General features: G+C 65.1%; 55 protein-coding genes (2 of these 55 running past the window's edge). 27 read left to right on the forward strand and 28 right to left on the reverse strand.

What is annotated here, in order from left to right:
* From ISM_RS04450 to ISM_RS04460, 3 genes are all read left to right on the forward strand, one after another.
* Positions 1–25, forward strand: the 3' end of a protein-coding gene (locus ISM_RS04450) for an ABC transporter substrate-binding protein (protein ID WP_009812923.1). It extends 1,574 nt beyond the left edge of the window; the window shows 25 of its 1,599 coding nt (coding positions 1,575–1,599); its start codon lies off the left edge, out of view; it ends in the stop codon at positions 23–25.
* Between the two features lie 84 nt (positions 26–109).
* Positions 110–1,729 carry an amidohydrolase gene (locus ISM_RS04455; RefSeq protein ID WP_009812924.1) on the forward strand — a complete coding sequence of 540 codons (1,620 nt, stop codon included), beginning with the start codon at positions 110–112 and terminating at the stop codon, positions 1,727–1,729.
* A gap of 137 nt (positions 1,730–1,866) precedes the next feature.
* Positions 1,867–3,237: an oligosaccharide flippase family protein gene (locus ISM_RS04460; protein ID WP_009812925.1), complete on the forward strand. Its 1,371-nt coding sequence runs from the start codon at positions 1,867–1,869 to the stop codon at positions 3,235–3,237.
* Here ISM_RS04460 and ISM_RS04465 read toward each other — a convergent pair.
* The 3 genes from ISM_RS04465 to ISM_RS04475 all read right to left on the reverse strand — a co-directional run bounded on the left by ISM_RS04465 (position 3,192) and on the right by ISM_RS04475 (position 6,152).
* Positions 3,192–3,944, reverse strand: coding sequence for a hypothetical protein (locus ISM_RS04465; RefSeq protein ID WP_217622862.1), 753 nt, complete (start codon positions 3,942–3,944; stop codon positions 3,192–3,194). The two genes, ISM_RS04460 and ISM_RS04465, sit on opposite strands and share 46 nt — an antisense overlap.
* Before the next feature lie 26 nt (positions 3,945–3,970).
* Entirely contained in the window at positions 3,971–4,891 is a 921-nt protein-coding gene (locus ISM_RS04470; protein WP_009812927.1) for a phosphotransferase, read from the reverse strand.
* 385 nt (positions 4,892–5,276) lie between these two features.
* Positions 5,277–6,152: a hypothetical protein gene (locus ISM_RS04475; protein ID WP_009812928.1), complete on the reverse strand. Its 876-nt coding sequence runs from the start codon at positions 6,150–6,152 to the stop codon at positions 5,277–5,279.
* A gap of 289 nt (positions 6,153–6,441) precedes the next feature.
* On the opposite strand from ISM_RS04475, the gene uvrB reads away from it, so the two are divergent.
* Together uvrB and ISM_RS04485 are read left to right on the forward strand one after the other, a co-directional pair.
* Positions 6,442–8,640, forward strand: a complete 2,199-nt coding sequence (uvrB, locus tag ISM_RS04480) for an excinuclease ABC subunit UvrB (protein ID WP_009812929.1) — start codon at positions 6,442–6,444, stop codon at positions 8,638–8,640.
* 197 nt (positions 8,641–8,837) lie between these two features.
* A complete protein-coding gene (locus ISM_RS04485) occupies positions 8,838–9,083 on the forward strand; it encodes a hypothetical protein (RefSeq protein WP_040617849.1) in 246 nt (81 codons plus the stop codon).
* A 39-nt stretch (positions 9,084–9,122) separates the two neighbouring features.
* Here ISM_RS04485 and ISM_RS04490 read toward each other — a convergent pair whose 3' ends face one another.
* Positions 9,123–9,620 (reverse strand): hypothetical protein, encoded by a 498-nt coding sequence (locus ISM_RS04490; protein WP_040618316.1) that lies wholly within the window; start codon positions 9,618–9,620, stop codon positions 9,123–9,125.
* Between the two features lie 161 nt (positions 9,621–9,781).
* On the opposite strand from ISM_RS04490, the gene dtd reads away from it, so the two are divergent.
* Complete coding sequence (dtd, locus tag ISM_RS04495; RefSeq protein ID WP_009812932.1) at positions 9,782–10,231, forward strand: D-aminoacyl-tRNA deacylase; 450 nt, start codon at positions 9,782–9,784, stop codon at positions 10,229–10,231.
* Here the strand turns inward: dtd and ISM_RS04500 are convergent.
* Together ISM_RS04500 and ISM_RS04505 are read right to left on the reverse strand one after the other, a co-directional pair.
* Entirely contained in the window at positions 10,222–10,890 is a 669-nt protein-coding gene (locus ISM_RS04500; protein WP_040617850.1) for an alpha/beta hydrolase, read from the reverse strand. The genes dtd and ISM_RS04500 overlap by 10 nt on opposite strands.
* A complete protein-coding gene (locus tag ISM_RS04505) occupies positions 10,887–11,516 on the reverse strand; it encodes a DNA-3-methyladenine glycosylase family protein (RefSeq protein WP_009812934.1) in 630 nt (209 codons plus the stop codon). The genes ISM_RS04500 and ISM_RS04505 overlap by 4 nt, the downstream gene beginning before the upstream one ends.
* Before the next feature lie 163 nt (positions 11,517–11,679).
* Here ISM_RS04505 and ISM_RS04510 point away from each other — a divergent pair, with 163 nt between their 5' ends.
* From ISM_RS04510 to ISM_RS04525, 4 genes are all read left to right on the forward strand, one after another.
* A complete protein-coding gene (locus ISM_RS04510) occupies positions 11,680–12,897 on the forward strand; it encodes an MFS transporter (RefSeq protein ID WP_040617851.1) in 1,218 nt (405 codons plus the stop codon).
* Positions 12,898–13,006: 109 nt separating this feature from the next.
* Entirely contained in the window at positions 13,007–13,462 is a 456-nt protein-coding gene (locus ISM_RS04515; protein WP_009812936.1) for a MarR family winged helix-turn-helix transcriptional regulator, read from the forward strand.
* A complete protein-coding gene (locus ISM_RS04520; protein ID WP_254655646.1) occupies positions 13,459–14,502 on the forward strand; it encodes an efflux RND transporter periplasmic adaptor subunit in 1,044 nt (347 codons plus the stop codon). The genes ISM_RS04515 and ISM_RS04520 overlap by 4 nt, the downstream gene beginning before the upstream one ends.
* Positions 14,503–14,514: 12 nt before the next feature.
* Positions 14,515–17,565: an efflux RND transporter permease subunit gene (locus ISM_RS04525; protein ID WP_009812938.1), complete on the forward strand. Its 3,051-nt coding sequence runs from the start codon at positions 14,515–14,517 to the stop codon at positions 17,563–17,565.
* A gap of 18 nt (positions 17,566–17,583) precedes the next feature.
* On the opposite strand, the gene ISM_RS04530 is transcribed toward ISM_RS04525, so the two are convergent.
* From ISM_RS04530 to ISM_RS04555, 6 genes are all read right to left on the reverse strand, one after another.
* Positions 17,584–18,357, reverse strand: coding sequence for a squalene/phytoene synthase family protein (locus ISM_RS04530; RefSeq protein ID WP_009812939.1), 774 nt, complete (start codon positions 18,355–18,357; stop codon positions 17,584–17,586).
* Positions 18,347–19,957, reverse strand: coding sequence for a citramalate synthase (cimA, locus tag ISM_RS04535; protein ID WP_009812940.1), 1,611 nt, complete (start codon positions 19,955–19,957; stop codon positions 18,347–18,349). The genes ISM_RS04530 and cimA overlap by 11 nt, the downstream gene beginning before the upstream one ends.
* Before the next feature lie 121 nt (positions 19,958–20,078).
* Positions 20,079–21,461, reverse strand: a complete 1,383-nt coding sequence (cysS, locus tag ISM_RS04540; RefSeq protein ID WP_040618318.1) for a cysteine--tRNA ligase — start codon at positions 21,459–21,461, stop codon at positions 20,079–20,081.
* A 172-nt stretch (positions 21,462–21,633) separates the two neighbouring features.
* Positions 21,634–21,951, reverse strand: a complete 318-nt coding sequence (locus ISM_RS04545) for a hypothetical protein (protein ID WP_009812943.1) — start codon at positions 21,949–21,951, stop codon at positions 21,634–21,636.
* Between the two features lie 10 nt (positions 21,952–21,961).
* Entirely contained in the window at positions 21,962–24,418 is a 2,457-nt protein-coding gene (gene ctaD, locus ISM_RS04550) for a cytochrome c oxidase subunit I (RefSeq protein ID WP_009812944.1), read from the reverse strand.
* The gene (locus tag ISM_RS04555; protein ID WP_009812945.1) at positions 24,415–25,047 is read right to left on the reverse strand and encodes a cytochrome c oxidase subunit II; all 633 of its coding nucleotides are present in this window, start codon (positions 25,045–25,047) and stop codon (positions 24,415–24,417) included. The genes ctaD and ISM_RS04555 overlap by 4 nt, the downstream gene beginning before the upstream one ends.
* Positions 25,048–25,089: 42 nt before the next feature.
* On the opposite strand from ISM_RS04555, the gene ISM_RS04560 reads away from it, so the two are divergent.
* Positions 25,090–25,632 carry a DUF2231 domain-containing protein gene (locus ISM_RS04560; RefSeq protein ID WP_009812946.1) on the forward strand — a complete coding sequence of 181 codons (543 nt, stop codon included), beginning with the start codon at positions 25,090–25,092 and terminating at the stop codon, positions 25,630–25,632.
* On the opposite strand, the gene ISM_RS04565 is transcribed toward ISM_RS04560, so the two are convergent.
* From ISM_RS04565 to ISM_RS04575, 3 genes are all read right to left on the reverse strand, one after another.
* Positions 25,602–26,108, reverse strand: coding sequence for a CopD family protein (locus ISM_RS04565; RefSeq protein ID WP_009812947.1), 507 nt, complete (start codon positions 26,106–26,108; stop codon positions 25,602–25,604). The two genes, ISM_RS04560 and ISM_RS04565, sit on opposite strands and share 31 nt — an antisense overlap.
* Positions 26,108–26,854 (reverse strand): cytochrome c oxidase assembly protein, encoded by a 747-nt coding sequence (locus ISM_RS04570; protein WP_009812948.1) that lies wholly within the window; start codon positions 26,852–26,854, stop codon positions 26,108–26,110. The genes ISM_RS04565 and ISM_RS04570 overlap by 1 nt, the downstream gene beginning before the upstream one ends.
* A 188-nt stretch (positions 26,855–27,042) precedes the next feature.
* A complete protein-coding gene (locus ISM_RS04575) occupies positions 27,043–27,417 on the reverse strand; it encodes a VOC family protein (RefSeq protein ID WP_009812949.1) in 375 nt (124 codons plus the stop codon).
* A 78-nt stretch (positions 27,418–27,495) separates the two neighbouring features.
* On the opposite strand from ISM_RS04575, the gene soxR reads away from it, so the two are divergent.
* The 3 genes from soxR (at position 27,496) to ISM_RS04590 (ending at position 31,052) form a co-directional block, all read left to right on the forward strand.
* On the forward strand, positions 27,496–27,981 hold the full coding sequence (gene soxR, locus ISM_RS04580; RefSeq protein ID WP_009812950.1) for a redox-sensitive transcriptional activator SoxR: 486 nt from the start codon (positions 27,496–27,498) through the stop codon (positions 27,979–27,981).
* Between the two features lie 85 nt (positions 27,982–28,066).
* On the forward strand, positions 28,067–29,269 hold the full coding sequence (locus tag ISM_RS04585; RefSeq protein WP_009812951.1) for a pyridoxal phosphate-dependent aminotransferase: 1,203 nt from the start codon (positions 28,067–28,069) through the stop codon (positions 29,267–29,269).
* Between the two features lie 244 nt (positions 29,270–29,513).
* Positions 29,514–31,052, forward strand: coding sequence for a trimethylamine methyltransferase family protein (locus ISM_RS04590; RefSeq protein ID WP_009812952.1), 1,539 nt, complete (start codon positions 29,514–29,516; stop codon positions 31,050–31,052).
* A 52-nt stretch (positions 31,053–31,104) separates the two neighbouring features.
* Here ISM_RS04590 and ISM_RS04595 read toward each other — a convergent pair whose 3' ends face one another.
* The 3 genes from ISM_RS04595 to ISM_RS04605 are packed head-to-tail and all read right to left on the reverse strand — an operon-like array spanning position 31,105 to position 32,931.
* Positions 31,105–31,872, reverse strand: a complete 768-nt coding sequence (locus ISM_RS04595) for a DUF4336 domain-containing protein (RefSeq protein WP_009812953.1) — start codon at positions 31,870–31,872, stop codon at positions 31,105–31,107.
* 8 nt (positions 31,873–31,880) lie between these two features.
* Positions 31,881–32,432: a peptidylprolyl isomerase gene (locus ISM_RS04600; protein WP_009812954.1), complete on the reverse strand. Its 552-nt coding sequence runs from the start codon at positions 32,430–32,432 to the stop codon at positions 31,881–31,883.
* Complete coding sequence (locus ISM_RS04605) at positions 32,425–32,931, reverse strand: peptidylprolyl isomerase (protein ID WP_040617854.1); 507 nt, start codon at positions 32,929–32,931, stop codon at positions 32,425–32,427. The genes ISM_RS04600 and ISM_RS04605 overlap by 8 nt, the downstream gene beginning before the upstream one ends.
* 129 nt (positions 32,932–33,060) lie before the next feature.
* On the opposite strand from ISM_RS04605, the gene ISM_RS04610 reads away from it, so the two are divergent.
* Both ISM_RS04610 and ISM_RS04615 read left to right on the forward strand, forming a co-directional pair.
* On the forward strand, positions 33,061–34,245 hold the full coding sequence (locus ISM_RS04610) for a phosphoglycerate kinase (protein WP_009812956.1): 1,185 nt from the start codon (positions 33,061–33,063) through the stop codon (positions 34,243–34,245).
* 101 nt (positions 34,246–34,346) lie between these two features.
* Complete coding sequence (locus ISM_RS04615; protein WP_009812957.1) at positions 34,347–35,240, forward strand: fructose bisphosphate aldolase; 894 nt, start codon at positions 34,347–34,349, stop codon at positions 35,238–35,240.
* 132 nt (positions 35,241–35,372) lie between these two features.
* On the opposite strand, the gene ISM_RS04620 is transcribed toward ISM_RS04615, so the two are convergent.
* A complete protein-coding gene (locus tag ISM_RS04620; RefSeq protein WP_009812958.1) occupies positions 35,373–36,995 on the reverse strand; it encodes an acyl-CoA dehydrogenase family protein in 1,623 nt (540 codons plus the stop codon).
* Positions 36,996–37,121: 126 nt separating this feature from the next.
* Here ISM_RS04620 and ISM_RS18155 point away from each other — a divergent pair, with 126 nt between their 5' ends.
* Positions 37,122–37,421: an FtsB family cell division protein gene (locus tag ISM_RS18155; RefSeq protein WP_040618320.1), complete on the forward strand. Its 300-nt coding sequence runs from the start codon at positions 37,122–37,124 to the stop codon at positions 37,419–37,421.
* A gap of 3 nt (positions 37,422–37,424) precedes the next feature.
* Here ISM_RS18155 and ISM_RS04630 read toward each other — a convergent pair whose 3' ends face one another.
* Positions 37,425–38,108 (reverse strand): fused DSP-PTPase phosphatase/NAD kinase-like protein, encoded by a 684-nt coding sequence (locus tag ISM_RS04630; protein WP_009812960.1) that lies wholly within the window; start codon positions 38,106–38,108, stop codon positions 37,425–37,427.
* Positions 38,109–38,299: 191 nt separating this feature from the next.
* Here ISM_RS04630 and ISM_RS04635 point away from each other — a divergent pair, with 191 nt between their 5' ends.
* On the forward strand, positions 38,300–39,496 hold the full coding sequence (locus ISM_RS04635; protein WP_009812961.1) for a pyridoxal-phosphate-dependent aminotransferase family protein: 1,197 nt from the start codon (positions 38,300–38,302) through the stop codon (positions 39,494–39,496).
* On the opposite strand, the gene ISM_RS04640 is transcribed toward ISM_RS04635, so the two are convergent.
* Positions 39,493–40,602, reverse strand: a complete 1,110-nt coding sequence (locus tag ISM_RS04640) for a pyridoxal phosphate-dependent aminotransferase (RefSeq protein ID WP_009812962.1) — start codon at positions 40,600–40,602, stop codon at positions 39,493–39,495. The two genes, ISM_RS04635 and ISM_RS04640, sit on opposite strands and share 4 nt — an antisense overlap.
* A gap of 116 nt (positions 40,603–40,718) precedes the next feature.
* Here ISM_RS04640 and ISM_RS04645 point away from each other — a divergent pair, with 116 nt between their 5' ends.
* The 5 genes from ISM_RS04645 to ISM_RS18160 all read left to right on the forward strand — a co-directional run bounded on the left by ISM_RS04645 (position 40,719) and on the right by ISM_RS18160 (position 45,038).
* Complete coding sequence (locus ISM_RS04645) at positions 40,719–40,895, forward strand: twin-arginine translocation signal domain-containing protein (RefSeq protein WP_009812963.1); 177 nt, start codon at positions 40,719–40,721, stop codon at positions 40,893–40,895.
* Positions 40,896–41,123: 228 nt separating this feature from the next.
* Complete coding sequence (locus tag ISM_RS04650; RefSeq protein WP_009812964.1) at positions 41,124–42,392, forward strand: polysaccharide biosynthesis/export family protein; 1,269 nt, start codon at positions 41,124–41,126, stop codon at positions 42,390–42,392.
* Positions 42,393–42,812: 420 nt separating this feature from the next.
* Entirely contained in the window at positions 42,813–43,127 is a 315-nt protein-coding gene (locus ISM_RS18470) for a hypothetical protein (protein WP_217622863.1), read from the forward strand.
* Entirely contained in the window at positions 43,124–44,800 is a 1,677-nt protein-coding gene (locus ISM_RS18370) for a hypothetical protein (protein WP_198011648.1), read from the forward strand. The genes ISM_RS18470 and ISM_RS18370 overlap by 4 nt, the downstream gene beginning before the upstream one ends.
* A gap of 4 nt (positions 44,801–44,804) precedes the next feature.
* Entirely contained in the window at positions 44,805–45,038 is a 234-nt protein-coding gene (locus tag ISM_RS18160; protein ID WP_009812966.1) for a hypothetical protein, read from the forward strand.
* 334 nt (positions 45,039–45,372) lie between these two features.
* Here ISM_RS18160 and folE2 read toward each other — a convergent pair whose 3' ends face one another.
* On the reverse strand, positions 45,373–46,473 hold the full coding sequence (gene folE2 / locus ISM_RS04665) for a GTP cyclohydrolase FolE2 (protein ID WP_009812967.1): 1,101 nt from the start codon (positions 46,471–46,473) through the stop codon (positions 45,373–45,375).
* A gap of 304 nt (positions 46,474–46,777) precedes the next feature.
* On the opposite strand from folE2, the gene ISM_RS04670 reads away from it, so the two are divergent.
* Positions 46,778–47,623 carry an enoyl-CoA hydratase/isomerase family protein gene (locus ISM_RS04670; RefSeq protein ID WP_009812968.1) on the forward strand — a complete coding sequence of 282 codons (846 nt, stop codon included), beginning with the start codon at positions 46,778–46,780 and terminating at the stop codon, positions 47,621–47,623.
* Positions 47,624–47,956: 333 nt separating this feature from the next.
* Here ISM_RS04670 and ISM_RS04675 read toward each other — a convergent pair whose 3' ends face one another.
* The 6 genes from ISM_RS04675 to tsaD all read right to left on the reverse strand — a co-directional run bounded on the left by ISM_RS04675 (position 47,957) and on the right by tsaD (position 52,497).
* Positions 47,957–48,355 (reverse strand): DUF1761 domain-containing protein, encoded by a 399-nt coding sequence (locus ISM_RS04675; RefSeq protein ID WP_009812969.1) that lies wholly within the window; start codon positions 48,353–48,355, stop codon positions 47,957–47,959.
* Between the two features lie 84 nt (positions 48,356–48,439).
* Positions 48,440–49,711, reverse strand: coding sequence for a tetratricopeptide repeat protein (locus ISM_RS04680; RefSeq protein ID WP_009812970.1), 1,272 nt, complete (start codon positions 49,709–49,711; stop codon positions 48,440–48,442).
* Positions 49,712–49,764: 53 nt separating this feature from the next.
* Positions 49,765–50,184, reverse strand: a complete 420-nt coding sequence (locus ISM_RS04685; RefSeq protein WP_009812971.1) for an EVE domain-containing protein — start codon at positions 50,182–50,184, stop codon at positions 49,765–49,767.
* A complete protein-coding gene (locus ISM_RS04690) occupies positions 50,184–50,453 on the reverse strand; it encodes a YciI family protein (protein ID WP_009812972.1) in 270 nt (89 codons plus the stop codon). Before ISM_RS04690 ends, ISM_RS04685 begins: the two co-directional genes overlap by 1 nt.
* Positions 50,447–51,409, reverse strand: a complete 963-nt coding sequence (locus ISM_RS04695; RefSeq protein ID WP_009812973.1) for an NAD(P)H-dependent glycerol-3-phosphate dehydrogenase — start codon at positions 51,407–51,409, stop codon at positions 50,447–50,449. Before ISM_RS04695 ends, ISM_RS04690 begins: the two co-directional genes overlap by 7 nt.
* Positions 51,406–52,497, reverse strand: coding sequence for a tRNA (adenosine(37)-N6)-threonylcarbamoyltransferase complex transferase subunit TsaD (gene tsaD / locus ISM_RS04700; RefSeq protein ID WP_009812974.1), 1,092 nt, complete (start codon positions 52,495–52,497; stop codon positions 51,406–51,408). Before tsaD ends, ISM_RS04695 begins: the two co-directional genes overlap by 4 nt.
* A 75-nt stretch (positions 52,498–52,572) precedes the next feature.
* Between tsaD and ISM_RS17670 the strand changes: the two genes are divergently transcribed.
* The 3 genes in view from ISM_RS17670 to ISM_RS04715 are tightly spaced (at most 51 nt apart) and all read left to right on the forward strand, a layout consistent with a single transcriptional unit that may run on beyond the window.
* On the forward strand, positions 52,573–53,286 hold the full coding sequence (locus ISM_RS17670; protein ID WP_009812975.1) for a uroporphyrinogen-III synthase: 714 nt from the start codon (positions 52,573–52,575) through the stop codon (positions 53,284–53,286).
* A gap of 51 nt (positions 53,287–53,337) precedes the next feature.
* Complete coding sequence (locus ISM_RS18165; RefSeq protein WP_009812976.1) at positions 53,338–54,729, forward strand: COG4223 family protein; 1,392 nt, start codon at positions 53,338–53,340, stop codon at positions 54,727–54,729.
* 18 nt (positions 54,730–54,747) lie between these two features.
* On the forward strand, positions 54,748–56,304 hold the 5' portion of the coding sequence (locus tag ISM_RS04715; RefSeq protein WP_009812977.1) for a heme biosynthesis protein HemY. Its footprint extends 21 nt past the window's final position; only the first 1,557 of its 1,578 coding nucleotides appear in the window; it begins with the start codon at positions 54,748–54,750; its stop codon lies off the right edge, out of view.

Consider the following 56,304-nt stretch of genomic DNA (forward strand, 5'->3'; position numbering starts at 1 on the left):
TCTCGACCGCTGGTGGATGGTCTGACGCCAAAGCCCCTGCCCCTGCCCCTGTCCCTTTCTCGGACCGGGGCGGGGGCACCGCATTTCCAACCTGAACTGACCGGATGCCATGTCATATAAATTCTATTTCAACGGTCCCATCCTGACGATGGAGACCGACAGCCCCGAGGTGGGCGCCGTTCTGACCAAGGACGACCGCATTGCCGCAACCGGATCAGAGGCTGCGCTGCGCGCCGAGCTGCCCGAGGGCACCGAGATGATCGACCTCGCCGGGCGCACGATGATCCCCGCCTTTCTCGACCCGCACGGGCATTTCCCCGACCCCGGTTTTGTCGCGCTCTTCCGCGTCGATATCGCCGCCCCGCCGCGCGGCGATTGCCGCGACATCGCCACCGCCCTCGACCGGCTCCGCGCCAAGGCGGCCGAGACGCCCGAGGGCCAATGGATCATGGCGGTGAATTTCGACAACACCGCTCTGGCCGAGGGTCGGATGCCGACGCGGGACGAGCTTGATGGCGTCTCGACGCGCCATCCGGTCTGGGTCTTGCACACCTCCGGCCACAATGGCGTCGCCAATTCCCGCGCGCTGGCTGAACATGGCGTCACGCGCGACACGCCCGACCCGACCGGCGGCCGCTATGGCCGCGATACCGAGACCGGGCGGCTGACCGGGCTGATCGAAGGGCTCTCGGCCATGGGGCGCATGGGCGACACCGATTTTCTCATCGACCGCGACCGGTTCTGGCAAGGCTTCGACGCCTGCCGCGATGAATATCTGAGCCATGGCGTCACCTATGCCCAAAACGCCTGCGCGACGCGCGACATGATCGACCATTTCGCCAGCCTGCCCCCCGGGCGCGATCCCGGCATCGACATCCTGCTGCTGCCCATCAGCGCCGAGGAACCGGCGCTGAGCCAAGGCCCCGACGCGCTCGACTGGCCCGACACGCCCTATTTCACCCTCGGCCCGCGCAAGCTCTTTACCGATGGCGCGTTTCAGCTCCAGACCGCTTTTCTGAGCCTGCCCTACCATCGCCCGGCCCACCCCGAGGCCCCCAGCGGTATGAGCTATATCACCCGCGAGCACCTCTTTTCAGAGGTCGATAAACTGCACCGGATGGGGTTTCAGATCCATTGCCACTGCAATGGCGATGCCGCCTCCGATATGTTCCTCGATGCGGTTGCCGCAGCCCAAGACGCCCTGCCCCGCGACGATCACCGCCACACGATCATCCACGGTCAGGTGATGCGCGACGATCAATTCGCCCGCTGTGCGACCCTCGGCGTCACCATCAGCTTCTTCTCGGCCCATATCCATTTTTGGGGCGACCGGCATCTCGACACGTTCCTCGGCCCCGACCGGGCACAGCGCATCTCGCCCGCCGCCTCCGCCGCCCGCCACGGGCTGCGCTACACGATCCACAATGACGCCGCCGTGACCCCGACGCGGCCGCTGCATCTCGCCCATTGCGCGGTCAACCGGCGCACCGCCTCCGGGCAGCTTCTGGGCGAGACGGAAAAGATCAGCGCCTATGAGGCCCTGCGCGCCCAGACCATCGACGCCGCCTGGCAGGTCTTTGAGGAGGACAATCGCGGCTCGATCCGGGTCGGCAAGCTGGCCGATTTCGCCGTGCTCGACCGCAACCCTCTCGACCATCCCGAGGCGCTCGATCAGATGCGGGTCTGCCGCACCGTGCGGCGCGGCGACACGGTGTTCATCCGCGACTGAGCCCCCGATCCACCCCCCGCCGGTGAAATCCACCGATGCAATCTGGCCGGGCATTTGCTAGGTGAGAAGGAACGCGCCGGTGTAAGGCGCGGATTGGGGGCCGTGCCACCGGCGCGGCAAGAGGGGAGCAACGGCGCGTGACATCGCGGAACGGGGGCCACGGCCAGAGAACGATCATCGACCGCGTGCTGCGCGGCTCGGGCTTTATCGCCATGGGCATCCTTGGCGCCCAGGGCCTGCGGCTCGCCGGCAACCTGATCCTGACCCGGCTGCTCTTTCCCGAGGCTTTCGGCCTCATGGCGCTGGTCAGCGTCTTCATCGTCGGGATGAAGATGTTCTCGGACATCGGCCTGCGCCCCTGGATCCAAAAGGACGACAAGGGCGACGATCCGGTCTATCTCGACACCGCCTGGACGCTTCAGGTCGGGCGCGGCGTGATGCTCTGGGTCTTTGCCTGCGTCATGGCGCTGCCGGTCGCGGGCTTTTTCAACGAACCGCTCCTGGCGCAGATCCTGCCCATCGCCGGGCTCGAACTGGTGGTCGCCGGGCTCATGCCGACCCGCGTCGCCACCGCCCACCGGCACCTGCGGGTGAAACAGCTCACCGTGCTGCAAGTGGCGAGCCAGGCCATAGGGCTCAGCCTGATGATCCTCCTCGCCTGGCAGATGCAGAGCGTCTGGGCGCTGGTCTATGGCAGCCTCGCCAACACGCTCGTCCTTCTCGCCGCGATGCATTTCGGCCTGCCCGGCCATCGCAACCGGCTCCGCCTCAACCGGGCGGCGGCGGCGAAAATCGTCTCCTTCGGCAAATGGATCTTCCTGAGCACGATCTGCGGCTTTGTCGTGGCCCAGGGCGACAAGATCGTGCTGGGCAAGTTTCTCAGCGCCGAGGCGCTCGGCCTCTACACCATCGGCTTTTTCCTCGCGAGCTTTCCGGTGATGCTCATCGAAAAGGTGACGCGCAAGGTGCTTATCCCGCTCTACCGCGAACAGCCCCCCGGCGCGTCACGCGAAAACTTTGCCCGCATCCGCAAGCTGCGCTTTGGCGTGACCGGCGGCATGTTCCTCCTGCTCACGGGGCTGGCCCTCCTTGGCCCGGTGATCACCGACATCCTCTACGATCCGCGCTATGCGGTCTCGGGCGTGATCCTCGTGCTGGTGGCCTGTGCGCAGATGCCGCTCGCCATCGGGCTCACCTATGATCAGGTGGCGCTGGCGCAGGGCAATTCCCGGCAATTCTTCGTGGTGGTGGCGATCAAGGCGGTGCTGATGCTGGCGCTGAGCCTGGCAGGCATCGCCACGTTCGGCATCGCCGGTGCGATTGCCGGACAGGGGGCGGCGCATCTGCTGACCCTGCCCGCGATCATCTGGCTCGCCCGGGCGCATGGCGCTTGGGACCGGCTGCATGATCTGGTGTTCCTGCTGGCGATGCTCGTTCTGGGCGGCACCGCGATCTGGCTGCATCAGGACGGGATTGCCGAATTGATCCGCCTCGGCGCCACCGGCTGAGCCTCTTCGCGATAGCGCGCCTCGATCTCCGAGAGCGCCGCGGCAATTGCCGCCTCGCTGCCGCCATCGGGCAGCGCCGCGAGCCAGCGGCGATGCACCCCGATCACCCGCAGCGGAAACAGCCCCGACGCCCCGGCGGCCTTGGCCGAGGCCAGCCGATGCGTGCCATGCGCCGTCTTGATCAGCGTGCCATCGCGCCCGATCATCGCCTCCGGCAGATCCGCCCCCGGCCGCTGACGATAGCCTTCGCGCGCCATGGTCTCGAGCAGATCGACGAGATAGCCCTCGAACAGCGCGTCGAGCTCGGCCACATCCCGCGCCGCTTCGGTCTTGTGGGTAAACACCCCGCCCACGCCGATCAACTCGAGCCCCTGCTGATACCAGCGCGAGCGCCGATACTCCGGCAGGCTCTGATAGAGATCCGCGACGAGCCGGTATTCCTCGCGCTGCTCAAAAGGCCGCGCCCGCAAATCCCAGGTGCCGCGATAGACCCCGCGCCGCCCCAAGAGATATTTGAGCCGCAGCACCCCATGCCGATAGACCGGCTGCGGCAGGTTCTGCGCCGACCACACGACCCAGGGCAGATGCGGCTCGAGCGTGTGCAGCTCTACCCGATGCGGGTTCACCTCGAGAACCACGGGACGAAACAGCGGACGCGTCCCGCGCGCCCCCGGGGCGGGATCGGACAGGCCGGAGCCAGATTTCAAGGCAGATCGATCAGACATACGGCTCTTTACTGCGAAAATTGCCGGGCAAACACTGTGGTTTCTTCCGCCATGGCGCGAAACATCTCTTCCGGGAAATGTTCGAGATCGCTTTGCATCTCGCCCAAGGCACAGAGCACATAAGAGGTCACATCGGCCCGCTCGCCATGCAACACGCGCAGCTGCCGCGCGACATGCTCGTCGACGAGCTTGGAGGGCGCGTTGCTGCTGATCGCAAAGCGGCAGAGATCAAAGAATGGATAGCCCGCCGACCGCGCCCCGGCCCAGTCGATCACCCCGAAAGGCATCGCTGCGGAGGGCCCCGACATCATCACATTGCCCATCCACAGATCGGAATGCTGCGCGCAATTGACCGGCGCCCAGCGCCCCGTCGCCAAACGCTCGCCCGCCGCATCCGCCGCCCGGCGCAAAAGGTCCGGATGGGCGGCATCCGCGCTCAGCCGCGCCAGATTGGCGGCAATCCGGCTCTGTTCCTGCGCGCCTGCCGGGACCTTGGTCTCGACCAGCATCCCCGACAGCCAGTCCATCACCTTGACGCGCAGCCCCCGCTTGGTGAGATAGCGCGACAACCGGCCTTGCGGCAGCTGGCCAAGCATCGGCCAGATCGCGAAAGACCGCCCTTCGAACTCGCCCGTCTCCAGCGGCTCGACAATCGGTTCGGCATAGCGATCCGAGAGCTTGCGCCGGATCTTGGTGAGCTTGCGCACCCCGCGCGCCACCAGATCGGGATTGCCATCGCCGGACACGGTGACGAAGACCGACGTCCCCTCGGGCGTGGCCACCGCCAGTTTCGACGTGGCATCCGCCGCCTCTTCGGGGGCCGCGACCACATCCGACAACACCGCCCCCACCGCGCCGACCGGGTCGGAAAACGCGGGCGCGCGTTGCAGCCGACAGGTCAGATCGGCAAGGGATACAGGGTCGATCATGAGCGCGAAGCTCCTAAGCCAAAATAATTTTCACTGGCAGACGCGGCCATACTCAAATCAAACAGGTGCTCTTGCGCTGTGGCGGCCCAGAGGCCAAGCCGCGCAGAGTGTCACGGCCCTGTCATGAAGGCTGTGTATACGCCTTGCGGAGGCGATACAGCGCTCGGATCACAGGGCCCGCCCCAAAACGCGACGGAACAACACGCACTCAAACAGGTAGATTTCGCCAGAACTGCCTGAAAAAGCGTGCAAATCCTGACGACCCTCGAAACCCGAGGTGTCTCAGGGTACTAGATCGCCGCGCTATTTTCAATTGTATCAGCTCTGTGACACTGCGTTCCGGTGCATTTTTCCCGGAAATATCAAGGTGATCCCAGCCCCGGCTTTAGGGTGTGATCATCGTCACGCCGGGGATATGGCCAATGGCCTCGCAATCCTCGTCATAGATCACTGACAGATCCTCGATCATGCTGTCGGTCCAGCCCGGCAGATCGAGCTCTTCGTCAAGCGCCTCTTCCTTCGCGAACTTGTCGAGAAAGGCCACGATGACCCGGCGCCGCTGCACCTCGCTCATATCGGGATGCTGATCGACATAGGCGAGGAACCGCTTCATCCCGGCACCGCTCATGATCTCATGCAGCAGGTAGAACTCGCCATCGAGCCGCAAGGTCGCGTCGACCCCGGCCATCTCGCGCAGCACCTCGCCCCAGATGAGCGGCGTATCCTCGTTGCACCAGACCGTCACCGGCAGATCCGGCACCTCGCGGCTGATCCGCGAGAGCATGTCGGACCACAGGATGTCCCTCGGCTCGCCACCGCCGATATATTCCGACACGCTATGCGCCCGCGCCTCATGCGCCAGCGCCGGCAACAGCCCTCCGGGATCGCGCAGCGCGAGGAAAAGCTCGACATCGTCGAGATGGAAAATCTCTTGAAACAGCCGCAACCGCGCCACCGCCGCCGGGTAGAACAGCCCCGAATTCACCGCCATGCGCGGCGTGCCGAAAAACCCGTGATTGCTGAGGATAAGCCGCTCTGTCCCCTCCGGCACCCGCATCTTTTCCAGCACCCGCGCCCGCGTGTCCGCCGGCAGCCCGGACTGCAGCCCCTCATTGAGAAGATCGCGCAGCAATTTGCGATAGCTGTTGGGATGCGGCACGGCTGTTCCCAGCTCCGACAGGATCGGCTCATTGCCCATCAGGCATTTCACCAGCTTGTCGTCGTCCGTCTTATGCGCACCGGCGTGAATGATGACCTGCATATGTCTCCTACCTTGGCCGTTCTGGCCTTGGCCCGTCTGGCCTGCCTCGCGCGATCCCTGTGGCCCGCCCGAAGGGGGCGCGTGGCACCGTCTGCTGTGATGTCGCCCATGACTAGCCCTCGATCAAGGCCAAAAAAGGACCGGCCCGCGGCGTGTTTCGGGTCGTTTCACCGCGCAAACCCCTGACAATTATGGTCAGCAGCACCGCGCAGGGCCCCCGCCCCGCCCCTCGGCGCTTGAAGCTCGGCGGAAAAACATCACATTCTGGGTCCAGACAAAGGAATCCCTTATGCCCTATGCCCATTCCGACGGCTCGCAGCCGATGATGCACGCCCCCGCGCCGGATGTGAAGGCGCGGCCCAAGCTCGAGGGCGGCAAGCGGTTCGAAATGGTGACCGAGTTTTCCGCCGCCGGCGATCAGCCCACCGCCATCGCCGAGCTGACCCAAGGCGTGACCGAGGGCGAGCGCGATCAGGTACTGCTGGGCGCGACCGGCACCGGCAAGACCTTCACCATGGCCAAGGTGATCGAGGAAACCCAGCGCCCCGCCATCATCCTCGCCCCGAACAAGACCCTCGCGGCGCAGCTCTACGGCGAATTCAAAGGCTTCTTTCCCAACAACGCCGTCGAATATTTCGTCAGCTACTACGACTACTACCAACCCGAGGCCTATGTGCCGCGCTCCGACACCTTCATCGAGAAGGAAAGCCAGATCAACGAACAGATCGACCGGATGCGCCACTCGGCCACCCGCGCGCTTCTGGAACGCGACGACGTGATCATCGTGGCCTCGGTCTCGTGCATCTACGGCATCGGCAGCGTCGAAACCTATGGCGCGATGACCCAGGACCTCAAGGTCGGCTCGGATTATGATCAGCGCAAGGTCATCGCCGATCTCGTGGCCCAGCAATACCGCCGCAATGACCACGGGTTTCAGCGCGGCTCATTCCGGGTGCGCGGCGACAGTCTCGAAATCTGGCCCGCCCACCTTGATGACCGCGCCTGGAAGCTGAGCTTTTTCGGCGAAGAGCTCGAGGCGATCACCGAGTTTGACCCGCTCACCGGCGAAAAGACCGACACGTTCGATCAGATCCGCGTCTATGCCAACAGCCACTATGTGACGCCGAAACCGACGATGCAGCAGGCCATCATCGGCATCAAGAAAGAGCTGCGCCAGCGGCTCGATCAGCTCGTCGGCGAGGGCAAGCTTCTGGAGGCGCAGCGGCTCGAACAGCGCTGCAATTTCGATCTCGAAATGCTCGAGGCGACCGGCGTCTGCAACGGGATCGAGAACTATTCGCGCTATCTCACCGGCCGCGCCCCGGGCGAGCCGCCCCCCACACTTTTCGAATTCATCCCCGACAATGCCATCGTTTTCGCGGATGAAAGCCATGTGAGCGTGCCGCAGATCGGCGGCATGTACCGGGGCGACTATCGTCGCAAATTCACCCTCGCCGAACATGGCTTTCGCCTGCCGTCCTGCATGGACAACCGTCCGCTCAAATTCGAGGAATGGGATGCGATGCGGCCGCAATCGGTCTTTGTCTCGGCCACCCCGGCGGCGTGGGAGCTCGAACAGACCGGCGGCGTCTTTACCGAACAGGTGATCCGCCCCACCGGGCTTCTCGATCCCCAGATCGAAATCCGCCCGGTCGAGACCCAGGTCGATGACCTGCTCGACGAGGTGCGCCGGGTCTCGGCGGCGGGCTATCGCACGCTCTGCACCACGCTGACCAAGCGCATGGCCGAGGATCTCACCGAATATATGCATGAACAGGGCATCCGCGTGCGCTACATGCATTCCGACATCGACACGATCGAACGGATCGAGATCCTGCGCGACCTGCGGCTCGGGGCCTTTGACGTGCTGATCGGGATCAACCTGCTGCGCGAGGGGCTCGACATTCCCGAATGCGGGCTGGTGGCCATTCTCGACGCCGACAAGGAGGGGTTCCTGCGCTCGGAAACCTCGCTCATTCAGACCATCGGCCGCGCCGCCCGCAACGCCGATGGCCGGGTGATCATGTATGCCGACCGCATCACCGGCTCGATGGAACGCGCCATGGGCGAGACCGAGCGCCGCCGCGCCAAGCAGATCGCCTATAACGAGGAACACGGCATCACCCCGGCCACGGTCAAGAAGAACGTCGAGGACATTCTCGCCGGGCTCTACAAGGGCGACACCGATCAATCCCGCGTCACCGCCACGATCGACAAATCCCTGCATGGCGGCAATCTCGAAACCGTGCTCGAAGGGCTGCGCGCCGACATGCGCAAGGCCGCCGAGAACCTCGAATTCGAAGAGGCCGCGCGCCTGCGCGACGAGGTCAAGCGGCTGGAGGCGGTCGATCTCGCCGTGGCCGACGACCCGCTCGCCCGGCAATCCGCCATCGAGGCGGCAGGCGAGGCCGCCAAAGGCGCCCGCGGCCGCTCCACCGCAGGTCGCCCCGGCCAGCGCGGCGGCAATGTGAAACGGAAAGGGCGGTAACGTCGGGCCGCGGTGCGGCGATCCCCCCGCTCAGGATCGCGCTTTATCCCGGCCACGCCCCTCCGCCCCATCCGTCTCGGGGTGTCGCCAGCCAAATCGCCGTGCCGGGGGGCGGCCCGGCGATGCGCGGCGGCCTGCGGCCTTGTCCCGCGCGTGCGTTAACCGTCGTTTAACCACGCCCGCGCCATGCTGCGGGAATGCAAAACCGTAACTCGCCTTTGACCCCAGAGAATTGGCTGCGCGATCTCTTCGCCTCCAAAGCCGTGCAAGAGGGCGGCGTGATCCGGCGCAAGGCGCGGGATGTGGAACGGTTTGCGGGCATGGGATTGTTCTGGGCCGAAATTCACCGGCGCGGCTATCAGGTGGCGGAGAACGGCGGTCAATTCGTCATTTTCTGCAACCGCGCGCCGGTCCGATTTCTCACCGACCCACCGCAGTCTTGAAAAGACTGCGACAGGAAATCTTTTCAAGATTTCCCCACCTCAGAGCCGCAACCGCACATCGCCGCCCCGTGTCGCCCCGCGCACCAGCCGCCGCGCATCGCCCAGCTCGGGAAAGCTCTCGCGCCAGTCGCGGAACCGGTCATTGCTGACCACCCGCGCCCGCAGCTTCCGCGCCGCCTCGAGCACCAGAGGATCGGCCGGCACCCCCTTGGGCGCGACAAAGACCTGCCGCGGCGGCACCCCGAGATAGGGCGCCAGATCGCGCGGCCCGGCATAACGGCCAAAGAGCTTGTACCCCGCGTTCGCGTCAAACCAGATCACCGAGTGATAGCCCTCCCGGCCCAGCGTCTCGACCACCGCCCGCACCGTCTCGGCGCGCGGCGTGCCACCGTCCCAGAACATCACATTCGACCCATCGATGATGATCGACCGGCGCGCCGCTTTGGACCGCGCCGCTAAGAGCCGCCAGCCCAGCCACAGCACCAACGCCGCGAGCAGCAGGAAAACGATCCATGCAATGGCCTCTGGGCTGATCATGCCTGTCTGTCCTTCCTCTTCCGACCCGCTCCCGGGCATGTTTTCCCGATCCGGCAAAGGGGCACAAGACGCACTGTCGCTTTACCGTCGTAATACCGACGACTTGCCGACATGGCATTTTCGCCCTACTCCTGCCCGCTCAACCACCACAGGAGCCCCCGATGCGCGCCCTTCTGCAACGTGTGACCGAGGCCTCGGTGAAGGTCGATGACCGCCTCATCGGCCGCTGCGGCCCCGGGCTTTTGATCCTCGTCTGCGCCATGCAGGGCGACGATAAAACCACCGCCGCCAAGCTCGCCGCCAAGATCTCCAAGCTGCGGATTTTCAAGGATGATCAGGGCAAGATGAACCGCTCGCTCCTCGACATCGGCGGCAGCGCCCTGGTGGTGAGCCAGTTCACCCTCGCCGCCGACACAAGCAGCGGCAACCGCCCCGGCTTCTCCACCGCCGCCCGCCCCGACGAGGGCCGCGCGCTCTATGAAGGGTTTGCCGCCGAACTCAGCCGGCTCGGCATCCCCACCGAGACCGGCGAATTCGGCGCCGACATGGCCGTAAGCCTTGTCAATGATGGCCCCGTAACCATCTGGATAGATACGGAAAATCAGGCGTAGCCGAGCCGATCCCGCATGAAGGCCAGGGCCACCTGAAGCCCGTCCTGCGCGATGCCATGGGCGGTGCCTTTCATGACATGGGCATAGACATCCTTCCAGCCCGCGCCTTGCAGCGCCTCGGCCGCCTCAGGCAGAGATTGCACCGGCACCACGTCATCGGCATCGCCATGGATGAGCAGCACCGGAGGCCGCGTCACCGCCTCATCGGCCAGCAGCTCCGGCCGCAGCAACCGGCCTGAAAAGGCGACGATCCCGGCGATCGGATCCTCCCGCCGCGGCGCCACATGCAGCGACATCATCGTGCCCTGGCTGAACCCGAACAGCAGCACCTGCTCGGGCAGCAAATCCTCATCCACCATCAGCGCATCGAGAAATGCATCGAGATCCTGCGCCGCCGCCAAGAGACCGCGCTCGGCCTCTTCCTCGGACGACCCATCAATCCACGGGATCGGAAACCACTGCAGCCCCGACGGCATCATCGGGATCGTCTCCGGCGCATCCGGGGCGACAAACAGCGTGTCAGGCATATGCTCGCCCAGAACATCGGCAATGCCGAGAAGGTCCGCGCCATTGGCACCATAGCCATGCAGGAACACCACCGCAGATCGTGTCTCGCCCGAGACCGGCGCCCGGCGCCCCGCTTCCAAAACCCGTGTCATCTGATCCCTTCCCGTTGCTTTTCAACCCTGTAGTAGGCCCAAAGAAGACGCGCGGCAACCGATCTCCAAGGGCTCCAGGCCTGCGCCATTTCACGCATCTGCCGCTCTTTCGGTCGCGTCTCGAGCTCATAGAGCACCCGCGCCGCCTCTTGCAGCGCGAGGTCATTATGGGCAAAGACATCGGCCCGCCCGAGGCTGAACATCGCATAGATTTCCGCGGTCCATCGACCGATGCCCGCAACCTCTGTGAGCCGCGCGATCACCGCCTCCGATGGCATCTCGCGCAGCCCGTCGAAATCGATGCCCGCCGCCGCCAGGGCCTTGGCATAGCGCACCTTTTGGCGACTGAGACCCAATTCGCGCAGGCTCTCCTCCGTGGCCGCTGACACTGCTTCCGGCGTGGTCAGCCCCGCCGCCGCCACCCGCCCCCAGATCGCATTGGCCGAGGCGACCGAGACCTGCTGGCTGACGATGGCGCTCAGCAATTCGGCAAAGCCTTCGGGCTTGCGCCGCAACGGCAGATCGCCACAGAGCGCCCGCGCCGCCCCCAGCCGCGGGCAGAGCGCGGCCAGCGCCTCGGCGCCCTCCTCGACATCGGCGAGGGTTTCGATGATGCGTTCCGTCATGGCGCGGCCTCCTTGCGCGGGCACACTAGGGCGGGGGCGGGCAATGGTAAATCGCCCCAGCACAGTTTTGCGACCAACGCGCACCACCAGCGCGGCAAGCGCCCAGAGGATGCGACATCCCACGCCCTTGCGGACCCCAGGAAACGGGCGTAGCACTTCGCCCATGACAGATATGCCCCTCCCTCGGACGGACGCCCGCACCCGCCGCAACGTCACCGTTTTGGTGCTGGCACAGGCCATTCTCGGCGCGCAGATGGCGATGATGTTCGTGGTGGCGGGGCTCGCCGGGCAGTCGCTCGCCTCCAATGTCTGCTTTGCCACCTTGCCGATTTCGCTGATCGTGCTCGGCTCGATGCTGGCGGCAAGCCCACTGTCGTCGATCATGCAGAAATATGGCCGTCGGGTGGGCTTTATGCTCGGCACGCTCGCCGGTGCGCTCGGCGCCGCGGTGGCGGCTTACGGGCTCTATCAGGCGTCGTTTTTCTGGTTCCTCATGGGCAGCCTGATCTCCGGCATCTATATGTCGGCACAGGGGTTTTACCGCTTTGCCGCCGCCGACACCGCCAGCGACGCCTTCCGCCCCAAGGCCATCTCCTATGTGCTGGCCGGTGGGCTGGCGAGCGCGGTGATCGGCCCGCAGCTGGTCAAGGTGACGAGCCAGGCCGTCGTCATCCCCTTCCTTGGCACCTATGCGGCGATCATCGCGATCAACCTCTTTGGCGCGCTGCTGTTTCTCTTTCTCGACATTCCGCGCCCGCCCGTCCCCGCCGCCGACGCCCCCCGTGGCCGCAGCCGGTGGGAGCTTTTGACCACCCCGCGCATCGCCGTGGCGGTGATCTGCGCCATGGTCTCCTATGCGCTGATGAACCTCGTGATGACCTCGACGCCGCTTGCGGTGGTGGGCTGTGGCTTTAGCCAGGATCGCGCCGCCGATGTGGTCACTGGCCATGTGCTAGCGATGTTCGCGCCCTCCTTCTTCACCGGCCATCTGATCGCCCGCTTTGGCGTGGAAAAGATCATGGGGCTGGGGCTCGTCATTCTCGCAGGCGCGGGCGTCGTCGCGCTGCAAGGCGTTGAGATTGAAAACTTCTTCCTCGCGCTGGTTCTTCTGGGGCTCGGCTGGAACTTCGGCTTTATCGGCGCCACCTCGATGCTCGCCGGAGCGCATGAGCCGCATGAGCGGGGCCGCATGCAGGGGCTCAACGATCTGCTCGTTTTCGGCGGCGTGACCATCGCGTCACTGGCCTCGGGCGGGTTGATGAACTGTTCGGGCGGCACCGCGCAGGCCGGCTGGACCGCGGTCAATCTCGCGATGATCCCGGCGCTGATGCTGGCGGGAAGCGCGCTCGTCTGGCTGGTGCTGCAGGGCCGCCGCACCTGAGGGCCACCCCGCCCGAAACGCGCCCGTGGCACAACACAAATTTCACCATTCCAATATTTCAAATTATGAACTATATCCAGCCAACCCCTTGATTCCGAGCGGAGCCGCAATGCCGGACCTGAGCGATATCGACCACCCAGACGTCAACGTGATGCTGAGCATCGTCATGCTCTACTGGTCGCTGCATGACCGGCTGAGCTGTGAGAAACCTGACCTGTCGAAACAGGAACGGCTCACCCTCATCCGGCTGTCGCAGCCGCGCCGCATGGGCGATCTTGCCCGCGCCATGCAGACGCTGCCCTCGACCATGACCGCGCTCACCGACGGGCTCGAGGCCAAGGGGCTGGTGACACGCCGCCGCGATCCCAAGGACCGCCGCGCCTGGCTTTTGGAACTCACCGAAACGGGCGAGGAAACCCGCGCCGAACTGGGCGAAATGCTCAAACTGGCGCTGCGCGAGGAGACCGGGCTCGATGCGGCTGATCTCCAGCAATTCTCTGATCTTCTTTTGAAAATCCGCTCTCACATCATGGCCAAGGGCCTGCCGAAAGGATTGCCGTTTTGACACGTCTTGCTGCTCTCATCCTCTGCTTTGCAACCGCGCTGACCGGGCCTGCCATGGCCAGTGACGACACCCCGCCCCGGCCCGTCAAACTGCTGACCGTGGCCCCGGCCGAGGCCGGCATGACCCGCGAATTCTATGGCCGGGTGGTGGCGCGTCAGACCGTTGATCTCGCCTTCCAGACCGGCGGGCAGTTGATCGAGTTTCCGCTCATCGAGGGCGAATCCATCGCCAAGGGCGATCTCGTCGCGAGGCTCGATCCCGAGCCTCTGGAGCTCGCCGTTGAACAGGCCCGTCTGCGCCGCGAACAGGCCGCCCGCGATCTCAACCGCCTCCTGCAGCTGAGCCGCGCCACCGTGAGCGAGGCCGCCCAGCAGGACGCCCGCACCGCCGAAGGCCTCGCCGCCGTGGCCCAGCGCGACGCCGAACGCGCGCTGTCGCATGCCACGCTCACCGCGCCCTTTGATGCGCTGGTGGCCGAACGGCTGGTGGCCAATTTCACCACCGTCGCCGCCGGCACGCCGGTGGTCCGGTTGCATGACATGTCGGAACTGCGGGTCGAGGTCGAAGTGCCCGAAATCCTTTTTCAGCGCGCCGGGAATGACAAGGACATCCAGCTCGAGGCGCGGTTCCTCGGCCATGCGGACAGCTACCCGCTCGAAATTCGCGAATTCACCACCGATGCCACGCAATCGCTGCAGAGCTTCAAGGTCACCATGGCCTTTCCCGAGGACCGCGCCCCCGAGGTTCTGCCCGGCTCGTCGGTGACCGTGCGCGCCCTGCTTGCCCAGCGGGCCACCGGCCTGCCGGTGCCGAGCTCGGCGCTGGTGCCCGCCGCCGATGGCTCGATCACCGTGATGCTCTTTGACGAGAGCGACGCGGGCGCCCATGTCCGCGCCCGCACCGTCGAGATCGAAGTCGCCGATGATGGCAGCTTTCGCGTGACCGAGGGGCTCAAGCCCGGCGATGTGATCGTCGCCGCCGGGGCGAGCGCGCTCGAAGACGGGCAGGCGGTGCGCCGCTTTACCGGCTTTCCACAGTAAGGACCGCAGCCCATGACCATCGCACGCGCCTCCATCGACAAGCCGATCCTGACCTGGCTTCTCATCCTTGGCTGCTTTCTCGGCGGGCTTTGGGGCTTTGCCTCGCTCGGCCGTCTCGAAGACCCGGCCTTTACCATCAAACAGGCGGTCATCTCGACAAGCTACCCCGGCGCCTCCGCCGATCAGGTGGCCCGCGAAGTGTCCGAGCCGCTCGAATCCGCCATCCAACAGATGGGCGAGATCGACAAGATCACCTCGGTCAACCAACCCGGCCGCTCGCTGATCGAGGTCGAGGTTCATTCCACCTATGACGGCGACATGCTCCCCGATATCTGGACCGAGCTGCGCGCCAAGGTCCGCGACGCGGCGCGCAACCTACCCTCGGGCGTCGAGGCCCCGCTGGTCAATGACGGGTTCGGCGATGTCTTTGGCCTTTACTATGCGGTCACCGCCCCCGGCTATACCGATGCCGAGATCTACCGCCTCGGCACATGGCTGCGCCGGGAATTGCTCGCGGTCGATGGCGTCACCGATGTCGAACTCGCGGGCCTGCCCGAAGAGGCGATCTTCGTCGAGCCCGAGCTTGCCATTTCGGTCGCCCACAATGTCCCGCCGCAGGCCGTGGTTGAGGCGCTCGCGACCGCCGATTCCGTGGCCTCGGCGGGCAGCGTCGAACATGGCAACCGCCGCACCGTGATCGAAGCGCCCGAAGGCTCTGACAGCGTGTCGGACATCTCGGGCTTGTCGATCGGGGTCAATGGCGAGGTGCTCAACCTCTTTGACGTGGCTCAGGTCCATCGCGGTCCGGTCGATCACCCCTCGCTCCTCCTGCGCCACAATGGCGAAGCCGCCTTTTCGCTCGGCGTGGCGGGCCGGGCCGACGAGAACATCGTCGAGATCGGCCACCGCGTCGACGACCGCATCGCCGAGCTTTTTGCCGAAATCCCCTATGGCGTGACGCTGAACCCCATCTACCAACAGCATCTCGTGGTCGAGGAGGCATCGAATGATTTCCTCGTCAACCTCGCCATGTCGGTGGCCATCGTGGTCGGCGTGCTGGCGCTCTTCATGGGCTGGCGTGCCGCAACCGTGGTTGGTGCCACGCTCTTGCTGACCGTGGTCGGCACGCTTTTCTTCATGGCGATCTTTTCGATCGAGATGGAGCGGATTTCGCTCGGGGCCCTCATCATCGCGATGGGGATGCTCGTCGACAATGCCATCGTGGTGGCCGAGGGCATGCAGATTTCCATGCAGCAGGGCAAATCCTCGCGCGAAGCCGCCGAGGACACGGCAGGCAAGACGCAGATCCCGCTGCTCGGCGCGACGGTCATCGGCATCATGGCCTTTGCCGGGATCGGGCTCAGCCCCGACGCCACGGGCGAGTTTCTCTTTTCGCTCTTCGCGGTGATCGGCATCTCGCTCCTGCTGAGCTGGGGTCTGGCGATCACCGTGACGCCGCTTCTGGGGCATTACTTCTTCAAACGTGGCACGGAAGGCGGCGCCGATGCCTATGGCGGCGCGATGTTCCGCGCCTATGCCGCCACGCTGCGCGCCGCGCTCAAGGCGCGCTGGCTGGTGATCGCGGGGCTTGTCGGCATCACCGTGCTCTGCCTCATCGGGTTTGGCCAGATCCGCCAGCAGTTCTTTCCGAACTCCAACACGCCGCTCTTCTTCGTGCATTACAAACTGCCGCAGGGCAGCACCGTGCATGACACCGCCGATGATCTCGCGGTGATCGAAGACTGGCTCGACAGCCGCGACGAGGTCACAGCCTACACAAGCTATGCCGGCGGCGGCGCGACGCGGTTTATGCTCACCTATTCCGCGGAAAAACCGAACCCGAGCTATGGGCATATGATCATCCGCACCGAGAGCATCGACACGATCCCCGCCCTGCGCGCCGATCTCGAAAAATTCGGCCGCCAAGCCCTGCCGCAGGGCGAGTTCCGCACCCGCCGTCTGGTCTTTGGCCCCGGCGGCGGCGATCCGATCGAACTGCGCGTCTCCGGCCCCGATCCGGTCGTGCTGCGCCAGATCGGCCAGCAGGTGATCGAGGTGATGGAGGCGACCTCGCCCGATGTGCTCGACCCGCGCACCAATTGGCGCGAGCCGGAACTGGTGATCCGGCCCGACTATGCCACCGAACGCGCCCAGAGCGCCGGGATCAGCCGCGATGACGTGGCCTCCACCCTGCGCTTTGCCACCGACGGCATCACCGGCGGCGTCTACCGCGAAGGCGAACGGCAGATCCCGATCATCGTGCGCCAATCCCCCGACGCCAGCAGCACCCTCCGGGATCAGCCGGTCTGGTCGCAGAACGCACAGGATTTCATGCTCATCGAACAGGTGATCGACGGGCTTCATGCCGAGGTGCAGAACACGCTCATCCACCGCCGCGACCGGGTGGCGACGCTGACGGTCGGGGCCGATATCCCGCCGAACCGCACCGCCGCCGAGGTCTTTGGCCAGATCCGCGAGGCGGTCGAGGCCATCCATGTGCCGCAGGGCTATGCGCTGACCTGGGGCGGCGAATATGAGAGCAGCTCTGACGCGCAGGCGAGCCTCAACAGCCAGCTGCCGCTCAGCCTGCTCATCATGGTGCTGATCTCGGTGCTTCTGTTCAACGCGGTGCGCCAGCCCATCGTGATCTGGCTTCTGGTGCCGATGTCGGTCAATGGCGTGGCGCTGGGCCTGCTGGGCACCGGGCTGCCCTTCACCTTCACCGCGCTGCTGGGCCTTCTGTCGCTGTCGGGGATGCTCATCAAGAACGGCATCGTTCTCGTCGAAGAAATCGACCTCGTCCGCGCCGAGGGCCGCCCCCTGCGCGAAGCCATCGTCGAGGCCTGCGTGTCGCGTCTGCGGCCCGTGGTTCTTGCCGGGGCGACGACGATCCTCGGGATGCTGCCGCTTCTGGGGGATGCGTTCTTCGTCTCCATGGCGGTGACGATCATGGGCGGTCTGGCCTTTGCCAGCGTGCTGACGCTGATTGCCGCGCCGGTCTTCTACTATGTGATCTTTGCCCGTTCGGAACGCCGGGCCGTCGCCGCGGCAGCCGCCGCCTGATCTCTCAGACCGGGCGCGCTACCAGCGCCCGGTCACCGCCGTGATGACAAGCCCGAGCCGATCCCGAAACGGCGACGGCTCGAGCGCACCATCGGCAACCCGGCGCGGATCACGTGCGGCGCGGCGCAACACCCCCTCGACCTGCCAGAGCGAGATCATCGCAGGCCGCGCCTCGGCGGCAACACCCGCCCGCCGCGCCGCCCGCAACCGGTCGAGCCCCTCTTGCGCCAGCGCCTGCACAGCCTCCGGGCGGCCATCGACCAAGGGCACCCGCCCCGCCGCCTCAAGCGCCGGCACCGCCCGCAGCCAATTCGCCAGACCGAGCGCAAACCCGGCATCGCCAATCTCGGCCCCCGGCGTGCCGCCAAGCCCCCGGACCGCCGCCCGCAAAAGATGCCCCGCCGTGTGATCGAGATGCTGGCGAAACGCCGCCTCATCCTCGAACGGCTCGCGATAGATGTCCCAGCGCCGCGCCAGCACCAGCTCGTCGAGCTCTTCGGCGCTCGTCCGGTCGAGCACCGCCGCCAGCGGTGTCACCACCTCATGCCGCCGCACCATGCCGCCCGCCGCGATCTCGGCCAGCGCATCGCGCCACCACTGGAGCCGCATCTCGGCGATCATCGCCTCCTTGGTCACCCAAGGCGCCCGCGCCACTTGGAGATTGAACGCATAGAGCGGCAAGAGCACCCGCCGCGCCGCCACCGGTGCCGCCATCGCGGCCCGGAACCGGGGCATGTCGCCCCGCCGGACCAGCTCGGCACAAGCGGTGAAATCGAGAGGATCAGCCGTCACGCAAAAGCTTCCAGTTGATCGCGTCGAGCAGCGCCTCAAAGGAGGCATCCACGATGTTCGGGCTGACGCCCACCGTGGACCAGCGCCGCCCCTGCCCATCCGCACTGTCGATGATGACCCGGGTCACGGCCTCGGTGCCGCCTTGGGTGATCCGCACCTTGAAATCGACGAGCCGCATGTCGTCAATGGCGCTCTGATAGCGCCCGAGATCCTTGGCCAGCGCCTTGGCCAGCGCGTTCACCGGTCCCCGGTCGCTGCCATGCTCATCCATGCTTTCGCTGACCGAGAGCGTCTTTTCGCCGTCGATCTTGACCACGACCACCGCCTCGGAGAGCGACACCATCTGATCATATTTGTTCTTGCGCCGCTCGACGGTGACCTTGTAGCGCTTGACCTCGAAAAACGCGGGCATCTGGCCAAGCTCGGCCCGGGCGAGCAGCTCGAAACTCGCCTGCGCGCTGTCATAGGTATAGCCGCGATCCTCGCGCGTCTTGACCTCTTCGAGAATGCGCGCGAGCGCCGGATCACCGGCCTCGACCTTCAGCCCCGCTTCGGCGAGACGGCGGCGCAGGTTCGACTGCCCCGCCTGGTTCGACATCGGCACGATGCGGGCATTGCCCACCGCCGCCGGGTCGATATGTTCATAGGTGCTCGGGTCCTTCAGGATCGCGCTGGCATGAAGCCCCGCCTTATGCGCAAAGGCCGAGGCCCCGACATAGGCCGCCTGTCGCCGCGGCACCCGGTTGAGAATATCGTCGAGCATCTGGCTCGCATGGGTCAGCCCTTCCAGCGCCTCCGCCGTCACCCCGGTCTCGAACCGGCTGGCATAGACCTCCTTGAGCATCAAGGTCGGGATGATCGACGTCAGATTGGCATTGCCACAGCGTTCGCCCAACCCGTTGAGCGTGCCCTGGATCTGCCGTGCCCCCGCCTCGATGGCCGCGAGACTGCCCGCCACCGCCTGCTCCGTGTCGTTATGGGTGTGAATGCCCAGACGCGCGCCGGGAATACCGGCCGCGATCACCGCGCGTGTGATGTCATGGATCTCGCCGGGCTGCGTCCCGCCATTGGTGTCGCAGAGCACGATCCAGCGCGCCCCCGCTCGATAGGCCGCGTTGAGACAGTCGAGCGCATAGGGCGCATTGGCCTTGTAGCCGTCAAAGAAATGCTCGGCATCGAACAGCGCCTCGCGCCCCTGCGCCACCAGATGCGCAATCGACCGCTCGATATTCTCGACATTCTCGTCAAGGCTGATGCCAAGCGCCGTCTCGACATGGAAATCATGGGTCTTGCCCACCAGACAGACCGCCCGCGTCCCGGCATTGAGCACCCCCGCCAACACTTCGTCATTCTCCGCCGACCGCCCCGCCCGCTTGGTCATGCCAAAGGCGGTCATGATGGCACGGGTCTCGGGCGCATCCTCGAAAAACGCGCTGTCGGTCGGGTTCGCCCCGGGCCAGCCGCCCTCGATATAATCAACGCCAAGCTTGTCGAGCGTGCGCGCAATCGCCTGTTTCTCAAGCGTCGAGAACTGCACACCCTGCGTCTGCTGCCCATCGCGCAGCGTCGTGTCATAGAGGTAGATCCGTTCGCGGGTCATGCCATCCCCTCCGCGCGCCAAGCGGTCGTGACGCCCGCGTCACGGCCAGCCCCCGACCGCCCCCCCGGGCGGGGGTTTCTCCCCCACCCGCGGCCGGGGACAGCCCTTACCATAGCGCGGCTCATGACAGGCCCTCCAGCCGGCTCGGATCGAAATTCGGCCCCGGCACAAGCTCGACACCTTCTTTGCTCATCCGCACCTCGACCCCGGCCTCTAGCAACGCCGATTTGAGCCGGTCCACTTCAGAGAAATCCTTGCTCACCATCGCCGCCGCGCGGACCTGACCCAAGCGCTCGGCCAAGGGCGCGAGCCCATCGTAATGCTCCTCGCCAAACCACCCTGACTCCAACGTCGAAAGGTCGAACCCGAGAAACAACAACGAAGCCTTTAGTACATCAGCCTTCTTTTCTTTGGCCAACGTGTGAAGTCGGGTCAGCGCTTTATGCGTATTCAGATCATCAGCAAGGGCGAGAACCACTTCGTCATCAGGTTCGCCCGGCTCTACTCCAACAATCAGCCCCAGGAAGTGGTCGAGTGTATTCTTTGCATTCCGTGCCTTCTCCGCCGTCCAATCCATCGGCTTGCGGTAATGCGTGCTCAGGAACACAAACCGGATCACCTCGCCCGGAATCCCCTGATCGAGCAGATCGCGCACCGTGAAGAAATTGCCGAGGCTCTTGGACATCTTCTTGCCCTCGACCTGCAGCATCTCGTTATGCATCCAGACCTGTGCGAACTCCCCCTCGGGATGGGCACAGCAGCTCTGCGCGATCTCATTCTCATGATGCGGGAACATCAGATCATTGCCGCCGCCATGAATATCGAAACTCGGCCCGAGGATTTCATAGCTCATCGCGGAACATTCAATATGCCACCCGGGCCGCCCATAGCCCCAAGGGCTCTCCCAACCCGGCTGGGTCGCATCCGACGGCTTCCACAGGACGAAATCCATCGGGTCTTCCTTGAACGGTGCCACCTCGACCCGCGCGCCCGCGATCATGTCATCGACCGACCGCCCCGACAGCCCGCCATAGGCTTTGTAGGACCGCACCCGGAACAACACATGCCCCTCGGCAGCATAGGCGTGATCCCCTTCGATCAGCCCCTCGATCATCGCGATCATCTGCGGAATATAGGCCGTGGCACGCGGCATGTGATCCGGCTCAAGCGCGCCGAGCGCCGCCATATCGTCGAGAAACCATTGCGTCGTCTCGGCGGTGATCTCTTCAATTCGGCGATCCGAGGCCAGTGCCCGCGCGTTGATCTTGTCATCCACATCGGTGAAATTGCGCGCGTAGGTGACCTTGCCCCAGCCATTCGTTTTGGCGACATGCCGCAACAGCCGATAGAGCATATCGAACACCACCACTGGCCGTGCATTGCCAAGATGCGCCCGGTCATAGACCGTCGGCCCACAGACATACATGCGCACATTCTGCGGATCGAGCGGCGTGAACACCTCTTTGGTCCGGCTCCGGCTGTTATGCAGTTTGATCTCGGTCATGTTATCCTCGCGCACGGGGGCTCCGCGGCGGGCTTAGCAACTTCATCACATGTTGGAAATAGAAGACCGGCCCGCCGAAATGTCTCAGCAGGTAATGCAGCAAATGATGATGCAGCTCTTGGTCATGGCGCGACCATAGGCCGGGAGGCACATGAGGGTCAAGCGATTGGCGCTAGCGGCACCCCGTCACCAAGACCAACGGCAGGAGGATCCAGACCGTGCTGCCCGCCGCCGCCAGCGACAGCAGGAAGCTCACCCGCCGCAATGTCCGATCCTCCGCGCGCCAGCGCTTTGACTGCAACGCGACCGCGAGGATCAGCTGCGCCCCGATCAGCAGCAGCCCGACCCCGATCAGAACCGGCCTTTGCCAGAGCACCGCACTCCCCTCGACCCAGCGGCTCGAACAAAACAGCCCATGCAGGGCGTAAAGCCCGCTGAACCCGGCAAGCCAGAGCGTCAAGGGCAGCGACAGGCTCAGAACCGCTCTCATGATACCCCCCTCATGACAGCGCCCCCGGCAAAACCGCCGCCCCATAGGCGAGCACGGCCGTGATCCCGCCATAATCGGTCCAGAGCCGCGCAATCCGCGCCGGGCCCTGCCATGTCTCGGCCCCGTGGCCTGCAATCCCCCGCGCCACGATCACCCCGTTCATCAGCGCGGCAATCCCCTGATGCAGGATGCCATAGCCAACCAGAACCCAGACCGTCGCGTCATAGGCATGTACCGTCGGGTCCGGCACCAGCCAGAGCACCCTCGCCCCGACCGCCGCAATCGCCAGAGTGCCCAGAACCGCTAGCGCATGGCCTGCGCCCGCGCCGCCCCGCGTGCCCAAGAGCGCCAGCACCACACCCAGAGCCAAGAGCGCCCAACCGACAAGGCTCAACTCGGCATAGGCCGGCGGCGGCCAGTTCGGCGCAATGGTCCAGTAGAAACTATAGCCAAAGAGCAGCGAGCCAAAGAACGTCCCATTGGCCAAGAGCAAGAAGAGCGACCCCCACCAGCCCGGCGGATCGGCCACCTCGGCCGCCGTGACGAGCGACAGCCCCCGCCCCACCGGCACCGCCCCTTCCCCGCGCCGGGGCAACAGCCCCCAGACCCAGTAAAGCGCCATCGCCACCACGCCGATCAGCGCGAGAGGCACCAGCCAATAGGCCTTGGTCAGCAAGCCGAGGAAAAACAGCCCCGTCACCGCCGACATCGCCATGGGAAACCCCGTGTTGGCCGGAAACACCACCACATAGCGCGGCGCGCCGGTCGTCACCTCCACCGTCAGCGTCTCGCGCCGATCCCGCGCCCAATCGCCGAGATAGCCTTCGCCCCGCGCGATCTTGGCCGGCAGGTCCGGATCGGCCCAAAGGGGATCGCGGGCGCTCACCTCCGGCAGGCTCGCGAAATTATAGGCGGCGGGCGGTGTCGGCATCGCCCAGTCGAGCGTGCTGCCCCCCCAAGGATCGCGCGACCCGCGCACCGAGGCCAGCACCGAGACGATCACATCGATCGCAATGAGGGCAAAGCCGATGGCCATGACGAAACTGCTCACGGACGCGATGAGGTTGATCGCCTCCCAGCCTTGGCCGGGCTCGAAACTGTCGATCCGGCGGCGCATCCCCAGAAGACCTGCCCAATGCAAGAGAAGAAACGTCCCGTGAAACCCGATCACGACGAGCCAGAACGCCGTCGGCCCGAGGTTGAAATAGGTCTTGCGCCCGGTGAAATGCGGCAACCAATAATAGAGCGCCGCCAGCATCGGAAAGACAAACCCGCCGATCAGCACGTAATGCAGATGTGCCACGATGAAATAGGTGTCATGCACCTGCCAGTCGAAGGGCACGATGGCCACCATCACCCCGGTCAGCCCGCCAATCACGAAGGTCGCGAAAAACGCCAGCAGCCAGAGCATCGGCAGATGCAGCCGCGGCGCGCCTTTCGCCAGCGTGCCGATCCAGATGAAAAGCTGCACCGCCGTCGGCACCGCCACCAGCGTCGAGGCGGCCGAGAAAAACGCCAGCCCCAGATGCGGAATGCCGGTGGTGAACATGTGATGCACCCAGAGCCCAAAGCTCAGCACCCCAAGCGCCACCGCCGCCGCCACGATCCAGCCATAGCCAAGCAGCCCGGTCCGCGCCATCACCGGCAGGATCGTCGAAATCGCCCCCGCCGCCGGCAAAAAGATGATGTAGACCTCCGGATGCCCGAAGAGCCAGAAAAGATGCTGCCACAACAGCGCATCGCCCCCCGCCGCCGCCTGAAAGAACGGCATGTCAAAGGCCCGCTCCAGCTCGAGCAGGATCGACCCAAGGATCAGCGGCGGAAACCCGGTGAGGATCATCACCGCCGTCACCAGCGCATACCACGCGAAAATCGGCATCTTTGACAGCGACATGCCCGGCGCTCGATAGCGCAGCACCGTCACGGTGATCTCGACCGCTGCGGCAATCGCCGAAATCTCGACAAAGGTGATCCCGATGAGCCAGAAATCCGAATTGATCCCCGGCGCGCCCAGCGTTGACGACAGCGGCGGGTACATGAACCAGCCGCTGTCCGGCGCGATGCCCCACAGAAGCGAAAAGATCATCATCGACCCGCCGAAGACATAGCACCAGAACCCGTAGGCGGTGAGCCTCGGAAAGGCGAGATCGCGCGAGCCGAGCAGCTTGGGCAAGAGATAGACCGCGAAGCCTTCGAACACCGGGATCGCGAACAGGAACATCATGATGGTCCCGTGCATCGTGAACACCTGGTTGTAATGCTCCGGCCCGAGGAAGGCAGATCGCGGCGTGGCGAGCTGCGCCCGGATCAGCATCGCCAGAACCCCGCCCACCACAAAGAAAAACACCGCCACCGTCAGGAACATCCGCCCCAGATCGGTGTGGTTGACCGTGGTGAACCAGCCCTTCCAGCCCGGATCGGACGCCCAGATCCGGCTCAGGGCGCGATGTCGCTTGAGGCTGCTCATGGTGTCTCTCCCCGCAAAAACGCCTGCCACGCCGCCTCCTCATGGGCCACCACCTCGAACCGATGCGCGCGATAGCCGCGCCCGTTGAACTCGGCCCCAAGCCCGGCAAACCGCCCCGGCTCATAGGCCTCGATCCGCAGGGTATTCACATGCCCCGGCACCGCATCGAGCTTGCCCGCCAGACGCGGCACCCAAAAGCTATGGATCACATCGACCGAGGTGATCGCCACATCGACGGGCCGCCCCGCCGGGATATGCAGCAGATTCTCGGTCTCGCGCTCCGGCGCATCCTCATAGCTGAACCGCCACGCCCATTGCCGCCCTTCTGCCGCGACCCGCACCACCTCCGGCGCGGCCCGGGGCAAGAGCCGCTCGCCGATCACCAGCCCATAGGCCAGAAGCGCCAGCAGCACGACCACCGGAAAAACGAAGCCAAGCCCGATCACAAAGCCCCGCTCGTTCACCGCCCCCGGCGGCCGCCGCCAGCCCCAGGCAATCAACCCCGCCACAAACCCAAAGATGAGCGTTGCCCCAATCAGCAACACCCGCCACAATGAGGCGATGGCCGAGGCCGCCGGCCCCGCCGGATGAACGACCGACAGGGTTTCTTCGCAACCTTGCAGCGCCAAGAGCGTTAGACCGACAGACCCATAGCGAAAAAGGCCCCGCCCATGTCTGACACCAGCCCCCACAAACCCGCGCCGCACAGCCGCAAGGCGCCCCCGCCCGAACCGCTCGTCGATCCGATCGCCGATCACCCGAGCTATGACGAGACGGAAACTTTCGTCGGCATCTGGGGCCACCCGATCCACGCGATGAGCGTCGCCTTCCCCGTGGCGCTGACCTTCTGCACCTTCGGGGCCGACGCGCTCTATTGGCTGTCGGGCGATCTCTTCTGGGCACGCGCCGCGGTCTGGGCGGCGGGCACGGCCTTTCTCTTTGGTCTGCTGGCCGGGCTCACCGGCACGGCAGAGCTGCTGCTCGTCCCCGGCATCCGCATCCGCGCCCCGGCCTGGACCCATTTCGTCATCGCCGTGATGCTGCTGTCGCTGCTCGGCGCCAATTGGGGCTATCGCCTGCAAGGGTTCGAAGAGGCGATCCTGCCCTATGGCATCCTCTTGTCGGGCTTTAACGTGCTCGTGGTGATGGTGACGGGATGGCATGGCGGCAAACTCGTTTTCGACTATCGTCTGGGAACGTCAAAGGGCAATTGAACGCCCCTCGGCTCGCTGAGCCATCCGGGCATCGGGATCTCGTTGAGCTCGGGCTTGGTCAGCACCAGCGCCAGCAAGCCGAGGACAAGCCCCACCAAGATCACCAGCGGCCAGCCCGGGTGCGGCACCTCCTCGGGGCCCGCCCGCTCGGCCACATGGACGAGCACATAGCCAAGCCAGACGTGAAAGCTCACCAAGAGCGCCACGCCCACCAGCTTGACGAAAAGCCAGAGCTCAAACACCTCGCGCAGGAAAATAAGCGCCGTACCCGAGGCGATGGCCAGAACGGCGGCAGGGGTCAGAAACATCGTATAGGTGAAATGGGTCGCCCGGCGCACCCGCGCATACTCCTCTTGGCCAATCGCCGCATCATGCCGCGCCAGCATCACCGGCAGCGCAAAAAGCCCCGCGCACCACAGCAAGAGCATCCCGATATGCAGGGCCTTCACATGCGGGATCAGCGCCACGAGATCCATCATCCGGCCTCCCCTCCCGCAGTCTCTCCTCCCGCCGTCTCTGCTCCCCCAGCGCGCCCCCAGCTTTGCCGCGCGAGATGGCCGATGATCACCAGATAGGGCAGCATCGCCGGCACCCACATGATCAACCCGCCAAGCTGCTGATCGCCCAGCGGCGTCAGCCCCCAGCTCAGCGGCGCGACGACATGGGCGGCATAGAGGGCCTGGGGCGCAAAGGTGAGCAACGCCCCCAAGAGCCCCATCTGGATGAGCCCCGCCAAGGCCCAGAGCAGCGCCTGAAACCCCGGCTCTTGGCCGAGCACCGCGCGCCAGAACCCGATGGCAGTCCCCAAGAGCGTGACCTGCATGACCCAATAGACCGCCATATCGCGCAGTGCGAAATCATAGGCCGCCGGCACATGCCAGAGCCACAAGGCGGCGGTCGACAGCAGGAACCAGACCGCCGCCGATCCCCGGCCCGCGCGCCCCGGCAGGGCCACGGCCAGCAAGGGTGCCGCCACCAGCACCAGAAGCAAATGATGCACCACCCGCGCCGAGAACAGCGCCACCGACAGCGCACAGAGCGGCGACACAAAGGCGAGCGTCAGCACCGCCACCGCCGCCACCCCCCGCGCATCGCGCCGCATTAGGATCAAGAGCGCCGTCAGCGCGAAAAGCAGAAAGGGATCGAAATTCCACGCGTCAAGCGCGGTCTCCGGCACCGGGGCCGCCCCGCAATAACTGCCCGCGATGAGTTCGAACGCCATCCCGCTCTCGCCTCCAGATCACCGGGCCGCCCCCTCCCGCCCCTGCGGCAAAGTCGCGGCCTCTTTGGGAAAACTGTGGCGATTGCGGCTTTCGTCAACTCCGGCGATCACGGCACGCAAGACAGGACAACGCCCCCGGCCAGGCTATGGCCGGAGGCGTCTCACATGGTGCCCGAGATCAGCGGCGATCACGCATAGCTCACCACCTCGAACTCGATCCCATCCGGCCCGTCGAAATAGAACCGCTGCCCCGGCTCGTAATCGGCGTGGTTATGCGGCTTATAGCCCGCCTCATGCACCCGCGCCTCGGTCGCGGCCAGATCCTTCACCACGACGCCGACATGGTTGATGCCGCCGACATAGCTATAGGTCTCGCCCATGGGCTCGAGCGGCCGCCCGGGCCGGTAGAGCGCAAGATAGCTCTCGTCATCGCCGATATGCACGGAAAACCCGTCATTGATCGCCGCCCCCTGCCAGCGGATTTTCCAGCCAAAGATCTGGGCGAGTTTGGCGGCGCTGGCCTTCGGGTCCGGCACCGTGATGTTCACATGTTCGAGATGCATGGGATGTCCTTTCCTTTGATTTATCTCGAAAAACACTCTACTTTCTCAAGTTAACTTGAGATCAACAGGTAAGTTTTGATGAAAACCAACAGCTTATCAAATTCCGCACTGAGTATCGGCAGCATTTCCGACCGCACCGGCCTCGCCCCATCGGCCATTCGCTACTACGAGGACGAGGGGCTGATCGCGCCGGGGCGCAACGCCTCCGGCCACCGCCGCTATGCCCGTTCCGACATCCGCCGCCTGTCTTTCGTGCAAATATCCCAAGGGCTTGGTTTCACCATCGCCGAAATCCGCGAGGCGCTTTCCTCGCTTCCCGCCGACCGCGCCCCGACCAAAGCCGACTGGTCGCGCATCTCGCGCCGCTTCGGGGCCGAACTCGACGCCCGCATCGCCCGGATGCAGCTCCTGCGGACCAAGCTCGACAGCTGCATCGGCTGCGGCTGCCTGTCGCTCAAGACCTGCGCGCTCTACAACCCGCGCGACCGGGCAAAACGGCTCGGCTCCGGGCCGCGCTACCTCTTGGGCGACACCCCGCCCGACCGATCCTCTGCCCAAAAATAAGGCGAATGTGATTGACAAGCCCTGCCCGGCTCGGCCACGTCTCGGGCGATCACACATCACTTGACGGAATTGAGGAGGCATCGCGATGCGTTATTCCAAGACGATCACGGGTCTGACCGGCGGCGGTTCGGACGGGTGGGACATCTATCGCAAGGCGCGCCGGATGCAACGCGACGGCACCGAGGTGACCATGCTCACCATCGGCGAACATGACATCCGCACCGATGCCCAGATCCTCGACGCGCTGCACCGCTTCGCCCATGCCGGCCACACCGGCTACACCACCTTCGACGGCGAGCCCGAGCTCAAGGACCGCATCGCCACCCGGCTGAGCGAGCGCACCGGCGTGCCCACCACCCCTGCCAATGTGCTCATCGTGCCCGGCGGTCAGGGCGGTCTCTTTGCCGCCCATCACGCGATCTGCGATCCCGGCGACACGGCGCTCTATATCGATCCCTATTACACCACCTACCCCGGCACGATCCGCACCGTCGGCGCCATCCCCCTCGCCATCGAGGCCCGGCCCCGCCACGGGTTTCAGCCGCAGCCCGAGGACATCGCCCGCGCGGCCGATGCGGCTGGCAACGCCCGGTCGCTGCTGGTCAACACGCCGAACAACCCGACCGGCGTCGTCTACACCCGCAAGACGCTCGAAGGCATCGCCGAAATCTGCACCGACAAGGGCCTCTGGCTTCTGTCGGACGAGGTCTATGACACCCAGGTCTGGAACGGCGATCACCTGTCGCCCCGCGCCCTGCCCGGCATGGCCGAGCGCACGCTGGTCATCGGCTCGATGTCGAAAAGCCACGCCATGACCGGCAGCCGCGTCGGCTGGGTCGTCGGCCCCGAAGAGGCCATCGCCCATATGGCCAATCTCGCGACCCACACGACCTATGGCATCTCCGGCTATATTCAGCACGCCGCCGCCTTTGCCCTCGATCTCGGCCCAGCCTTCGAGGAGCAGATTGCCGAACCCTTCCGCCGCCGCCGCGATCTGGTGATGGCGCAGATGGAGGGCCAGAACGCCGCCCGCCCGATCCCCGCCGATGGCGCCATGTATGTCATGGTCGATATCCGCAGCACCGGGCTCAGCGGCGAAGCCTTTGCCGACGGGCTCCTCGATCGGCACCATGTCGCCGTCATGCCGGGCGAAAGCTTTGGTCAGGCCGCCGCGGGCCATGTCCGCGTGGCGCTGACCGTCGCCGATGACCTGCTCGTCGCGGCAGTCGCGCGGCTGGTCGAGCTGGCGGCAGAGCTCGCCGCGCAACACGCAGAACCCGCGCAGTAACGAAAAATCTCCAAACCTGTCCTGTTTGCGACATCTGTCGCGAATGGGACAGACTGCCCCCGGCGCATGGCGTCCAAATCGGGATCATTCGGCTTGGAGTGACCGATTCATGAGCCCATGCAGCAAGATCGCATTGGTAATCTACACGATAGGCGCGGCCCGCGGACGGGCAGCGCGCGGGCGGCCATTGCCGGTCTGACACCGACTTCAGACCTCACGCAATCTCGCTTCCCAAGGACCCCCAATGACCCAGATGCAAACTCGCCGCTCCGGTGGCCGTGCCGCCCGTCGCGCCAGCCGCGCAGCCCCCGTCACCGATGAACTGCGCTCGATCCGCCCCGGCATGGAGGGCGGCCGCTACGGCGTGCTGACCCAAGAACAGATCGAAACCATCCACGAAGCCGCCATCGAGGCGCTGGAAACCATCGGCCTCGCCGATGCGCCGCCCTCGGGCATCGAACATATGACCCGCGTCGGCGTGAAACTCGGCGACGACGGGCGGCTGCGCTTCCCGCGCGCGGTGGTCGACGCGGCGCTGCAACAGGCCGCCAAGGAAATCACCCTCTGTGGCCGCGACCCGCGCCACGATCTCCTGCTCAAGGGCAACCGCGTCCATTACGGCACCGCCGGCGCCGCGGTGAGCATGGTCGACATCGACGGCCAGAACTACCGCGACAGCACCGTGCAGGATCTCCATGACGCGGCCCGCATCTGCGACACGCTCGACAACATCCATTTCGTACAGCGTCCGATGGTCGCCCGCGACATCCCCGACAACCGCGAGATGGACCTCAACACGGTCTACGCCTGCACCTCCGGCACGTTCAAACATGTCGGCACCTCCTTCACCGAACCCGATTACGTCCATTCCGCCCTGGAATTGCTGCACCTGATCGCAGGCGGCGAAGAGGCCTGGCGCGCCCGGCCCTTCGTGTCGAACTCGAACTGTTTCGTCGTGCCGCCGATGAAATTCGCCACCGAAGCCTGCCAGGTCATGGAAAACTGCATCAACGGCGGCATGCCGGTGCTGCTGCTGTCGGCGGGCATGGCGGGCGCTACAACCCCCTCGACCATCGCTGGCGCGGTGGTGCAGGCCACCGCCGAATGCCTCGCCGGTCTGGTCTATGTGAACGCGGTCAAGCCGGGCCACCCGGCGATCTTCGGCACCTGGCCCTTCGGCCTCGACCTGCGCACCGGCGCGATGACCGGCGGCTCGGGCGAACAGGCGCTGCTGAGCTCGGCCTGCGCCCAGATGCACCATTTCTACGGGCTGCCCGGCGGCGCGGTCGGCGGCATCACCGATGCCAAACTGCCCGACATGCAGGCCGGGTGGGAGGCCATGTGCTCGAACGTCATGGCCGGTCTTTCGGGGCTCAACATGGTCTATGAGGCGGCGGGCATGCACGCCTCGCTCTTGGGCTTCTGCCACGAATCGCTGATCCTGTCGGACGATCTCATCGGCCACGCCCTGCGCTGTGTGCGCGGCATCGAGGTCACCGACGAAACCCTCGCGCTCGACCAGATGCGGCAGGTCTGCCTTGGCGGGCCGGGGCATTACCTCGGCACCGATCAGACGCTGGCGCGGATGCAATCGGACTACCAATACCCGGCGCTGGGCGACCGCACCTCGCCCAAGGAATGGGCCGAGATCGGCAAACCCAACCTCGTGGCCAAAGCCATCGCCCGCAAGGAAGAGATCCTGTCGCGCCGCGCCGCTGCACGGTTTGATCCCGAAGTGGACGCGAAAATCCGGGCGGCCTTCAACATCCACCTGCCCGCCTGAAACAGCTTAGGATGAAGGGGCCTGCCCCTTCATCCGCCCTCTCAAACTTAGCTCACTCCTCGGCCTTCGCCGCCGCCTCGGCCACCTCATCCCAGAGCCCCTTGCGCAGCTCCCGCCGATAGGCGCGCTCCAGCTCGCCACGCGCGTTCTTCATATAGCAGCGCCCATGCGCCAAGAGCACCCGCGACGGTCCCCAGCGGATCATCTCGCGCAGCGACGCCGCCAGCGCCCGCTTGTCGCCATAGGCCCGGCGCAGCAGGCTCGGCATCCGGCCATCGCTGTCATCCGCCCCGGAAAACCACACCAGCGGCCGCATCCAGACCGGCAGATGCGCGGTCTCGAGGCTTTGCAGAATATCCGTGAGGATCAGACTGCGGCTCGCCTTGTGAAAAAACACATATTCCGTGTGGCGACGGCTGCCCGCGATCAAAAGCTGACCGATCTCGCCCGCCCAGGGCACCGGCGCCTCCAACAGATGATCGAGATGCAGGCTCTGCCCCTGCCGCGCGGCCCGCGTGACGGCGGCCTCTACCCCCCAGGTCTCTGCCTCGGGATAGCGCGCCTGCCAGTCGCTGATATGGGTGGTGTGCAGCGGGTTCGGCACCACCAGATGCGCCACCCTGCCCAGCGCCTCCAATTCGGCACCGAGCTCCGGGGTCCAGGCCGTGGGTGAATGCACCCACAGCCCGCCCATCTCAAGCCGGATCACCACCGCCCGTGTCGGGTGCGGCATCCGGCGGCAGGTGACCGGCGGCCCATCGATGATCCAGATCCCGTCGGCGACGGGCTTGGGCACATCGAGAGGCGCATAGCCGGTCACGCGCGCCCCTACTCGGTGACCGTGACCGAAGTCATCACGTCGGGCTTGCCCGGCACCGCACCGGACTGGCCCTGACCGCGCTTGATCGCGTCGACCACCTCCATGCCCGCCGTCACCTTGCCGATCACCGTGTACTGACCATTGAGGAAATGACCCGGCTCGAACATGATGAAGAACTGGCTGTTGGCACTGTCGGGGCTCTGACTGCGCGCCATGCCGACGACACCGCGATCAAACGGCAGGTCCGAAAACTCGGCCTTGAGGTCCGGCAGATCGCTGCCGCCCATCCCGGCCCGGCCCGAGGTGTCACCCTCGCGGCCAAAGCGGACATCGCCGGTCTGCGCCATGAACCCGTCCATGACCCGGTGGAACACCACCCCGTCATAGGCGCCGTCCTTGGCCAACGCGGTGATCTGCGCCACATGCGCCGGGGCCACATCTTCGAACAGATCGATGGAGACGGTGCCATTGGCCTCGCCCGCCACTTCGATATCGATCCCGGTGGCCAGCGCCGGACCTGCCAGAACCACGCCGAGCGCGGCGATAAGGGCCTTACGCATCCGCGGCAACCTTGACGCTGATCATCCGGTCCGGGCTCGCAGGCGGCTCGCCACGGGTAATCGCATCGACATGTTCCATGCCCGAAATGACGCGGCCATAGACCGTGTATTGACGGTTCAGGAAATGGTTGTCGCTGAAGTTGATGAAAAACTGGCTGTTGGCGCTGTCGGGGTTCTGGCTGCGCGCCGCACCGAGCGTGCCACGGTCATGCGGAACACCCGAGAACTCGGCCTTGAGATTGGGCAGATCGCTGCCGCCGGTCCCGGCCATGCGCAGGTTGAAATCTTTTTCCATATTGCCATTGGCCACGTCGCCCGTCTGCGCCATGAAGCCGTCGATCACCCGGTGAAAGGCCACGTTGTCATAGGCACCCGACCGCGCCAGTTCTTTCATGCGGTCGCAATGGCCCGGCGCCACATCGGGCAGCAGCTCGATGGTCACGGTACCGTCTTTCAGTTCCATCAGGATGGTGTTCTCGGGGTCTTTGATCTCGGCCATGGGGCCCTCCTTGATATATCTCTTGTCCCGATAGGTATGACTTTGCTGCGCGATTGCCAAGCAGAGGTGTTGACGCCCCGGCGGCTTCGCGCCATGAGAGGCGCGAAATCGCGGCGTAAGAGGTATCAGATGGCCTGGAAAACCCTTGATGACATGGATCTGGCGGGCAAGCGTGTGCTGACCCGGGTCGATATCAACGTGCCGGTGGAAAACGGCAAGGTCACCGACGCCACCCGCATCGAACGGATTGCCCCCACCGTCGAACATATCCTGTCGCAAGGCGGCATCCCGGTGCTCATCGCCCATTTCGGCCGCCCCAAGGGCAAGGTGGTGCTCGACATGTCGCTGCGCATCGTGCTGCCCGCGCTCGAGGCGGCACTCGGCCACAAGGTCGGTTTTGTCGAAACGCTGGAAGGGGCCGAGAACCTCACCGGCGAGGCTCGCGCCGCCGAAGTGCTGCTTTTGGAGAACATCCGCTTCTATCCCGGCGAAGAGGCCAATGATCCCGAATTTGCCGCTCGCCTCGCGGGTCTCGGCGACATCTATTGCAACGACGCCTTTTCCGCCGCCCACCGCGCCCATGCCTCGACCGCAGGCGTGGCCGAACACCTGCCCTCCTGCGCCGGTCGCCTGATGCAGGCCGAGCTGCAGGCGCTCGAGGCGGCGCTCGGCGCGCCCGAACGCCCGGTGGTCGCCGTGGTCGGCGGGGCCAAGGTCTCGACCAAGCTCGACCTTCTGGGCAATCTCGTCGACAAGGTCGATCACCTGGTGATCGGCGGCGGCATGGCCAACACGTTTCTCGCGGCGCAAGGGCTCAACGTGGGCGCCTCGCTCTGCGAACATGACATGGCCGACACCGCGCGTCAGATCATGGTCAAGGCCGGGGCCGCGGGCTGTGAAATCCTGCTGCCCGCCGATGTGGTCGTCGCCCGCGAATTTGCCGCCGGGGCCGAAAACGAAGTGGTCCCCGCCCATGCCTGCCCTGAAGACGCGATGATTCTTGACGCAGGGCCGCAAAGCGTCGCCCGCGTCGCCGCTGTCCTCGCCAAGGCCAAGACGCTGATCTGGAACGGCCCGCTCGGCGCGTTCGAAATCGCCCCCTTCGACACCGCCACCAACGCCGCCGCGCAAGAGGCCGCACGGCTGAGCCGCGAAGCCGGGCTGATCTCGGTCGCGGGTGGCGGCGACACGGTGGCCGCGCTCAACCAGGCCGGGGCAGCCGAGGATTTCACCTATATCTCGACCGCCGGCGGCGCCTTCCTCGAATGGATGGAAGGCAAGACCCTGCCCGGCGTCGCGGCGCTCGGCGGCTGAGCGCCAGACCACCAACACAACAGGCGTTAGCGCCACCAAGATTGCAACGCATGCCCCGCTCGCCTAGAAGCGGGGGCAAAGGTAACGAGGGGATATCATCCATGTCGAAGACACGTCAGGCAGAGCAGATCCGCAGCGCCAAAGGCTTTATCGCAGCGCTGGACCAATCGGGCGGCTCGACCCCCAAGGCCCTGCGCCTCTATGGCGTCGAAGAAGACGCCTATTCGGGCGAAGCCGAGATGTTCGACATGATCCACGCCATGCGCGCCCGCATCGCCTCGAGCCCGGCCTTCACCGGCGACCGGATCATCGGCGCGATCCTGTTTGAAATGACCATGGACCGCGTCATGGACGGCAAGCCCTCGGCGCAATATCTCTGGGAAGAGCGCGGCGTCGTCCCCTTCCTCAAGGTCGACAAGGGCCTCGCCGACGAGACCGACGGCGTGCAGCTGATGAAACCGATGCCCGATCTCGACGCGCTGCTCGACCGCGCCAATGACAAGGGCATCTTCGGCACCAAGATGCGCTCGGTCATCAACGCCGCCTCGCCGAGCGGCATCAAAGCCGTCGTCGCCCAGCAATTCGACGTGGGCGGCCAGATCCTCGACAAGGGCCTCGTGCCGATCATCGAACCCGAGGTCACCATCTCGATCGCCGACAAGGCCCAGGCTGAAGACCTGCTTCTGGCCGAGATCAAGGCCCAACTCGACGCCCTGCCCGAAGGCCGCGACGTGATGCTCAAGCTGACCCTGCCGGAGACCGCAAACCTCTACAAACCGCTGGTCGACCACCCGCGCGTGCTGCGCGTCGTGGCGCTCTCGGGGGGCTATAGCCGCGACGAGGCCAACAACCGCCTGTCGCAAAACACCGGCATGATCGCCAGCTTCTCGCGCGCCCTGACCGAGGGCCTCTCGGCCAGCCAGAGCGACGCCGAGTTCAACGCGACGCTCGATGCCACGGTGCAGAGCATCTATGACGCCTCCGTCGCGGGCTAAGCGCGCGGGCTGAAGTCGCGGATTAAGCCCACGGCCCGCCCCGAGCGCCTGTCGCGCAAGGGGTATTTGAAACCAGAAAGAGCCCCGGCGCGGAGCCTTCTCCGGCCGGGGCTTTTTGATGCGCGGGTGAAATTACCCGCCCAGCCGCGCGAGGATCGCGTCGGTGTCGAGCCCCTGCACCGCCCCGGCGCTGCGCCCGCGCGCGCCGCCGAGACGGGTGGCGCAATAGGCGTCCGAGATCGGCCCCGGCGCCTGCCGGATGAGCACCGACGCCGTGAGCAGCGTCGCAAGGCTCTCGACATACCAGCGCGCTTCGCCCTCGTCAGGCAGCCGGGTGAACCGCTCCATATGGGTGCGCAGCGCCATGTCATAGGCCCGCGACTGGCCCGTGGCCTCGCTCAGCTCGGCGCTCAGAACCTCGCCCGCCAGCGGCAGTTTCTGCAGACTGCGCAGCACATCGAGGCAGATCACATTGCCCGAGCCCTCCCAGATCGAGTTGAGCGGCGCTTCGCGGTAGAGCATCGGCAGCTCGGTATCCTCGACATAGCCCATGCCGCCGAGCGCCTCCATCGCCTCATAGACCACCCCGGGGCAGAGCTTGTTGCCAAGATATTTCGCCAGCGCCACGCCGAGCCGGGCAAAGGCGCGCGACGCCTCGTCATCGCGGTCGAACGCCGCCCCCATATGCAGGCCGAGCGCCAGCGTGCCCTCCCAATCGAGCGCCAGATCGGCCAGCACCGTGCGCATCAGCGGCTGATCGGCGAGACCCCGGCCAAACACCTGCCGATGCCGCGCCCAATGCCACGCATGATCGAGCGCCGCCCGCATCAGCCCCGCCGGCGCCAGCGCCGTATCGAGCCGCGTGTGATGCACCATGTCAAGGATGACCCGAACCCCGTCGCCCTCCTCGCCCAGGAGATGCCCATAGGCATCAACCAGCTCGATCTCGGCCGAGGCATTGGCATGATTGCCGAGCTTGGATTTGAGCCGCTGCAGATGGATGCCGTTGCGCCGCTCGTCAAGCCAGCGCGGCACCAGAAAACAGCTGAGCCCGCCGGGTGCCTGCGCCAGCATCAAGAACCCGTCCGACATCGGCGCCGAGCAGAACCATTTATGCCCGCGCAGCCGGTACATCTCGCCCTCGGCCACCGCCCGCGTCGCATTGGCCCGCACATCCGATCCGCCCTGCTTTTCGGTCATCGCCATGCCCATGGTGGCGCCGGGTTTGCGCGCCAGCGGCTTGGCCGCCCCGTCATAGACCCGCGAGGTGAGTTTGGGCACCCAGGTCCGCAGCAGCGTCGCATCCGAACGCAGCGCCGGCACCGCCGCATAGGTCATCGTCATCGGACAGCAGATGCCCGGCTCGACCTGGCTGGTGAGATAGACCATCGCCGCATGGGTCGCATGACCGCCCGGCCGCCCCTCCCAGGGCAGCGCCGCATAGCCCGCGCCGATCCCGGCCTCCAGAAGCTGATGATAGGACGGGTGAAACCGCACCTCGTCGAGCCGCCGCCCGCCGGCGTCGAAAATCCGCGCCTGTGGTGGATAATCCCGCGCCTCGCGCGCCGCCACCGCCGCCTCGGCATGGCCCATCAACGCGCCATAGTCCGACAGTTGTTCGCCCTCCGCCCCCGCCGCCGCCGCATGATCGCGCAGCGCCGGATCATCGGCCCAAAGCCTGCGGTTGCCGCGCGGCGGCGGCTGGTTCGTCACCTCATGGGTGTCGCTCATGGTCTGGGCGGGCAAATGGCGCATGATCGTCCCCCTTGCTGGAATGCTACAGGCCAGCCCCATGTTTTGGAAAGGGGATTCACAAGCGCCCCGCGATATGGCACTTTGCATCTGTTGCCCGACAAGAGGCATGAAACCGAGGCAGATACCGTGAGCATTCGCAAGCCGCCCGCCATGGGCGTTCTCATCTATTTCGCGATCACATTCGCATTGGGGCTCTATTTCACCTTTGCCGCGGTGCAGGGCGATTTCGGCCTGTTCCGCCGCGCCGAGATCGAGGCCGAGACCCGCGCCCTCGAGGCCCGGCTCGAAGCGCTCGAATCTCAGGTCGCACGGATGGAAAACCTGACCCGGCGCCTGTCGGACAGCTATCTCGATCTCGATCTGCTGGATCAGCAGGCCCGCGATGTGCTCGGCCTGATGCGCAGCGACGAAATCGTCATCCGCTAAAGGTCAGAACCACGGCTTGTAGGTCGCTTCGAACTCGCGCTGGAGGGCCTCATTGTCATATTCCTGGCGCACCCACTCCTCAAAGCCGATGCCGGTCTCGGCCTGCCGCGCCTCATAGACATCGAGGATATGGTCGAGAACCCCGGTTTTCGAGCGCCGGATATGGACATATTTAAAGCTCAGCATCCGCCGCGCCTCGGACACTGGCCGCCCCTCCATGACGAGAAGCCAGATCGCCGAGGCAAACCCGGCCCGATCGGCCCCCGATTTGCAATGCATGACAAAGGGTTTCTCGATCTGGCGGAACGCCTCGAGCAGCGTCAGGATATCCTCGCGCGGCGCGGCATAGCGCGCGTGCAGCGTCACATTGACCAGCGTCAGCCCGAGCTTTTCACAGCTCTCTACCTCGGTCAGGTAATGCGCCGCCCCGCCCGATCCGCGCAGGTTGAGCACGCTGCGAAACCCCATCGCCTTGAGCTTTTCAAACCGCCGATGCGTCGGATGGTTCGACCGCCAGACCCCCGGCGCCACCTCAAAGAAATTGGTCCAGACCGTGCGCAGGATCGCATGATCGAACCACAGGTTATAGATATGGGCGCGGCGCCGGTTCTCGGGCGTGCTGAGATCGGTGTTGTAGCTGGCGCGCAGATTGGCTTCCCAAGTCTTGAGCCGTGAAAATACCGTCATGAGGTCCCGAGCCTTTGTAGTGTTCGCGCCCCATGTAGGCGTCCCGCCGCCCAGAGGCAAGCTTGGCCACCCCGCGCGCCACCCCGCACACCGCCCGCCGCACTGGCCCGCCTGCCCGACCGCAACAGCGATTGACCTTGCCCGCCCGGTGCCTAAAGTCGCCCGCAATATCTGTCAGAAGGATCAGTGATATGGGGTTTGCACAGGGGCGCAGCTATCTCGCCATTCCAGGGCCATCGGTCGTGCCCGACGCGGTCCAGCGCGCCATGCACCGCGCCGCCCCCAATATCTATCAGGGCGAGCTCGTGGACATGATGGACGGGCTCACCACCGATCTGCGCCATGTGGCCCAGACCGACGGCTATGTCGCCATCTATATCGCCAATGGCCATGGCGCCTGGGAGGCGTCGCTCGCCAACACCATCGCCCCCGGCGACCGGGTGCTGGTGCTCGCCACCGGCCATTTCGGGCTGGGCTGGGGCCGCCATGCCGAGGCCATGGGCGCCAAGGTCGATCTGCTCGACTTCGGCAACCGCGCCACCATCGACCCCGACCGGATCGAGGCCGCGCTGCGCGCCGACACGACCCACGAGATCAAGGCCGTGCTCGTCACCCATGTCGACACCTCCAGCACCGTGCGCAATGACATCGCCAGCGTTCGTGCCGCGATGAATGCTGCCAGTCACCCGGCGCTCCTCATGGTGGATTGCATCGCCTCTCTCGGCTGCGAGCGGTTCGAGATGGACCGCTGGGGCGTCGATGTCATGGTCTCGGCCAGCCAGAAGGGCCTGATGCTGCCCCCCGGTCTCGGCTTTGTCTGGTTCAACGACCGCGCCGATGCGGTGCAAACCCGGCTCGACCGGGTGAGCCCCTATTGGTCCTGGACACCCCGCGCCAAGCCCGAGGCCTTCTACCAGTATTTCGGCGGCACCGCGCCCACCCATCACCTCTACGGTCTGCGCGTGGCCCTCGACATGATCCGCCAAGAGGGGCTCGACGCGATCTGGCAGCGCCACGCCCGCCTCGCCGGCGCGATCTGGGCCGCCACCGACTGCTGGGCGCGCGACGGCGCGATGCGGCTCAACATCTCCGATTCCGCGCTGCGCAGCCACGCGGTCACCGCCCTGTCGCTCACCGCCCCCGACGCCAGCCGCCTGCGCGGCTGGACCGAAGAGATGGCCGGCGTCACGCTGGGCATCGGGCTCGGCATGGCCGAACAGGGCACGCCCGCCGCCGACGGGTTCTTCCGCATCGGGCATATGGGCCACGTCAATGCGCATATGGTGCTGGGCGCGCTCGGTGCAATCGAGGCGGGGCTCGCCGCGCTCGACATCCCGCATGGATCGGGCGGCGTCTCGGCGGCGGCCCGGGCGCTGGCGGCGGATTAACCGCCGCGCGCGCGCCGCAGCGCCTCCGGCAGCGCCTCGGCCAGCCGCGCCAGATCCGCCTCTGTGCCACAGCTGATGCGGATACAGCGATCCTGCGGCGCCACGAAAGGCATCCGCACGAACACCCCCTGCGCCACCAACCCGCCCAGAACGGCACGGGCAAAATCGCCATCCGCGCCGCAATCCACCGTCACGAAATTGGTCGCCGACGGCAGCGGGTCGAGCCCGTTGTCGCGGGCAATCCGCGCAATCGCCTCGCGCGACGCCGCCACCTTGTCACAGATCTCACGCAGCCAGTCCTGATCCTGCAGCGCCGCCAACGCCCCGGCCTGCGCCACCCGGCCCATACCGAAATGATTGCGGATCTTCTCGAAATTGCGGATCAACCCGGCCGAGCCGAGCGCATAGCCGATCCGCGCCCCCGCCATGCCATAGGCCTTGGAAAAGGTCCGCATCCGGATGACCCGCTCATCCTCGATCTCGACCGGCGCGGCGGTGCCCTCGGGCGCAAACTCGATATAGGCCTCGTCGAGCAGCAACAGACAGCCCTCGGGCAGATCCTCGAGCGCCGCCACCACATCCGCCCCGCTGAGCCAGCTGCCCATCGGATTGTCGGGATTGGCGAAATAGATGAGCTTGGCGCCCCTCTCCCGCGCCAGCGCCATCAGCCCGCGCAGATCCTCGTGATCGTCGCGATAGGGCAGCTTGTGCAGCACCCCGCCAAACCCGGCCACGTGATAGTTGAACGTGGGATAGGCCCCGTCCGAGGTCACCACCGCATCGCCCGGCTCGATGAGCAGCCGCACGAGATAGCCCAAGAGCCCGTCAATCCCCTCGCCCACGACGATATTGCCCATCTCGATGCCGAGATGCCCGGCCAGCGCGGCACGCAGATCATGGCTCGCCGCATCGGCATATTTCCAGATCTCGATCGCCTCCGCCTGCATCGCGGCAATCGCCTTGGGCGACGGGCCAAAGACATTCTCATTCGCCCCGAGCCGCGCGTCGAAGGGCGCGCCGCGCGTGCGCTCCTGCTCTTCGGGGCCGACAAAGGGCACCGAGGCGGGAAGGGATTGGGCGAGGCGGGTAAAACGTGCATGTGTCATGGCCCTGAGATAGCGCCATGCGCGCCCCTCCGGCAAGTGCCTCGCGCAGGCCAAGGCTTGAAACAGCCCCCGCCGCCCCATAGCTCTACTGTGTGATCCCAGGCCGAGGAGACCCGATGCCCAAGCTCACCCGACGCGGCTTTATCGCCGCCACCTGCGCCGCCGGGGCGACCCGCGCCCTGCCGACCCTCACCACCCGGCTCGCCCCGCATCTGGGCGGCAAACGCATCCTGACGCTGGTCTACGACAAATCCCTGGGCGCGATGCGCGCGGTCGAGCGGCTCGTGCCCTGAACACCACAGGCGATGTTGGCCCGCGGATTTCCACCTATGCGGGAAATTATTTGTGACAAAAACCCCATCCTTGGGCCTTTCCGTTAGGCCGAGGGCTTGAAACCTGCGCCGGTTCTCTGGCAACTGGCTAGGGAATTATCGGGGGATATGTTCGGAATGAGATTCGTAGTGTTGGTAGCTTTGACCTTGATGGTCAGCGGATGTGGTGTTGCCTATATTAGCCCAAAGGTGCCGGCAAATTCGCCAAATGTAGATGTCGTCCGGCTCGACGCTGCCACCGTCGCCAGTGCCAACCGCTCCACCTACACCCCGAAAACGCTGCCCGCCGCCTTCTTTCAGACCGCTGGCACCGATGCCGGCATCTATGGCGTCGGCAGCTCGCCGGAACCCGTCGTCGACCGGCAGATCAAACCCACCGCCCTGCCCATGCGCACCCCGCCAAGCGCCCCTGTCGTGCCCTACCGGGTCGGTGTCGGCGATGTCCTGTTGCTGAGCTCGCCGGACGCGGGCAACACGGTCGAGGAACTGTCGGGGCTTCTCGCCGCCCAGAACCGCCGCCAAGGCTATACCGTCCAGGATGACGGCGCCATCGCCGTGCCCGACGTGGGCCGTATCAAGGTCGCGGGCCTGACCCTCGAAGAAGCCGAAGCGCAGGTCTTCCAACGCCTGATCTCGAGCCAGATGGACCCGTCCTTCTCGCTCGAAGTGTCCGAGTTCAACTCGAAACGCGTCTCTGTCGGCGGCGCAGTGTCCAAACCCGCCGTGGTCCCGATCACCCTCGTCTCGCTCACCCTCGAAGAGGCGCTGGCGGCGGCGGGCGGCATCTCGACCCGCGACGAGGATTACACGCTCATCCGCCTCTACCGCGATGGCGAGCTCTACGAAGTGCCGCTGACCGAATATCTCAAACGCCCCGGGGTGCAGAAAACCCGGCTCGCGGCGGGCGATTCGATCTTTGTCGACACCACGTTCGAGCTCGAAGACGCGCAGGCCTTCTTCACCGAACAGATCGCCCTCGCCACCTATAAACAGGACGCCCAGATTCACGCGCTCAACCAGATGAACAGCGCCATGAACCTGCGCCGCAGCGCCCTCGAAGAGGCCCGCAGCAACTTCCTGTCGCGGCTCGAACTGGACTCGGTGGATCGCGATTTCGTCTATCTCACCGGCGAGGTCAAAACCCCGAGCCGCTTCCCGCTGCCCTTTGGCAAGACCGCCTCGCTCGCCGATGCGCTCTTTGAAAACGGCGGCTCGCAGAACATGACGGCCAACCCGGCCCGCGTCTATGTGCTGCGCGGCCAACCCGGCAGCGACCGGATCACCGCCTATAATCTGAACTACCGCGACGCCACCAATCTGGTCCTCGCCACCAAGTTCCAGATGCGCCCCAATGACGTGGTCTTCCTCTCGGAACAGCCGATCACCAAATGGAACCGCGTCGTGCAACAGCTCGTCCCGAGCCTCCTGACCAGCAGCGCCACCCTGGCCGCCAACTAGGCCAGCTGAGGACATCCAAACAGCAAAAAACCCCGGCCACCGCGCCGGGGTTTTTCATGTGTCGCAACCGTTTTTCGCACCGCCGTGTCACCGACGGAGTTGCACGCCGATCCATCACTGATGGCTTCGTCACAACTAAAACTAAATCGGAGAGTTGCGCCGCTTGAACCGCCGAGTTATCGGCCACTGCCGCCTTTCGGGTTGAGGATTGAGATGATTTTCATTTGCCCGCTCTTCCAACACTTGATCAGGTTGTGATGTTAACATGTCAAGATGTCGCCAGAGTCGCCGTGCTTGGTCAACGAAATTAGATCATTACTCATGATGACAAAAACGACCATTTGTGCTTCTGTCTGAAGCAGATCTCTTTGCTCTGGACATGGCGCGTTGAAAAAAAGAATATTGACAATACTAGTTGTCGTGATCGTCGCCTTGGCTTCAAGTTTTACTTTGGGTTCCTATTTAGAAACCACAACAAAAAATGACCTTGCTTTCCTTCATACAAATTGCCCTGCAATTAGCGCTATAGAATATGATGATCTGGGCGACCATATCACTGCTGATAGGAGTATAGATGGTACATTATACATCTTCAACCAAATCAGAGGTAAGAACTCCCCGGATGACTTTGAAGCAGGATTCAGAAGTATTGCATCAGAGGTATTGTGCTTACCCGGTCTCGGTTGCGCAATACCGCCACACATCTCTAATGAATGCGGAGGCAGAATTCAATGAGTGACCATGATCGCCGACAAGCAATTTATGATTTCGTTGTTGAGCAATATCAAAACATCCCAAGTGGTGGAACCAACCACCTTCGAGTAGCGGTTAATGCAACGCAACTAGCGATTAACCTATATGACACTGAATTCCCCCCTACCTATTATGACTCCCCGAATGGGGAACCTCTCGTTCTCTACCCTTACAACCGGGCTGAGATGATTATTGAAGACCTCAAAGAAGTTTTTGTAGGTGAGAGCATCCATGGTCGTTGGCGAGGGACAGGTGACTTTTTTTACGGAAACGTCATTGATATCGACGGTAGAAGAATAAATGAAGGATCAGGGTTTAGGGATGAATTTCAAGATAATACCGACCAAATAAACCATACTTTTGGTGGCATTTGGGGATCTTTTCATTACGGCATTGTGCCCGAGACAATCACAAATCTACGCGAGAACGGCGAAGAAGATTTGTTGATTAACTATGTCACATTTCCTATTGGCAATCTATTGAACAACGAGAATATTGGTTACCTGCCGCAACTTCTCGCCACAGGTCTTTCAAACGATGAAGACTATAGCTTTTACACACGTGAAGAATTTGCGGAGTTCCTGTCTGAATCAATCAAATCTGGCCTAAACAACGGTTCGCTCTCCGCCGAAGACGCTGTTTCATTGTTCCGGCATGCCCAAGATACAGGCGACTCGACTCTCTTACGGGCATATACGACCGCTCTTTCCGAGAGTGATCAAAGCTGCTTCGGCCCTGAAGTCCCCATCGACATGTGGCCGCTTGATCCTGATCTCAATCCCGGACCGGATGGCATTTATGATCAGGACGCGGTGCGCGCAAAGGTCTGGAAGAAGCCTATTGAGTTGATCCAGGTGGGTGACCTCGTCGTGTCGTTTGACGACGACGGCAATCTGGTGCCTGGTCCTGTCACTAGGACGTTCCAGAACAACGCCAAAATCCTGCTGAACTTCCACGGCACCCGCGTGACGCCTGGCCACGTCTACTACCGCCCGGACAGCAAGAAGTCCTACAAGTACGAGACCCTGATCGACGTGCTGCGCGACGATGGTGTGATCCAGAAACAGGACGGCACGCTGATCCGCGCGGCCACCAATGTCCCCGTGGACAGCCCGCGTGACGGCTTCGTCCGCGCAATCGCCGGAAGGCACAAAGCAGACGGCGCATTCGAGCAAACCGACGAAGGCCGCATCCGCCTCGGCACGCGTTTTCTCATCGGTACGGGCGAAGAATGCAAATCCGTCTCTGTGGCAGACTTGATCGAATGCAACCGCGGTGTCGTCGGCGATGACGAGTTGATCCATGTCGGCGATAGTCCTGGCGTCCCGTTCACCTGGGACTTTGGTGACACGCTGCCCAAGCCGGAAGACTTTGTGCTGGCCTGCTCTGGCACCACGCTCGAAGACATCTACAAAGCCGCTGAATGGGAAAGCCAAGGCCCACGCCTGCCTGCTCCCATGGTGCTCGACCGCGGCCCCGTGCAACCGCTCAAGGACGTGGCACTATCAGAGATGCCACGCAATGAGCCACTGAACGTGACCCATGCACCGATGGCCGCGACCAAGCCGCAGCGGACGCTGAACCGCGAACAGCGCAAGGCGATGGAGGCCCAGCAACGCAAAGCGGCCAAAACCCGTAAGCGGCTGGTAGGTTAGGCCATTGAGCGACGATGACCCCAAGAAGGTGACGGAAGTGTTCAGCACCTCTGCCACCCTTGAAATTATAGAAGAGCTGCAACGCAAATACGGACCAGACCCGACGTTTATGTTACAGCGCGCGCACCGCCCCTTCCATGACCCCTACAAGGTCTATCGCATCGAGCTGGCAGACCCGACCTTGCGGATTGCATCCCCATCAAGCCCACGCCAGATCGACCGGAACAAGCTGCACTGAGCGAGAACATCCTCGGCTGGTCCCGCGCTCCTTGCAGCACACGCACGAGAAGATCAGATAGCGGCCATGAGGAGCGTGGCGGAGACCGGGGTGCAGATCATCCCGTTTCTGGAAGCTGCCGGGGCGCTCGCCGATTTTCTGCGATCTTCGCCTCGATCTCGGCCACGTAGAACAAAGCACGGGGCGGGTTGTCGAGCGCGATGAAGCCGATAAGGCGAAGCGGGCACGTAGCTCGGCAAAGACTTCATCGGCTAGAACACCTGGGCCGCTGTCCAGACTGGCCTTGATAGCGTCCCGCGACGTCTCCAGCTCACGGCGTTCGAAATACCGACGTTTAGCCGACGTGAAACAGCGTGTTGAACAGCTTCGGATCGAGGCTCTGCGCGGCAAAGGTCGGGCCCTCGGTGAGGATGCTCACCGCGTCATGGCTGTGCAGGCTTTCCTGATGGCTCGCCACCACCCGGAAGTCGCCCACCCGGCCATCGGCCAGCAATTCCTTGCAGAACAGACGCGCCGCATCCTCAACGAAAATAGGGTTCGCCGCGTTGAGCTCGGCAAAGGCCTGCTCGTCCTCGCGCTTGACCATCACCTGCGTCTCGGTGGGCACCGCCCGCCGCGCGAGGTCGATCAGATCCTCGAACCACAGGCAATCCTCGCCCACCAGCTCGACCGAAATCCGCGCCACCGAACGCTGCGAATGCGGCGTCGCCAACTGCCCCCGCTCCCGCCGCGCATGCTCCGACAGCTCGAGCGAACAGGGGCAGGTCGACGAATAGACATAGTCGAGATGCATGAACTTGCGCCGCACCCCCTCCGTCTCGACCAGCTCGAGCGCGAAATCATAGTACTGATAGCCCTCAAGCCCCGAGCGCAGCGACCGGATCTTCATCGGATAGGAGAACCGCATCTGAATGCGCGCATCGATACTGTCGAGATCGGTGATGTAATCGTCGAGCGCCGCTTCGATCACCTCGAAACTAAAGGTCTTTTCCGCATGTTTGTAGAAACTGCGCATGATGCGCGACATGTTGATGCCCTTCTTGCCCGCCTCGAGGCTCACCGTCCCGGTGACCGAGGATTCGAGCGTCAGGTCGCTCTCGTCGCGGCGGTGAAACCGCACCGGCAGGCGGAAATTGGAAATCCCCACATGCTGCAACTGCTGCCGCGCCCCCCGGATGAGAGAGGTCGGCCCGTTCTGCAGATCCGGCATGGTGGCGCGATAGGCGTCATCCACCTCGAACTCTTCTGGATAGGCGCGGGCGAGCGCCGGGTAATTCGACACTTCCTGCCCCGGCAGAAGACGCGCCACCGCCGGATCGAGATCGGCCACCTCTTCGGGCGTGGCCGACATGGCCCATGTCCGCAACGTGTCGAGCGCATCCTGCGCATCATCACGATCCGGCGAGCTCTGGACCTGGCTCGGGTGCATGTTCATGGGCCTATCTCCCAATGCAAGAAACCCGATCTACATAAGGTGTCGGTCGGCAAAAAGCTAACGATGAATCGACAATAGCCCCTCCGAACACGTCACATCCCGGCCCCTGCCGGACCCGCAAGCCCCCCGCCGACCCCATGAAGCGGCCCCCAAATTATATCCAATTTCGGAATTCTAAATAGGTATTCACCTAGTTTATATAATTTCCCTACCGAATAACCTCCCTCGTCAGGCGGCCCATACCCCCGCCCAAACCCAACCGTGCAGCGCCTTGCCCGGCGGTTTCCCCATCGGAGGACAGACCATGAAATACGAGAATTTCCAAACCTTCACCGTCGACGTGACAGAGGCCATCGCCACCGTCACCTTCGATTTCGGGTCGGTCAATGTGCAGGGCCAGGAGATGCTGGCGGATCTCAACAGCCTCGCCATGCGGCTCGAACGGGACCGCGCGGTCAAGGTGGTGGTGTTTCAATCGGCAAACCCCGAAATCTGGGTCTGCCATTACGACACCGAACTTCTCAAGGACATGTCGCAAGAGCCGGTCTCGCGCGACGAGGCGGAATTGCTCGACCTGCAGGCCGTCTGCGAACGGATCAGCAAGGTCCCCCAGGCCACCATCGCCAAGCTCGAAGGCTTTGCCCGGGGCGGCGGCCATGAACTGGCGCTCGCCCTCGACATGCGCTTTGCCGCGCGTGGCAAGTTCAAGTTCATGCAGATGGAAGTGGGCATGGGCATCCTGCCCTGCGGCGGCGGCGCCTCCCGCATGGCCCGTCAAACCGGGCTCGGCAAGGCGATGGAAATCATCCTGAGCGCACAGGATTACGACGCCGATGATGCGGAACGGCTCGGCACGATCAACAAGGCCTTGGACCCCGACGAGATCGGCCCCTATGTCGATGCCCTGGCGCATCGCATCGCCCAATTCCCCGCCGCCTCCATCAACGCCTGCAAACAGATGGTCTACGAATCCATCGACACCCCGATCGCCGAGGCGCTGAAGGCCGAGGCCTATTGGCTCTACCAGGCGACGAGCAAAACCCCCGCGATCAAACGGTTCACCATCGCCGACGACCAAGGCCTCGAACATGACATCGAAAATCAGCGCAACTGGGGCGATCTCGTCATGAAGGTGCAAGACATCACCTGACCGGGTGCTCGCCGAAACAGGAGGCCGCACGCGCGAGACTGCGGCCTCTCCCCTGCTAGGCCTCTGCCCGGAAAGGCCGCGCCGCATCCCCGGGGTCCGCCTCAATTTGAACGGTGTTTTAGGGACTTAGCCTTTGCCAGCCGCCCCCCTTCCGCGCTATCCTCATCCTATTCGGACCAGGATGGCCGAACCTTCAAAGGCATTGTTTACGCGCGTGGGAGACGGGTGCGCGTGGGGCAGCGGAGGGTTCAGCGATCGGCGCCGAACCCTCCGCTGACATGTCTGAACCCCGGCTAAAACAGCACAGGACCGTTCAAAACAGCACAGGACCGCTCAAAACAGCCCGAGCACCGCCCCCATCGCCGCACAGCCCAGCGCCGCATAGCCGCCATCGATCAGCGTCAGCGTCACGGGCCGCTGGCTATAAAGATTGTTGAGCGCGATCCAGGGCGTGATGAAAAACAGCCCGATCCCAAGCCCCGCCACCAGACCGGCAAAAATACTGTCGATCCCCGACAGGGCAAAGACATGGCGCATCATCCCCGCCACCAGCAATTGCAGCCCAAAGGCCATCACATAAAGCATCGGGTTGGAACTGCCCTTGGGCTTGCCATCCGCCCCCACCGGCACCTTGGCCGCCCGCATCCACGGCCCCGACAGCTTGCCATACCACCCCGCCCCCAAGGCAAAGGCCGCCACCGTCGCCAGAATGACCGAAATCCACGCCACCATATCCACTCTCCTCAATAACCTCCCCCGAGACTGTCCCCAATTCGCCCGCCGGTCCAGTGTTTCCGTGGCCCGGCAACCCCAGCCTCACATCCCGGCCAGCGAATTGCGCAGCGCGATCCGGGGCCGGTGCATCGCCAATTGGCGGCGCGCCTCCCGCTTCCGCCCCAGCCGCAACAGCACCATGAGCGAGGCAAACTCGATCAAATCGCGCTGCGCCCGGCTACCCCCGATCCGGGCATGATCGGCGAGGCTCCGGGTGAGCAGATGATCCGCCCGCTCCCAATCCTGCGCCGCCAGCGCCCCGAAGGCCTCGGCCAGGTCGCGCACCAGATCGGCTGCCGGCCCCTTGGCGCCTTGGATGATCCGGTCGAGCGCCTCCGGCCGCCCCGCCATCGCATAGGACAGCGCCCCATGCATATCGGCAAAGCCCAGCCCCGGCTTCGGGAAATGCGCCGCCGTGTAATCCGCGATCACCTGCCAGCGCGCCTGCGGCACCTCGACCCCGGCCATCTCGGCCCGGTAGAGCACCGCCGCCAGATCGCTCACCACATTGATCGGCGGGCCAGAGCTCTGGCGCGGATCGACATCACGGTCGATGATCCGCCACATCTCGTCCACATCGCCACGTTCCAATGCCCAGAGCGCGATATGCCACGAGATATGACAATGCATCTGGGCGCGGCGGTCATAGCCCTGCCGCCACGCGGTGATGAACCCATAGCCCGCGTCGGTCTCGCCCCGCTCATAGAACAGATGCGAGCGGATATGCGCGGCATGGGCATTGCGGGAATTGCCCGCCAGCGAGGCGGTGATATTGCCCTCGGCCCGATCGAGCTGCCCGGTCTCGAGCTGGGCAAAGGCCAAGAGCCCCTGATGCCACCAATCCGCGCCATAGGCCGGGGCCAGCTCTTCGGCGAGCGCCAGGTTCTCCGCCTCGCGCCCGGCCCGGCCGCTGAACCCGATGAGCCCCAGCGCCCCGAGACAGGCCTGCGCCGTCAGCACATCGCGCGGAAACTCCCGCAGCTGCGCCCGTGCCGCCTCATAGCCCGCCGCCGTCTTGCCGGCGATCAACATGTCGAAAATAGCCACCTGCCCGGCCTCGCGCGGGCTGAGCTCGCGACCACAGCCCCGGGCCGCCTCCATCGCCGCCTGCGCCCCCGCCCGGTCCCCCATCACCTGCCGATACCGGCCCAGCGTGACATGGGCCAGCGCCAGATCCGGGTCTTCCGCGATGGCCTCGCTCAGCGCCTCTTCGACACCCAGCTCCGCCCCGAGAAACCGATCCAGCCCGCGAACATAGGCATCCCGCGCCCGCGCTGATCCGGTCGAGATTGAGTTATCATAGCGATCTTTCATGGGGCGTCCCTCCGCCCCATCCTAGCACAGATGCCGCGCCCTGTCTTACCGGCTCAGGGCGCCACCCCGGCCATCTCGCAGACGATCCGCCATTCCGCCTCGCGCTCCGGCTGCACCGACAGGCGCGATTGCCGCAACAGCGCCATCTCCGCCAGCCGCGGCTCTGCCTTGATCTCGTCGAGCGTCACCGCCCGCGCCACCGGCGCCACCGCCCGGATATCGACACACTCCCAGCGCGGATCATCGCTCGTGCTGTCGGGATGGGCCTCGGCGATCACCTCGACAATGCCCACCACCGCCTTTTCCGTCTGGCTATGGTAGAAGAACCCGCGATCCCCCACCGCCATCTCGCGCATGAAATTGCGCGCCTGGTAATTGCGCACGCCGTCCCATTCCTCGCCCGCCTCTCCCTTGGCCTGCTGGTCCTCCCAGCTCCAGGTCGCAGGCTCCGACTTGAACAGCCAGTAGCGCATCAGATGACCTTCTTCCACGGGACGAGCTCGACCGACGCAAAGAGCCCCGCCTTGGCATAGGGATCCGCCGCCGCCCAGGCCTCGGCCTCTGCCATATCCGCCACATCGAGCACCACGAGCGAGCCGCACATCTCCCCCGCCTCATCAAGAAGCGGACCGGCCTGGCTCACCGCCCCGGACGACTTGAGATACTCCACATGATCCGCCCGATTGTCGAGCCGCACCTGCAACGCACCGGGCTTGTCCCGGCCAATAAGAGCGATCAGCATTTTTCTTCCTTCAATGGTCGTGAGAGCAACATATCCATCGCACCGGCGACGCGCAATTGTCCCGACACGAGGCCGACGACGACCCGCGTGATCGGCATCTCGATGCCGAGCGCCTCGGCCCGCGCCACCACCGCCGGCGCGCTCGCCGCGCCCTCCACCGTGACGCCGCTGTCGAACGTCTCGCCGCGGCCAAGCGCCAGCCCATAGCGCAGGTTGCGCGACTGTTCCGACGTGCAGGTGAGCGCCAGATCGCCAAAGCCCGACAGCCCGGCAAGCGTCTCGGCCCGCGCCCCCATCGCCTCGGCCATCCGCGCCATCTCGGCATAGCCCCGCGTCATGAGCGCTGCCCGCGCACTCTCGCCAAGCCCCGCGCCCACCGCCGCGCCGCAGGCAATCGCGATGATATTCTTGAGCGCCCCGCCAAGCTCGGCCCCGGTCACATCCTCGCTCCGATAGAGCCGAAGATGCGCCACGCTGAGCGCCTCTTGCAACGCCTTGCCCGCCGCCCGGTCGGCACAGGCGAGCGTCAGCGCCGTCGGCAGCCCCCGCGCAATATCGGCGGCAAAGCTCGGCCCGGTGAGCACCGCCACCATGGCCTCGGGACAGACCTCGGCAATGACCTGCGACGGGCTCTTCTGACTGCCCTGCTCGACCCCCTTGCAGGTGGCGACAAGCGTCTTGGCGTCAAACACCCCGCCCGCGTCCATGAGCATCGCACGCAGCTTCTGGGTCGGCACCGCCAGCAAGATGATGTCGCAACCGGCCAGCGCCGCAACGCCCGCCCCGACCTGCACCGCCTCGGGCAATGTCACACCGGGCAGCCGCGCCACCTCGCCCGCTTGCCGGATGTCCTCCGCCTGCGCCTCGGTCCGCGCCGCCAGCACCACCGGGCCTTTCGCCGCCAGCGACACCGCCAGCGCCGTGCCGAACGCACCGGCCCCCATCACTCCGATCATGCCTTGGCCCCCTTCTTGCCAGAGCCGAGCATCGCCGGGCTCGCCTTGTCGAGCGGCCAGCGTGGCCGCGCCGCCAGATCCATCCCATCGCGATGCCCGCGCGCAAACCGCTCGGCCCCCGCATAGGCGATCATCGCCGCATTATCGGTGCAGAGCCGCAAGGGCGGCGCGACAAACGCGGCCCCCGCCGCCTCGGCCACCTGCATGAGCCGGGCGCGAATGGGCCCATTGGCCGCCACCCCGCCCGCCACCGCCAGAACCGGGCGCGCCGGCGCTTGTTCCAGATAAATCTCCAGCGCCCGCCGCGTCTTTTCCCCCAGCACATCGCAAACCGAGGCCTGAAACCCCGCGCAGATATCGGCCCGCACCCGGCGCGACAGACGGCCCTCCTGCATCTCGCCATCGCGGGCGCGCAGCACGGCGGTCTTCAACCCGGAGAACGACATGTCACAGCCCGGCCGATCCAATAGAGGCCGCGGCAGCTTGAACCGCGCCGCATCGCCAAGCGCCGCCTCCGCCTCGACCGACGGCCCGCCCGGCTGCGGCAAGGCCAAGAGCCGCGCCACCTTGTCAAAGGCCTCGCCCGGCGCATCGTCGATCGTGCCGCCGAGCCGGGTGAACTCTTCCGCCCCCTCGACGAGAAGGAACTGACAATGCCCGCCCGACACCAGCAGCATGAGATAAGGATACTCCACCGCATCGGTGAGCCGCGGCGTCAGCGCATGCCCCGCCAGATGGTTCACCCCGATCAGAGGCAGCCCCGCCCCGGCGGCAATCCCCTTGGCGCACATGACCCCCGACATCACCCCGCCAATAAGCCCCGGACCGGCGGTCACCGCCACCGCATCCACCTGACCAAGGCCAATCCCCGCCGTATCGAGCGCCGCGCGCACGCAGAGATCGACCTTCTCGGCATGGGCGCGCGCCGCAATCTCGGGCACAACACCGCCATAGGCATCATGCAGCTCCGTCTGCCCATCGACCACCGATGACAGGATCTCCGGCACAGCCCCGCCGACGCGCACAATCGCCGCCGCAGTGTCGTCGCAACTGCTCTCAATTCCGAGTATGGTCGTGGTGTCGCTCATCGGTCTGCCCGTTGCGGTCTTGTCCCATGGCAGGTAACACCGGGACGACGCGCAAACAACCGTCACGGAGGTGACATGGCCCCCAGCCTGCTGATCACACGGCCCAGCCCCGACGACGTGGAATTTGCCCGCGACGCCCGCCATGTGCTCGGCGCTGATGTGCCGGTGGTCCGCGCCCCCCTGATCGAGATCGAACCCCTCGCCATCCCCGATCCCGGCGATGCGATGAGCCTGATCCTGACGTCGAAACACGCGCTGTTTGCCGCCCCTCTCGGCCTGCCGCTCTGGGTGGTCGGGCCGAAACTGGGCGCGCTGGCCCGCGCGGCGGGCCATGATCTGCGCCATGTCGCCCCCGATGCCGCGCATCTTCTCGACCATTTCAAACACTCGCCGCCGCCCACCCCGGCGCTGCATCTGCATGGCAATCACATGGCCTGCGATGTGGCGGCAGCGCTGCGCGCCATGGGCCATGCGGCGCTCGATCACGCGGTCTATCATCAGCATCAGCGCCCGCTCACCGCCGAGGCCCGAACCCTCCTCGAAGGGGAGACTGCGGTGATTTTGCCCCTTTTCTCCCCCCGCACTTGCCACATATTCTTCCAAGACGCCGCCGCCCGGGCGCCGCTCGTCGTGCTTGCACTCAGCAACGCGGTCGCGGCGCGCGTGCCGCGCGGTGCGGCCCGTGCCGTGATCGTCGCCGACCGGCCCGATGCCGAGGCGATACTGATGGCGCTGCCCGCCGCGTGGGAAATCGCGAAGCGGGTTGAGGGAGAAAATTCGCCACAGTAAGGTGGCTTAGGGTGGTTAACAAAACGCGTCCGCGCAGAGAGGGTGAGCTAAGTGTCCAGTGACAAGAAGAACTCGAAACGCGACGAGGACACGGCCGCCAAAGCCGCTTCCAAACCCGAAGCCAAACCCGAGGCCAAAACTGGGGCCAAAACCGCGGCCACTACCGGGGCCACTACCAAATCCGACGCCAAGCCTGAGGCCGCAAAGCCCGAGGCCGCCAAGCCTGAGCCTGCCGCCAAAGCTGCGACCAGCGCAAAGCCTGACGCGTCTGCCAAGCCGGAAACGCCAGACACGAGCAAAAAGCCCGACACCGCCGCCAAGCCCGCGACCGGCAAGCCGGACCCGGTGAAATCGGAACCCGTCAAATCTGACACGGCGAAACCTGCCGACAAAGCCGCCGAAACGCCCGCTGACAAACCGGCGGACAGCGCCAAAAACGCACCGTCGCAAAACAGTCGAAATACCGACGAGATACCGACGTCGAAATCTGCGGCCACACCCCCGCCCACCCCGACGCCTCCCGCCTCTGAAACCGGTGGCGGCGCGGGCTTCGGCGCGCTCTTTTTCGGCGGCGTCACCGCCGCTCTGGTCGGGGCCTTGGCCGCCTATCTCCTGTTGCCGCAACTCGGCCTTCTGCCCAAGGGCGATGACGAGGCCCTGAGCCGTCTCGAAACCCGCCTCGCCGAGCAGGACAAGGAAATTTCCGCGCTATCCCAACAGCTTGCGGACATGGCCTCGGCCCAGCCCGAGACCGTCAGCCCCGATCAGATCACCGATATCGAGGCCCAGCTTTCGGCCCTTGGCGACCGTCTCGCCGCCGCCGAAACCCTCGCCCAACGCGCCGCCCCGGCGGGCGAAGCCGTCTCCTCCGACGAGCTGCAAAAGCTCCGCGAAGAAATGGACCGCCTCCTCGCCGAAGCCGCCCAAAAAGACGACCAGGCCCGCACCGCCGCCCGCGACACCCTCCGCCGCGCCGCCCTCACCCGCGTCCGCACCGCGCTCGACAATGGCAGCCCCTTCGCCGAGGCGCTCGACGATCTCGCCAACACCGGGCAGGAGATCCCCAGCGACCTCCAAGCCATCGCAAACAGCGGCGCGCCGACCCTCGCGGCCCTGCAAACAAGCTTCCCGGACGCCGCCCGCCGCGCCCTTGAGGCCGCCCGCCGCGCCGATCCCGACGCCCATGCAGGCTCGGGCGTGCTCGGCTTCCTGAACTCACAGCTCGGTGTCCGCTCGCTCGAACCGCGCGAAGGCAACGACCCCGACGCCATCCTCTCGCGCGCCGAGGCCGCCCTCCGCGACGGGCAACTGGCCGCCACGCTGGAAGAGCTCGCCGCCCTTCCCGATCCCGCCCAGGCCGAGATTGCCGGCTGGGTCGACCAGGCCCAGACCCGCCTGACCGCCACCCAAGCCGCCGACACGCTCGGCGCGCAGCTCAACTAACGCCGAAAGGGCGCATTCATGCTTTGGTCCGTGATCAAGATCGTTGTTTTCCTTGGCCTCATCCTGGCCGCCAGCTTTGCCGCCATGCATCTGCTGAGCCTCGAAGGCGGCGTGCGAATCGTCATGGCCGGCTATGAGGTCAACCTGACGCCGCTCAACGCGATCATCACGCTGGCGCTGCTCTTGTTGATGCTCTGGCTGCTGCTCAAACTCGGCGCGCTGCTGGTCGCCCTGCTGCGCTTCATCAATGGCGACGAAACCGCCATGTCGCGCTATTTCGACCGCAACCGGCAGGAAAAGGGCTATCGCGCCCTGACCGAAGGCATGATGGCGCTGGCCTCGGGCGAGGGCAAACTCGCAATGTCCCGCGCCGCCCGGGCCGAGAAATACCTTCACAAACCCGAGCTGACCAACCTGCTCACCGCCCAAGCGGCCGAGCTCACCGGCGACCGTCGCACCGCCGAAGAGGTCTACAAACGCCTGCTCAAGGACGACAAGACCCGCTTTGTCGGCGTCCGTGGCCTGCTCAAGCAAAAGATCGAAGAAGGCGACACCGACACCGCGCTCAAACTGGCCGAAACCGCCTTTGGCTTGAAACCGACCCACGAAGAGGTGCAGGACACGCTGCTGCAGCTTCAGGCCGGTCAGGCTGATTGGAAAGGCGCCCGCGCCACGCTCAACGCCAAGCTCAAGCACGGTAGCCTGCCGCGCGATCTGCACCGTCGCCGCGACGCAATCCTCGCCCTCGCCGAGGCCCGCGACATCGCCGCCGAGAACAGCACGATCGAGGCCAAGGAGACCGCGATCGAGGCCAACCGCCTGTCGCCGCATCTCGTCCCCGCCGCCGTCATGGCCGCGCAGGCCTATATCGAGGACGGCTCTAAACGCTATGCTACGCGGGTCATCCGCAAAGCCTGGGAGAGCCAGCCGCACCCCGATCTCGCCGCCGCCTATGCCGCGATCGAGCCGGATGAAACCCCGGACCAGCGCCTCAAACGCTTTGCCAAACTGTTCAAACTCTCGCCCGATCACCCCGAGGCCAAGCTCGTCGAGGCCGAGCTGCAAATCGCGGCCGAGGATTTCCCCGCCGCCCGCCGCGCCCTCGGCACCCTCGCCGAAACCGCGCCCGACGCCCGCTCGCTGACCATCATGGCCGCCATCGAACGCGGCGCTGGCGCCAATGACACGGTGGTCAAAGGCTGGCTCGCCCGCGCCGTCGCCGCCGCGCGCGGCCCGCAATGGATCTGCGAGAACTGCCAGCATATCCACCATGAATGGGCCCCCACCTGCGCCCATTGCCACGCAGTCGACACGCTCGAATGGCGCAACGCCCCCGGCGCGGCCCCGGCCATGCCCACCGGCGTGGCGATGCTGCCGCTGATTGTCGGCGCGCTCGAGGAACCGGCCCAATCGCCCAAGGCTGAGCCCGAGGCCGAGAGCCCCGAGACCGATGCCGCAACCAGTTCTGGGACAGCCCCCGAGGCCGACATCGTCGATGCCGAGATTGTCGATGACGCCTCCGCTTCCGACACGCAGCCCGCGACGGACACACAAGCTGCGACACAAGCTGAGACA

The organism is Roseovarius nubinhibens ISM (genome assembly GCF_000152625.1).
Lineage (GTDB): Bacteria > Pseudomonadota > Alphaproteobacteria > Rhodobacterales > Rhodobacteraceae > Roseovarius > Roseovarius nubinhibens.

Bases quoted from the DNA above. Each gene is read 5' to 3' on its own strand.
- ISM_RS18370 (WP_198011648.1), top strand. From the start codon at position 43,124: ATGAGTGACCATGATCGCCGACAAGCAATTTATGATTTCGTTGTTGAG.
- ISM_RS04490 (WP_040618316.1), bottom strand. From the start codon at position 9,620: ATGATCAGCCCAGAGGCCATTGCATGGATCGTTTTCCTGCTGCTCGCG.
- ISM_RS04505 (WP_009812934.1), bottom strand. From the start codon at position 11,516: ATGACGGAACGCATCATCGAAACCCTCGCCGATGTCGAGGAGGGCGCC.
- ISM_RS04560 (WP_009812946.1), top strand. From the start codon at position 25,090: ATGTCTGACACCAGCCCCCACAAACCCGCGCCGCACAGCCGCAAGGCG.
- cimA (WP_009812940.1), bottom strand. From the start codon at position 19,957: ATGACCCGCGAACGGATCTACCTCTATGACACGACGCTGCGCGATGGG.
- ISM_RS04630 (WP_009812960.1), bottom strand. From the start codon at position 38,108: ATGACGGTATTTTCACGGCTCAAGACTTGGGAAGCCAATCTGCGCGCC.
- uvrB (WP_009812929.1), top strand. From the start codon at position 6,442: ATGCCCTATGCCCATTCCGACGGCTCGCAGCCGATGATGCACGCCCCC.
- dtd (WP_009812932.1), top strand. From the start codon at position 9,782: ATGCGCGCCCTTCTGCAACGTGTGACCGAGGCCTCGGTGAAGGTCGAT.
- ISM_RS04570 (WP_009812948.1), bottom strand. From the start codon at position 26,854: ATGGCGTTCGAACTCATCGCGGGCAGTTATTGCGGGGCGGCCCCGGTG.
- ISM_RS04690 (WP_009812972.1), bottom strand. From the start codon at position 50,453: ATGCTGATCGCTCTTATTGGCCGGGACAAGCCCGGTGCGTTGCAGGTG.
- ISM_RS04525 (WP_009812938.1), top strand. From the start codon at position 14,515: ATGACCATCGCACGCGCCTCCATCGACAAGCCGATCCTGACCTGGCTT.
- ISM_RS04680 (WP_009812970.1), bottom strand. From the start codon at position 49,711: ATGAAAGATCGCTATGATAACTCAATCTCGACCGGATCAGCGCGGGCG.
- folE2 (WP_009812967.1), bottom strand. From the start codon at position 46,473: ATGAACATGCACCCGAGCCAGGTCCAGAGCTCGCCGGATCGTGATGAT.
- ISM_RS04615 (WP_009812957.1), top strand. From the start codon at position 34,347: ATGTCGAAGACACGTCAGGCAGAGCAGATCCGCAGCGCCAAAGGCTTT.
- ISM_RS04605 (WP_040617854.1), bottom strand. From the start codon at position 32,931: ATGGCCGAGATCAAAGACCCCGAGAACACCATCCTGATGGAACTGAAA.
- ISM_RS04600 (WP_009812954.1), bottom strand. From the start codon at position 32,432: ATGCGTAAGGCCCTTATCGCCGCGCTCGGCGTGGTTCTGGCAGGTCCG.
- ISM_RS04635 (WP_009812961.1), top strand. From the start codon at position 38,300: ATGGGGTTTGCACAGGGGCGCAGCTATCTCGCCATTCCAGGGCCATCG.
- ISM_RS04610 (WP_009812956.1), top strand. From the start codon at position 33,061: ATGGCCTGGAAAACCCTTGATGACATGGATCTGGCGGGCAAGCGTGTG.
- ISM_RS04500 (WP_040617850.1), bottom strand. From the start codon at position 10,890: ATGACACGGGTTTTGGAAGCGGGGCGCCGGGCGCCGGTCTCGGGCGAG.
- ISM_RS04670 (WP_009812968.1), top strand. From the start codon at position 46,778: ATGAAATACGAGAATTTCCAAACCTTCACCGTCGACGTGACAGAGGCC.
- ISM_RS04640 (WP_009812962.1), bottom strand. From the start codon at position 40,602: ATGACACATGCACGTTTTACCCGCCTCGCCCAATCCCTTCCCGCCTCG.
- ISM_RS04510 (WP_040617851.1), top strand. From the start codon at position 11,680: ATGACAGATATGCCCCTCCCTCGGACGGACGCCCGCACCCGCCGCAAC.
- ISM_RS04685 (WP_009812971.1), bottom strand. From the start codon at position 50,184: ATGCGCTACTGGCTGTTCAAGTCGGAGCCTGCGACCTGGAGCTGGGAG.
- ISM_RS04485 (WP_040617849.1), top strand. From the start codon at position 8,838: ATGCAAAACCGTAACTCGCCTTTGACCCCAGAGAATTGGCTGCGCGAT.
- ISM_RS04515 (WP_009812936.1), top strand. From the start codon at position 13,007: ATGCCGGACCTGAGCGATATCGACCACCCAGACGTCAACGTGATGCTG.
- ISM_RS04695 (WP_009812973.1), bottom strand. From the start codon at position 51,409: ATGATCGGAGTGATGGGGGCCGGTGCGTTCGGCACGGCGCTGGCGGTG.
- ISM_RS04470 (WP_009812927.1), bottom strand. From the start codon at position 4,891: ATGATCGACCCTGTATCCCTTGCCGATCTGACCTGTCGGCTGCAACGC.
- ISM_RS04475 (WP_009812928.1), bottom strand. From the start codon at position 6,152: ATGCAGGTCATCATTCACGCCGGTGCGCATAAGACGGACGACGACAAG.
- cysS (WP_040618318.1), bottom strand. From the start codon at position 21,461: ATGACCGAGATCAAACTGCATAACAGCCGGAGCCGGACCAAAGAGGTG.
- tsaD (WP_009812974.1), bottom strand. From the start codon at position 52,497: ATGAGCGACACCACGACCATACTCGGAATTGAGAGCAGTTGCGACGAC.
- ISM_RS17670 (WP_009812975.1), top strand. From the start codon at position 52,573: ATGGCCCCCAGCCTGCTGATCACACGGCCCAGCCCCGACGACGTGGAA.
- ctaD (WP_009812944.1), bottom strand. From the start codon at position 24,418: ATGAGCAGCCTCAAGCGACATCGCGCCCTGAGCCGGATCTGGGCGTCC.
- ISM_RS04455 (WP_009812924.1), top strand. From the start codon at position 110: ATGTCATATAAATTCTATTTCAACGGTCCCATCCTGACGATGGAGACC.
- ISM_RS04575 (WP_009812949.1), bottom strand. From the start codon at position 27,417: ATGCATCTCGAACATGTGAACATCACGGTGCCGGACCCGAAGGCCAGC.
- ISM_RS04545 (WP_009812943.1), bottom strand. From the start codon at position 21,951: ATGAGAGCGGTTCTGAGCCTGTCGCTGCCCTTGACGCTCTGGCTTGCC.
- ISM_RS04590 (WP_009812952.1), top strand. From the start codon at position 29,514: ATGACCCAGATGCAAACTCGCCGCTCCGGTGGCCGTGCCGCCCGTCGC.
- ISM_RS04675 (WP_009812969.1), bottom strand. From the start codon at position 48,355: ATGGTGGCGTGGATTTCGGTCATTCTGGCGACGGTGGCGGCCTTTGCC.
- ISM_RS04620 (WP_009812958.1), bottom strand. From the start codon at position 36,995: ATGCGCCATTTGCCCGCCCAGACCATGAGCGACACCCATGAGGTGACG.
- soxR (WP_009812950.1), top strand. From the start codon at position 27,496: ATGAAAACCAACAGCTTATCAAATTCCGCACTGAGTATCGGCAGCATT.
- ISM_RS04565 (WP_009812947.1), bottom strand. From the start codon at position 26,108: ATGGATCTCGTGGCGCTGATCCCGCATGTGAAGGCCCTGCATATCGGG.
- ISM_RS04645 (WP_009812963.1), top strand. From the start codon at position 40,719: ATGCCCAAGCTCACCCGACGCGGCTTTATCGCCGCCACCTGCGCCGCC.
- ISM_RS04585 (WP_009812951.1), top strand. From the start codon at position 28,067: ATGCGTTATTCCAAGACGATCACGGGTCTGACCGGCGGCGGTTCGGAC.